We start from the raw sequence: 41,544 nt of genomic DNA, 5'->3' as shown, positions 1-41,544 counted from the left end.
GCTGGTGCGGGCGCCGCCGTAGTTCTCCGCGCGGACCGTGCCCGCGCCGACCAGCACCACGTCGGCGAGCTCGCGCAGGAGCATGAAGACCGTCTTGTCGGCCGCGGTGCCGAGGCCTGCGGTCGCGTCGTCGCTGGTCGCGGCGCCGTCGATGCTGGCGACGAAATTGGCCCTCACCCAGGGCGCGTCGAGTTCGAGGGGGTAGGCGTAGAGCTTGGCCAGGTCGTCCCGGCTCAGCTCTGTGAGCTGGATCGCATTGTGGATACGCTGCATGAAGTCAGATCACACCACGTCATTAGGCTTCGTCCATGCAAGAACGCCTTGTCGATCGCCATCCGGAGGTTCCGGCGGACCAGCTCGTCGCCCAAATGGTGCCTCCGCCCATGTTCGACGAGGTCAGTTTCGCCTCCTACATTCCCGACCCCCAAGAGCCCAGCCAGGCCGCGGCCGTGCGCAAGGCGGAGGAGTTCTCGGGGCAGGTGGCCAAGATCCACAAGGCCGCGAGCAAGAAGGGCCTGTTCGGCAAGAAGAAGCCGGTCAGCGGCGCGGGCCTGTACCTCGACGGCGGTTTCGGCGTCGGCAAGACGCACCTGCTCGCCTCGATCTTCCACAGCGCGCCCGCGCCGAAATCCTTCGGCACGTTCGGCGAGCTGACCAACCTGGTCGGTGCGCTCGGCTTCAACAACGCCGTGGAGCGGCTCGCGGGCAACAGCGTGCTCTGCATCGACGAATTCGAGCTCGACGATCCGGGCGACACCATGCTGGTCTCGCGCCTGCTGACCGAGCTGTCCGCCCGCGGTGTGTCGATCGCCGCCACCTCCAATACGCTGCCCGGTCAGCTGGGGGAGGGGCGTTTCGCCGCGCAGGACTTCATGCGCGAGATCAAGAAGCTCGGTGCGATCTTCGAGGCCGTGCGCGTCGACGGCCCGGACTACCGGCACCGCGACCTGCCGCCCGCGCCGGAGCCGACCTCGGCGGAGGAGCTCGCCGAACGGGCCACTGCCACACCGGGTTCCACGCTCGACGACTTCGACGCGCTGCTGAAGCACCTCAGCACGCTGCACCCCTCCAAGTACGGCGCGCTGATCTCCGGGCTCTCGGCGGTGTTCATCTCCGGCGTGCACCCCGTCACCGACCAGGCCGTCGCGCTGCGCATCGTGGTGCTGGCCGACCGTCTCTACGACGCCAGCATCCCGGTCACCGTCTCGGGCGCCAAACTGGACGAGATCTTCTCCCAGGAGATGCTCGACGGCGGCTACCGGAAGAAGTACCTGCGCGCCATCTCGCGTCTGCTGGCGCTGTCCCGCTTCGAGGCCGCCGCGGCCTGAGGCCGCCCGCACGACTGCCCGCCGATCCCCGGCGGGCGCGAGGAATGGAGCCCGTCGACGTGACCTCCGATCGCGCCCTGCGCGCTTCGATCGCCGCCGCGACCGGCCTGGCCATCGCGTTCGGCCCGGTGACCGGTGTCGCCGTGGCCGACCCGGTGGTGGCCGCGGACACCGCGTTCGACCGCTCGGTCGGCTTGCAGGGTGTCCAGAATGCCCGGGACGTGGGCGGTTACCGGACGGCCGACGGTCGCCTGGTGCGCACCGGACTGGTGTATCGCACCGGGCAGCTCAACAACGCGACGCCCGCCGACCTGGTCGTGCTCGGCGAGCGCGGCATCCGGGTCGTCGACGATCTGCGCACCGGCTACGAGCGGGCGATCGCCAAGGACCGCGTTCCCGCTGGCGCCGTCGAGAACTGGAACGACGTCATCGGCCAGGCGCCGCCGCAGGTGCTGGCCACCGCGTTGACGGGCGGCGCCGATCTCTACCGCGCCTTCGTCACCGCGCCGGGCGCCAACGCGGCCTTCGCCTCGGTGCTACGCGACATCATCGAGACCGGCGGCGGCGTGCTCTACCACTGCACCGCGGGCAAGGACCGCACCGGCTGGGCCACGGCGGTGTTGCTGACCCTGCTCGGCGTCGATCGCGCCACCGTAACCGAGGATTACCTGCTGTCCAACCAGTACCGCAACGCGGCGCCGGACGATCCGCTCAACGGCGTGCAATCCGGTTGGCTGGATGCCGCTTTCGATCAGGTGAACCAGACCTACGGCGGTTTCGACGCGTATGCGCGCGATGGTCTCGGCCTGACCGGCGCCGACCTCGCGGCGCTGCGGGCCAAGATGCTGGCCTGAGCGTTCCCGGCCGGTTCAGGACCGGTGCTCGGCGTACCACCGGTCGACCAGGGCGGGCATCTCCTTGCTCAGCCAGACGAAGAACTCGTGAATGTCGAGGACCCGCGCGGCCTGTTCGCTCTGCGGGTCCTCGAACAGCGCGAGCCCGCGCGCGGTCATCGCGGTCAGGTCGGTGTACTGGCTGGCCTGGGCGCGGATCAGCTCCGGCATGATGCCGGGCCGGATCGAGTAGTAGTCCTTGCGGTCACCGGGTTTGGAGGTCTTATCGACCCAGCGCATGGTGGTCAACTGCTTGAGCGAGTTGGAGATCGAGCCTTTGGACGCCTGTAGCGCGTCGGCGATCTGGGCGAAGGTCTGCTCAGGCGGATCGCACACCAGCAGCCAGCCCGCCGCGCGACCGGTCATCCGGACCAGACCCATGCGTTCGAGCACGAGCGCGAAATCCTCGACGAAGGCCAACTGTTCGGGAGTGGGCGCCGCCTGGTCGTGTTCCGTGCTGGTCATCGGTCGAGTATCCCTTTCGTGCGGGGAAAACGGGAAAACGGGGCGGACCGTGTCGGCCCGCCCCGTGCTGAGTGGTTACACCGCGAGGTCGCGGCGTTCGAAGACGGCCAGCGCGGCGGCGACGACCACGGCCGCCAGCACCGCGAGCACCGCGAGGTGGGTGAGGTTGGCCCCGTTCACCAGCGGCGAGTCACCGTTGGCGTAGTAGAACGGCGAAAGCCTGCGCAGCCACTCGCCCCCGTCGAACATCCCGCCGAGGTTGTTGGCCAGGTAGCCGGCGACCGTGACGAGCGCCGCGAAACCCAGTGTCAGCGCCCGCTTTCCGGTCGCGGCGCCGAGCAGCAGGGTGATCGCCCCGGTCAGCAGGCTGAGCAGACCCAGGCCCGCGCTCGCGGCCAGGATGTGCCCGGCGGCGATATCAAGGCCACCGCTGTTCGCGCCCGCCAGGACGCTCAGCGTCAGCACCGAGAGGACCACCGCGGTCTGCACCGCCAGCGCCGCGAACCGTTGCGCCAGCAGGCTTTTCCGGTCGATCGGCTGGGCGAGCAGCAGATCGAGCATGCCGTTCTCCTCCTGCGTCACCGATCGGGTGGCGAAGGTGACCGCGAAGATCATCATGAGCAGCAGGCCCATCAGCGAGAACACCGTGGCATTGAGATAGCCGGTGGCGCTGGCGAAATCGCTGAGTCCCATGGCGTCGTACATCGTGTTCTGCGTGATATCGAGCGAGCCCTGGTCCCGGAGCGACTGGTAGGACGGCAGATACATCATCGGGACGATGGCGAGGCCGATCGACCAGCCGATCAGGCCGCGCCGCTGTTCCTTCAGCGTCTGGGTGAAGACCGAGCGTGACATGTTCGAGTTCTCCTGTGCATGTAGTGGTTTCGTCGCGGTGCGGGTCAGCGGCCGTAGAGGCTGAAGAAGATCTGCTCCAGGTCCGGTTCGGTGGACAGCACGCTCACCAGCCGGTACTTGGCCGCCGTCTTGAACAGCTCGTCGACCTCGCCCTCGGTGGTGCAGCGCACCGTCCGGTCGGCTACCGACAGGTCGCGCACACCGGTCAGGTTCGCGAAGTCGTCGGCGAACACGTCCTCGTCGAAGACCAGTTCCACCGCGCGCGGGGAGCGGCGGCGCAGATCCTCGACGTTCTCGGTGCCGAGCAGCTTGCCCGCCCGCATGATCACGGCGCGGTCGGCGGTCTGCTGCACCTCGCTCAGGATGTGCGAGGACATGAACACCGTCTGACCGTTCGCCTTCGCCTCGCTCACCAAGGTCAGAAAGCGTTGCTGCAGCAGCGGATCCAGGCCGGAGGTGGGTTCGTCCAGGATCAGCAGCTGCGGGCGGTGCATGAACGCGGCGACGATGCCGACCTTCTGCTTGTTGCCCTTGGACATCGCCCCGACCTTCTTGGACAGGTCGAGGTCGAGCAGGTCGGCCAGCTCGGTGATCCGGCTCGCGGCCACCGTGCCGCGTTGGTCCGCGAGGAACCTCAGCAGCTCACCGGCGGTGTTGCGGCCCTCGATCTCCAGTTCGCCGGGCAGGTAGCCGATGTGCGAGCGCAGTTCGGCGCCGCCGGCGCGGGGGTCCATGCCGAGCACCTCGACGCGGCCCGCGGTCGGGCGGATCAGGTCGAGCAGGATCCGGATGGTGGTGGACTTGCCCGCGCCGTTGGGTCCAAGGAAACCGAACACCTCGCCCTGGGCGACCTCCAGGTCGAGGTCGGTGAGTGCGACGTGCTTGCCATAGCGCTTGGTCAGGCCTTCGGCCAGGATCGCGGCGGACATGTTGCTCCTTCGTGGGGTTTCCAGAGTCCCGATGAGTTCGATAAGAACTGCTATGTTCAGTAAAGACTGAACATGCAGAACTTGTCAACCTCCCGCTGGGCGCTGGCTACGATCCGGGCCATGGCGAAGTTCGAGACATGGGACGGGCTGGAGCTCGAGTACCGCGTGTGGGAGGGCGACGGCCGCACGGTGGTGCTGCAGCACGGTGTCGTCGCCGACACCAATGCCAATTGGATGAGCATGGGCGTGGTGGCCGCGCTACAGGCCGCCGGATACAGGGTCGTCTCGCTCGACGCGCGCGGCCACGGGCGCTCGGAGAAGCCGCACGACGCGGCGCGGTACTCGTGGGCCGCGATGGCCGCCGACGTGCGCGCGCTCTACGACGAACTCGGCCTCGAGGAGGTCGCGCAGGTCGGCTATTCGATGGGCGGGGTGATCTCGCTGTTGGTCGCCGCGGCCGACGAGCGGGTCGCGAAACTCGTTGTGGGCGGCATTGGTTCGGGCGTGATCGACTGCGGCGGCGTCGACCGGCGGGTGGTGGACCCCGAGGCGATTCTGCTGGCGATGAACGGCGACGGTGCGGGCGCGCCCCCGGTCGCCCGGATGTTCCGCATTCTCGCCGACGCCGTCCGTGCCGACCTGGCCGCCATCCGGGCCGTGGTCACCGGTCTCGACGACCGCCCGATCACCAGCTTGGACGGCATCACCGTTCCCGCGCTCGTTCTCGCGGGTGCCGAAGATCCGTTCGCCGCCGAACCCGAGCGCCTGGCCGCCGCCCTGCCGGACGGCCGCTTCGTCGTCGTCCCCGGCGACCACATGCTGGCCGTGCTGAATCCCGGTTTCAAGACGGCCCTGGTCGATTTCGTGCGGTGACCGGCCGTCCGCGCGGTCAGAAGACCAGCCGCATGACGTAGTCGTGATGGAGTTGATTGCCGACGGGGAAGGTCTTGGTGCCGACGATCTCGAAGCCGTGTTTGGCGTAGAAGCGCTGGGCGCGGGCGTTCTCCTGGTTGACGCCGAGCCAGACACCCGCGTAGCCCTCCTCGCGGGCGCGCTCGAGTGCGGCGTGCATGAGCGCCGTCGATACCCCGGTGCCGTGATGACCGGGGAGCACGTACATCTTGCTGACCTCGACCACGGGGCGCACGCCGACGGCGTCGGCCACTTCCGGGTCCGCGGGGTCGCCCGCGTGCAGCATCGCGTAGCCGACGATGTCGCCGCCCGCGACGGCCTTGAGCACCGTCCGCGCGGGATCGGTCAGGTATTCGCCGAATCGTTCGCCGGACAGCGCCTCGGTCAGATAGATCTCGATGTCGTCCGCGGTGGCGTCGGGCGGGCAGGCCAGCGGAAAGGTCGCGGCCGCAACGTCACTGAGGGCTTCGGCGTCCCACAAACCGGCCCGGTCCACGATGACTGGGATATTGCTCATACGTCCATGAGAGCACAGAATCCGTAACGAATTCCGAACCGGATGCACTTCGGCCCCCTCACCACCTTCGGAGACCAAGGGTGGGGGCTTCTTCCCCCTCGGGTGCCTATTTTCTGCCTGCCCAAATTCACACCATGGATCGCGAGCCAGCTATTGGCGTCCGAAATTCATGACGCGAATCGGGCTCATTCCTATTTCAACTACCGGAATCCATGGAGAGCAAATGGCAGCAGAATACACCTATGGCACGGCGACGGAGGTTTCGGCCGAGTCGCCGGTCGATACGGGAATGGCTTCCGGTGGATCCGAATACACCGCCGCGGCGTCCACGGCAGAAAGCGCTTACTCCACGGCGGAAAGCGCCTATGCCGCAGAGGAAAGCGCCTATGCGGCAGAGGAAGTGCCGGTCGAGACGCCCGGCGCGAGCGTGCTCGCCGAGGAACCAGATGTCGACGATTCAGTGTTCGCGACGCAGACGGAGCCGGTCATCGAGAACACCACGTTCGAGCCCGATGTCGCGCAATGGCCCGAGGAAGCGCCTGTCACCGAGCAGCCGGAAATGATCGAGAACTCCGGTCTAGTGGCGAATCCGGACATCGAGCGCCACGAGTCCCCGAAGCTATATCCCGACGAACACGAAGGGGAGCCATACGTCGAGGACTACGAGCACCTCGAGTACGGCACCGATTCCGATTCGGAAGGCATGCAGAACTCGGAGATGAGTGAACAGGCTCCCGGCGCCGAAGAGATCCCCGGCTCCGAGCCGGTCGATGTCGGTGATCTTCCCAACGGCCCGTTCTACGTGGACATCAGTGACGTCGAGGACAGCGGAAGCGTCGCGGATCCCCTCGGCGAGGCTTCCCCGGTCGACCCGAGTGAGGTCCCCGGTATCGGCGACGTCATGACGAGCATTCAGGATGTCGTGACGCAGCTGGGTTCGGTCCCCGGCTTCGAGAACGCCCATACCAGCCTCCAGGACGTCTTCACACAGCTGAACGACATCCCCGGTCTCGGCGGACTGTTCGGTCCTGCGTCGGAAGACGGTGGCGACTCCGGGACCGGCATCGTCGATTTCCCCGGCTTCGAGCAGGCGGAGGTTCCGGAGGGCGTGGACCTTCCCGACCTCGGGCCTTTCTCTGGTTCGGAGGATGCCGTCGACGCCCTGAGCTCGGTGCTTCCCGGCGAGCACGACATCGGGGACCCCGGTATCGACCCGACCCAGATCCCCGGCCTCGGTGACGTGATAACGAATCTGCAGGACGTGATGACTCAGCTGGGCGAGGTGCCCGGCCTCGAGGACACGATGTCGAATCTGCAGGACGTGATGACTCAGCTGGGCCAGATTCCCGGCCTCGAGGACATCGCGACCGAGCTGGGCGGTATCCCAGGCCTCGAGGACGTGCCAGGGCTCGATGACCTTCCGGGCGCCGACCAGCTGCCGTTGGACGAGTTGCCGTTGGACCAGCTGCCGCTGGATGAGCTGCCCTTGGACCAGCTGCCGTTGGACCAGATCCCGGTGGACCAGATCCCGGGCGGCGAGTACCTGGATTACGCCCAGAACGCCGAGCAGTACGGCACCGAGATCATCGAGAACCTGGAGGAGACTTTCGGACCGGAGGATCTCCTCGACCCGAACGGCGGGGTCATCGAGGCCGCGCAGGAGTCCTCGCTCGGCTACGACATGCTCAACGACAACATCGGCGGCGCGTTGGACACCGCTGACGAAGTCCTCGGTGACGGGGCCGGTCAGACGATCTACGACGTAGTCGAGACCATGGGTGACCTCAATGGAATTACCAGTGCCGTGGCAAGCGCGTCTCCGATCGGTTGGGGCCTGTCCGCCTACAACTTCATCGACGACGGCGGGATCGAGGACGTCTACAATGCGGGTTCCGACGCCGTCGACTGGGTCGATGGTGCGGCCACCGATGCGGCCGACTGGGTCGATGGTGCGGCCACCGACGCGGCCGACTGGGCCGAAGAGGCGGTCGACGACGTCGGTGATGCGGTCAGCGATGCCGGCGAGGCCATCGGATCCGTCGTCAGTGACATCGGCGATTTCTTCGACCCGTTCTGATGAGGACACAGCAACCACCGGCGGGTGTCTCTGCCCGGCACACCGATCGGGAGGACGCCGGTAAGCCGTCACCTGAGAAGCGGGACGGCCGCGATGTCGCGGCCGTCCCGGCCCTGATCGAGCAGCTGGCTCGGCTCGCACGGTCGGCCGATCGGGCCGACCTGCTCGGCACCCTCGACGCCGTGCGGCGCCGGTCCGCCGATGCTTCCGTGCGGGTCGCCTTCGTCGGGTTGCGCCAGCAGGGCAAGAGTCAACTGATCAATGCCCTGCTCGGCAAGCAGGTGTGCGTCGCCGGTGACCGTCGCGCCACCTCCGTGGTCACGGTCGTCCGGCACGCGGACAAACCAGCCGCGCGCTTGGTCGTAGAGAAGCCCGGCGGCGCAACCTCCGCCGCGGTTCCCTTGCCACCCAGTGAACTACAGACCGATCTGGCGACGTCTCCGCGAGCACGAGGGTGGCGGGTGATGCACACGGAGGTCGGCGTCGATTCCGCGATGCTGGCAGGCGGTCTGGCCATCGTCGACACCCCCGGCGTCGCCGGCGCCGGCCAGCGGCATGTCGCACGAGTGCTGAACGAGGTGGCGCTGGCCGACGCGGTCGTCATCGTCAGCGACGCCAGCCAGGAGTTCACCGCACCCGAATTCCGGTTCGTGCAACAGGTGATCGGACTGTGCCCCACGGCGGTCATCGCGGCGACCAAGGTCGACCTCTACCCCGAGTGGCGCCGGATCGCGGACGCCAACCGGCGTCACCTCGCCGACGGCGGGGTGAGCTGCCGGATCATTCCGGTGTCGTCGACACTGCGCGGCCACGCGATACGTCTCGGTGACAAGGAACTCAACGCCGAATCCGGCTGTCCCGAGCTGCTTCGGTTTCTCCACACCGAGGTCCTCGCCGACGTAGGAACCAAGCGGCGCGTCCGCATGGCGCGGGATCTCGAGTCCGTCGCGCACCACCTGACCGTTCCGTTCGAGGCGGAAATCAAGTCACTGCGCGACCCGGAGTTCCACCAGCGCGTGACCGGCGAGCTGAAGGCTCGGAAGGTGATGTCGGATGAGCAGGTCAAGTCCGCGAAGTCGTGGCAGCAAGTACTGAACGACGGTGTCGCGGACCTCAATTCCGAGATCGACCACGATCTCCGGGAACGGCTGCGGAGCATCAACAAGCACATCGAGTCCGAGCTAGCGGACGGCGATCCTGACAAGAAGTGGCCGCTGCTGACCGGTTGGGTGCAGGAGCAGGTGAGCGTCGCGGTCAGCGACAATTTCGTCTGGGCGTTCCAGTCCGCACAGGTACTGGCCGAGCGGGTGGCGGCATCGTTCGCCGTGGACGGCACCTGCGCCGAACTCCCCGCGCTCGATGCCGTCTGCGCGGGCGACCTCATCGACTCCGGTCTGCGAATCGGCGAGCTGAGCGACACCAAGGTTTCGCTGGCGGACAAGGGCTTGACCGCGGTGCGCGGTGGCTACAGCGGCGCGATGATGATCGGCATGGGCGCCACGATGATCGGTGCCGCGATGATGAATCCGCTCACGATCGGGGCAGGCGTCGTGCTCGGTGTGAAGGCATACCAGCAGGACCGCGCGGGCCGGATTGCCCGTCGGCGCAGCGAAGCGCAGGCCACGCTGCGAAAGTACATCGACGACGTGTCCTTCCAGGTGCACAAGCTCTCCCGGGATCGCCTCCGGAATGTGCAGCGAGAGCTGCGCGATCACTTCAAGGAATCTGCCGATCAGGCGTTGGCGTCGCTGCAGAGTTCGATGAAGGCGGCGCAAGAGGCGGTCGGCATGGAGGTCGCCGAGCGGGAAAAACGTGCGGCCGAAGTCGAGAAGAAGCTGGCCGTGCTGACCACGGTCCGCGAAGGGATCACCCGGTTGTCTGCCGTGCGGTCGCGAGATCGCCTCGGCCAAGTCCCGGCCCACCTTGGGGGAACCAACACAACACCCCGTGGGGTCTGATTCAGCACGTTGTGGATCTAGTTGTCGATCCGTGCTCGAGCGACAGTGATATGCGCAGGTGAGCGCGACTATCTACCGAGAGGATTTCATGTCGGGCAGTCTTGGCATCAAGATCGGCACGGTCTGTTTCGCTACCGCCGCCGAGGCGGAATCGCCGCGGGCGGCGGCTGCTGCGCGAGGCGCGTCGAGTCCCGCAACGTCCCGGCACGCAGCGACGTTGATCATGTCGCACGACATGGCGCCGACACTCGCTCCGCTCGCTGACGACGCAAGCTCGATGGCCCCCGGGCTTGCCGTCAACGGGTTCGTCGACCGGGTCGGTGACCCGATCGATCTCATCGCCGCCGACGGGTCCGCCCATCGGCCGGAAGCTCTCGTCGCCGGCGCGGTGCGGTATCTGACGCGGTATTCGGCCGGTGCGTTCACCGGGCCTCCCGCCATCGCGGCGACCTATCCCAGCCACTGGAAGCCGCACGGAGTGCAGGCGCTTCGCGAGGCGCTCGACCGGATGGACATGACCGGCGTGGCACTCGTGACCGAAGTCGACTCGGTCCTCGCCCGGGTCGAGTCGCTCCGCGGGCTTCCCGACGACGGCGCCGTGGTGGTGTACGACCTCGGAGGCAACGGCCTTAGCGTCTCTGTGGCCCGCGGTACCCAGCAGATCGGCAGCACCATCCGGAGTGCGGAATTCGGTGGTTCGCACATCGATGACGCCATCGTGCAGCAGGTTCTCCGGGCGCTGGACGGGGAACTCGCCGACGTGGACCTCGCGGACCCCGCTTTGCTGGCGCCGCTGCGCGCAGTGCGTTCGCGCTGCAGGCAGGCCAAGGAAACGCTTTCCGCCGAAACGGCGGCGGTGGTCGAGGTGGAACTGGGGCGCGTGCGCCACGATGTCCGGCTCGTCCGCTCCGAACTGGAGGAGTTGATCAGAGAGCCGGTCGCCGGATCCGTCGGACTTGTCGGAGAGGCCTTGCGCGCCAATGACATCGACGCTCGTGAGGTACGAGCGGTCGTGCTGGCCGGTGGTGCCGCGGCGACCCCGCTCGTCGCCGAGTTGCTGTCTTCGGAGTTCCACGTGCCGGTGACGGGGGAACCAGAACCTCTTCTCACCTCGGCGAAGGGCGCTGCTCTCCTGGCACGTTCCTCGGTGAGTGCCGCCGCATCGGTGCCGGTGTCGTCCATTCCGGAAGCGAAACCCCCTACTCCGAAGCGAGAATCCGAGCCGGATCCGTCCGCAGGCGCGGTCGCGAGCAAGCCGCCGATGGCCATCGCGCCCCCTGCCTCGGTGGCGGCGGAGCGCACCGGGGGTGGCGAAGTGACCGGCGGGCGTCGTCAGCGGACCTATCTCGCCGCGGCAGCGATTGCTGCTCTCGCTGCGGGAGTTGTCGGAGTCTTCGCGATCGCAGGGCCGGGAACCGGGCCGAAGCCCGCGGTGAACGAGCAGGTGTTGATTCCGCCCGCCGGGCCGAACGCAGAACGCCCAGATGGCACCGGCACGGGAACCGGTCGGACCGGCACCGGTGGGGCGAGCGACACCGGCTCGACTGGGAGCGGTGCTGGTCAGGCTCCGTCCGGTGGTGGTTCGGGTGCCGGTGGGGCGAACGGGACCGGTTCGACCGGTTCGGGTTCGGGTGGGGCGAATGGTGGGGGCGCGGGTCAAGCCCCGGCGGGTGGCGGTGCCGGTGCCGGTGGGTCGAATGGCACTGGTCCGACCGGTTCGGGTTCGGATGGGGCGAATGGTGGAGGCGCGGGTCAGGCTCCGTCCGGTGGTGGTTCGGGTACCGGTGGGGCGAACGGCACCGGTTCGACCGGTGCGGGTTCGGGTGGAACGAACGGCACGGGCACCGGTACCGGCGGGTCGGACGGCACGGGTTCGACCGGTGCGGGTTCGGGTGGGGCGAATGGTGGGGGCGCGGGTCAGGCTCCGGCTGGCGGTGGTTCGGGTTCGGGTGGGACGAATGGTGCGGACACGGGTGGTGCGGGTCAGGCTCCGGCCGGTGGCGGTTCGGGTACCGGTGGGGCGAATGACACTGGTTCGACCGGTTCGGGTTCAGGTGGGGCGAATGGTGCGGGCGCGGGTGGTACGGGCCCGGCGCCGACTGGCACCGCTACGGGCGGCACGGGTGCGGGTACCGGTGGGACCGGGACGAGCACACCTTGATCGTCCAGTCCCTACCGGCGATACGCCCCGGCCGCACTGGTTCTCAACGCCGGCGCAGCTCGCTGAGGACACCTTCGGCGCTGCGTGCCGCCACCATGCAAGCGTTGGCCGTGAACTGATCCGCGAGCGGATGTTCGCCACGGGCTCGCCATCGTCTGATTTCGGCCAATGCGACGTCCTGGCCCACGCCCGCGACCGCGAACGGTTCGATTCCCAAGCGTTCGGCAGGTCCGGTTCCCTGCCCGCCGATCATGCGCTGCAGGTCGGTGAGTTCGTCGTCGGACAGCACCGTCTTGGTCGAACGGAGACGACTGAGCAGACGGAGTTCGTGAAAGCCGTGCACATTGGCGAGCAGTTGTGCGACTTCGCCGCCGAGCGGCGTTGCCTGCGCGGCCGGGTTCGCGTCGAATATCTGCTTCAGCATCAGCAGAGCGGTGTGCGCCTTCAATTCGTCGGCACGCTGGCCGAATTGAATGTCGATCACGCGCTCGAGTTCGCCGATGCCGCTGCGCGCGATCAGTTCGTCGGCCAGAGTCGGTGCATCGCTGGTACCGGCCCGTAATCGAGTCAGCGTCATACGAATTCCGAACAGACCGAGACGCCGGACGAGGTGCTGTCGAGTCGCGGCGTCGACCGGCAGATCTTCGGCCCGCTGGAATCGATCGGTCGAGAGCATGGCCGATTCCAGGTCGGCCGGAGCGACCTCGGCGAGCCGGCGCAGTGCTGCGAACTCGGCCTGCCGAAGGGTCTTCGCGGTGAACGCGAGCAAACCCGCAACCGGTACGGCCGCCTGGCACAGGCCCGTCCTCTCCAACTCGCGAGTGAAGTCTTTGGCCGCCGCGCGGGCGGAGTGCATCGCCTCCGGGCGGCCCGCACCGAGTTCGTCCGCCCGCGAGACGACGCCGACGATGCCGAGCGGCCCGCCGCTGCCGCCGACGTACTCGCCGATTCGATGGATCAGTGCGAGGTCGGCATCGTCGAGGGAGCGAAACAGATAGACCACCGCGTCAGCTCCGGCAGAGCCGTCGTCGGGAGTCAGCAATCGCAGCGTGCGCACGGACACGTCCTTCGACAGCGATCCGGTCCCGGGTGTGTCGATGATCGTGGTGCGCTCTAGGCGGCGCAGCGGCCAGTCGACGTCGATTCGATCGACCTGCGCCGCCGTGAGCCTGCCGAGGTCGAATGTCAGACCACCTGCTGCCCGCTGTATCGGCACGTTCTCCGACCGGCCGCTGGTGAGCCGGGCAGTGACCGCCGGCGTGGGGCCGTGCCGGTACCAGGTCACGACGCGCGTGCATTCGGTGGCGTCGGTCGGGGCGATGTCTTGGCCGACGAGTGCGTTGAGCAGCGTCGACTTGCCTGCTTTCAGCGCACCGGCCAGGGCGATTCGCAGCGGTTCGCGGAGTCGTCGCGCACCCGCCTCGAGGCGATCGGTGACGGCACGGTTACCGAAGTAGACGCGGTGGGCCCCCTCGATGATTCTGTCCACCCTCGCGATCGGCGCCCCGCCGTTCATCTCGGCGCCTGGGTCGCCCGCTCCGTCTGCGCGGCAGCGCCACCCTGCAGCTGTGTGCCCATAGTGGACATCATGGCGTCACCGAATCGGCAGCGCAGGTCTATCGGCTCTTTCGCTTCCGTACCAGGGGGACTATGCGGCACCGCCATCTCGGCGTGCGGCCGGGTCGCCGCATGGTGCATCGAACCGAACAGGCCGTCCCGAGATCTCCGCTGCTCCGCGCCGTCGCGACGATTCGGGTGGCGCCGACGACACTGGCCGACACTCGTGACCCGTGACACTATCGAAGGGGCGCAACACAACTCGCGACTGGGGAAGGCCATTCGATCATGAGACAGCTGCCACCGGAATTCTTTCGTACGCCGTATGCCTTCTACGAGCGGCTCCGGGCCGAGGGGCCGGTGCACCAGATCGAACTGCGCACGGGGGTGCGCGCCTGGTTGATCGTCGACTACGACGCGGCGCGCGAGGCGCTGCGCAATCCGACGATCCGCAAGGACCCGCACACCGATGCCGGCGCCGGAGCTCGCCGTGAGAGCGCGGGCAACAGCGGCGTCGGGGCCGTGAACGCGCGCCTCAGCCATCATGTGCTCAACATGGACCCGCCGCAGCACGCCCGCCTGCGCAAGCTGGTCACGCCCGCGTTCGCCCCCGCTCGCATCGAGGCGCTCACCCCGCGCATCACCGCCATCACCGACGAGCTGCTGGACGGTCTCGCGAAGGCGGACGGGCCGGTGGATCTGATGGCGGAGTTCGCGTTTCCGCTGCCCATCACCGTGATCTGCGAAATGCTCGGCGTGCCGATCGCCGACCGCGCCCAGTTCAAGGAATGGTCGGCGGTGGTCTCCGACATCACGCTGGCCGACCCGGTGCAGATGCGCTCGGCCACCGACGCCATCGTGGCGTATTTCGAGGACCTGCTCGCCCGCCGCCGCGCCGAGGGGCCTGGCGCGGATCTGTTGTACGACCTCCTCACCGCGGGCGACGCGGACGACCGGCTCACCGACGACGAGATCATCTCCATGGCCTTCCTCATACTCATCGCAGGCCACGAGACCACGGTCAACCTGATCGGCAACACGATGCTCACCCTGCTCGCCGATCCGTCGAAATACGCGGAGCTGCGACAGGATCTGGATGGTGTGCCCGCGCTGGTCGAGGAGATGCTGCGCTTCGAGGGCCCGGTGAACATGGCGACGCTGCGCTACACGACGGTGCCCACCGTCATCGGCGAGACCGAGGTCCCAGCCGGGGAACTCGTCCTGGTGGCGCTGGGCTCGGCCAACCACGACGAGAAGCACTTCGCCGCGCCGGAGATCTTCGACACCGAACGAAACCCCAACGGCCACATCGCCTTCGGGCACGGCATCCACTTCTGCCTCGGTGCGGGCCTGGCCAGGCTGGAGGCGCGCATCGCGATCTCGCGGCTGCTGGATCGCTATCCGGACCTGCGGCTCGCGGTGGGCGCGGACGACATCTCGTGGCGGGAGAGCGTCCTGTTCCGTGGTGTTCAGGATCTGCCGGTCGAGGTGACCAAAGCGCCCGCCTTGCGCTGATCCTCCACAGCCCGGCGTCTTTCCACAGCGACGCAAACGAGGGTTCCGAGGATCGTGCGGGTGTGCCAGGCTGAGCTCGGCGCACCCGCACGGAAGCCCCGGGAGGAGGACCGATGAGCCGAGGACACGCACCGACGGTCGCGGAGTACCCGCCGGGCCCGGCGCTGCCGGTGTTCGCGCAGAGCTATCTCTACCTCCAGTACCGCGCCGCGCTGCTGCCGGTGCTGCGACGCCGCTACGGCGACGTCTTCTCGCTGCGAATTCCGCCGTTCGCCGACCGGCTGGTGGTGTTCTCCCGTCCCGAGCATCTGAGGAAGATCTTCGCCGGAGACCCGCACGATATGCACGCGGGCGAGGCGAACAACATCCTCCGTCCGGTGATGGGGCCGCATTCGGTGCTGCTGACCGACGAGGCCGAGCACGCCAGGGCGCGCAAACTGCTTATGCCCGCGTTCAACGGCGCTGCTCTGCGCGGCTATCGGGCAGTGGTGTCCGAGATCGCCGCGGCGGAGACCGGACGCTGGCGGCCGGGGTCGACCGTCGTCACGCTGGACCGGATGAACGCGCTGACCCTCGAGGTCATCATGCGGGTGGTCTTCGGCGTCACCGACGAGCGCACCCGCGCGGAGCTCGCGCCGCGGCTGCACCGCATCGTGAACGTCGGCCCGCTGCAATACGCGGGACTGCGCATGCCGCAACTGCAGCGGTATCGGCCGTGGCGGAGCTTCCACGACACTCTCGGAGCCATCGACGACCTGCTCTCACGCGAGATCGCCGAGCGCAGGGCGGCGCCCGATCTGGCCGACCGCACCGACGTGCTCTCGCGCCTGCTCCAGGTCGGCGGCGACGAAGCGCCGTTGACGGACGCGGAACTGCGCGATCAGCTGGTCACCCTGTTGCTGGCCGGACACGAGACCACCGCGGCCGCGCTCTCCTGGGCGCTCTACGAACTCGCCGCCGACCCCGAGCTTCAGCACGCGACGTACGAAGCCGCGCGCGCCGACGACGACAAGGCCGTGGAGGCCGTGCTGAAGGAGGCCATGCGCCTGCACACGGTGATCCCCGGTGCGGTACGCAAACTCACCGAGGAGATCACCATCGGCGAATGGCGGCTGCCCGCGGGCACCACGGTCAGCTGCTCGATCTTCCTGGCGCACCGCCGCGCCGAGAACTTCCCCGACGTCGCGACCTTCCGCCCGGCGCGGTTCCTGGACGGCGAGGTCGAGCCGAACACGTGGCTGCCGTTCGGCGGCGGCGTGCGCCGCTGCCTCGGCGCCGGGTTCGCGCTCATGGAGGGGACGGCGGTCTTACGCGAGGTTCTCACCCGGCACACGCTGGCGCCTGCCGACCCGCGACCCGAGCGCGGACGGGTGCGAAACATCACCACCGTGCCGCGTCGGAAAGCCAGAATCATAGTCACCCCACGCTAGGCCCTGTCTCGAAGTCCCATCCGGCGCCTCCGCGGCTCAGATCGCCGCCTGGCCGCGTTGTCGTCGTCACCGATACAACCCCGGTATCGGCTCCTCCTCCGCCTTGCCAGGCGACGATCTGAGCCACGGATGCATCCGGCCGGACTTCGAGACAGGGCCTGGATCCGACGAATCTGCGCCCGCGAGCTTTACGGTCCGCCGCGGGCGGGTAACCTCGGTGGCCATGACGAGCGGTAATCGCATCGCGATCGTAGGCGCGGGCATAGCAGGCCTGGCCGCCGCGAAGGTGTTGCGCCGAGAGGGCTTTCCGGTCGAGGTGTTCGAACGGGCGCCCGATGTCGGCGGTGTGTGGAGCGCGACCCGGCGTTATCCCGGGCTGCGCACGCTGAACAGCAAGCACACCTACCGCTTCTCGGACTATGCCATGCCCGAGGACTACCCGCACGTGCCCGACGGCGCCCAGATGCAGGCCTACCTGGAGGGATACGCACAGCACTTCGGGCTGCGCGAGAGCCTGCGGCTGGGCACCGAAGTGGTGGCCGCCGATCCGGTGGACAGCGGCTGGCTGCTGGAGATCCGTGACGAGACGGGCGTACATCGCACCTCTTGCGATCACCTGATCGTTGCCAACGGAGTGTTCAGCGACCCCGCCATGCCCGACTACCGCGGCGAAGAGGCGTATCTCACGCGCGGCGGACAGCTCTATCACTCCTCGGAGTTCCTCGACGTCGAGCGGGCGCGCGGGAAGTCGGTGGTGGTGGTCGGGTACGGCCAGTCCGCCTGCGACATCGCCGAGGCGGTCAGCCACGTCGCCGCCGAGACCACAGTGGTGGCTCGTCGTTTGCTGTGGAAGATGCCGCGCACACTCAGCACCGGCTTGGACTTCGAGCGGCTGTTCCTCACCCGGCTCGGCGAAGCGCACTTCCGCTACCACAGCCCGCGCGGCTTCGAACGCTTCCTGCACGGTGCCGGACACAGCTTCCGTGACACCGATTTCGACGTGATCCAGGAACTCGCCACCAAGAAGCTAGGCCTGCGCGACCTCGACCTGGTCCCGGAGGGCCGCTTCGAGGAGATCGCGCAGAGCACCGCGAGCATCGCCACCGAGGGATTCTTCGAGCAGGTCCGCGAGGGCCGGATCACCGTGCTGCGCGATACCACCGTCACCGAGTTGTCCGGCACGCCCGCCGGTTGCGCCGTGTGGCTGTCCGACGGCCAGGTCGTCCCCGCCGACATCGTGGTGTGCGCCACCGGCTTCCAGCAGCGGGTGCCGTTCCTGACGCCCTACATCCAGCGCAGGCTCACCGACGACGACGGCAATTTCCGCCTCTACCGGCACATTCTGCCGACCGAGGTGCCGAACCTGACCTTCGCGGGCTACAACTCCTCGCTGCTCGGCACGCTCAGCGCCGAGGTCGGCGCGCACTGGACCGCCGCCTTGCTGCGCGGCCGTGTCGCGCTGCCGTCGCAGGAGGAGATGGGCGAGCAGATCGACGCGCGCCTGCGGTGGATGGAGGCGGGCACCGGCGGCCAACACGCGCACGGCACGACCATCACGCCGTTCGCCCTGCACAACATCGACGAGATGCTGACCGACCTGAAGTTCCGGCTGCCGTTGGGCGCCCGGCTCGCCCAGTGGTTCCGGCCGGTGAAACCCGCCGCGTACCGCGGACTCTCGGAGCGCGCGCAGCGTCCGGCGGAGCCGTCCCCGCCCGGGTCGGCGCCCGCCGAGACGGCCCCGGCTCCGGAGGAGGCACACCCGGCCACCGCCGAGATGTATCCGCCGACGGCCGAAATGCACCCGGCGACAGCCGAAGTTCACCCGGGGTCGGCCGAGGTTCACCCGGGGTCGGCTGAAACGCGCCAAGCATCAGCTGAGAAAAACCCGGCACCGGCTGAAACGCACCCGGCACCAGCTGGAAGGTACCCGGCGGGGTGGCGCGACCGGTACCCGTCGCAGGCCTGACGCCGAGGGCTCGCGGATTGTCACCGGCGCAACGCAACAGCGTCCATCTTGCTTCTGTGATAATCCGCGAGTGGATGCCCTCGACCTGAATCTGCTGGTTGCTCTGGATGCGCTGCTCGACACGAACAGCGTCACCAAGGCCGCCGAACGCCTGGGCACCTCGACCCCCGCCATGAGCCGGACGCTGGCGCGGTTGCGCCGGGCGCTGGACGACCCGCTGCTCGTCCGGTCCGGGCGAAACCTGGTACCGACACCGCGCGCCCTCGAATTGCGCTTCGAAGTCGCCGCGTTGGTCGAACGCGGGCGCGCGCTGCTCGACCCCCGCGCGGAGGCCGACCCCGCCGGTCTGCGACGTGGCTTCACCGTCCAGGCAGACGACCCGGTCCGCGCCCACCTCGCCGCGCCGCTGCTTGCCGCCATCCGACGCCGGGCCCCCGGCGTCACCGTGCAGTTCCTGCCCGACGGTTCGGAGGGGACCGCGGTGTTGCGCGACGGGCGCGCCGACATCGCGGTCGGCGTCCTGGAGCGCAGCGACCCCGAGATCGTCGTGCAGCGCGTGCTCGGAGATCGTCTCGTCGGCGTCGCCGCGCCGCACCATCCGCTGATCACCGAGCGGGTCACCGTGGCCGCCTACGCCGCCGCGGCACACCTCGCGATCTCGCGGCAAGGTCGCGCCCGCGGTCCGATCGATGACCGGCTGGCCCTGCACGGCCGCACCCGCCGGGTGGTGGCGATCGTCCCCGATCTCAGCACCGCGCTGTTGGCGGTGCGCTCCGGTGAACTCGTCTGCCCCGCGCCTGCTCGATTGGCCGAGGACGCGTTGGGCGCCATGGGATTGCGCGCCTTCGACATTCCGCTGCCGCTGCCGGAGGTGACGGTCGGCATGGCATGGCACCCGCGCAACACCGCCGACAGCGGGCATCGGTGGTTGCGCGAGACGATCCGCGCGCTGCTCGCGCCGTCGGATCGGAGCGCGAGCGCGTGACTACGATTGTTCGCCCGGTGGTGCGCTGAGCGGCCTGCCGAACGGGCCCGCCGGGTTGCGCTTGAGTTCGTCGAGCATGGCCTGCAGCTTGTCGACGTGCGAGTTGTCCTCGATGGTCGCGCGGTGCTGGGTCGGCGCCGCGGATTCTTCGCGCGGTGCGGTGAGGTTGGTGTCGGAGTGGCTGGTGAGCGTGGGCGCTTCCAGGCGACCGTTCAGCCGGGGCGCGGTGTCGACGAGGGGCGTGCCGACGCTGCCGTAGTCCAGTCTCTCCGGCGGGGTCTCCGTCCGCGGCGTGATCTCCGCGGGCTCGGCGTGCGCGTTCGAGACCGGTTCGGGCGCGGCGTCGTACGGCGCGCCGCGCGAGACGTTGGGCTCGACCCAGTCGTGCAGGGTGGGCGAGGCGGTGGCGGGCTCCCGGCGCGGCAGCCCGTTCGGCGCCGCGGACTGCTGCTCGACGCGGGCCGCGACGGCGGCGACCTCGAGGCTGTCGGTGCGCGGTGATTCGGACGCGGGCTCCTGGCGGGTCGGCGCGGGTGGTCGTCGGCGCTCGGCGCGCGGCGTCTCGATGCGCGCGGTCTCGGTGCGTACGGTCTCGGACCGTAAGGGTTCGGAGCGTAAGGGTTCGGAGCGTAAGGGTTCGGGGCGTGCGGGTTCGGGACGTACGGGTTCGGCGCGCTCGGGTTGCGCCGCAGGCGTGGCGGCTGCGCGGCGCTCGGCGCGAGAGGGTAGCGACTTGCCCTCGGTGCGTTCGGCGGGCGCGACGGACGTGACGTCGTCGAGCCGCGTCTCCAGCGCCGAGACATTCTGCTCGGTGCGGAAGGCCCAGGCCTCCAGCTTCTTCAGGCGCGCCTCGGCGCCGTTGTCCTCGCCCACCCGGGCGGCGACGCTGTCGAGTCTGTCGCTCACGTCGCGCAGGAGCTCCGCGATGCCCGACAAGATCGCGCCGACCGACTCGGCGCCCTGCTGGCCGTGCTCCATGCGTTGCGTACCTTCTTCCCCGTCGATGCCCGAACTGTGCGCGTGGCCCGGCGATTCTATCCGCAGCCTTTCGGCGGTGCGGGGCGAGCACCACCCAGCGCGGTCGCGGCGGCCGGCGGGCACTCCGGCGCGCCCGGCCGCGTCGCCGAATTGGCGGCAAGAATCAATCGATCGAAATTTCTGTGGTGTTTCTCGCGCATGTCGCTGCGAAATCCCTTGTGACGCTGCGCACATCGCCTGATCGGAGGTGTCGCGCCGAAGGCGGCGCACCCGAGCGCGGGGTAAAGGGGGCTGGCGAGCGGACAAAGATAGGCGCACTCTTGATCTATGGAGTAGGTCGAAAGACCGTGCGGTGTTGGGCAGGGGAGTGATCGGCGTGAGAACGACGCAGCGCGTGGGACAGGTATGCGGGCGTCGGGCGATGCTCGCCGAATTGGGCATCGCCGATGTCCCGGACGGGGTCAGCGCCGCGGTGGGCGGTCGATCCCGGTACAGCTGCCGTTGCCCGGGATGCGCCCACGCCCAATGGGATATCCAGCGACTCAAGTACTGGTTGTGCGGCAGGCTGGTCGCCTTCGGCGCCGAGGAGGCCGACGTGGACCGGCGCGTCGGCGGTATCCGCGTCGACATTCTGTGGCGGATCGGCGAGCGGACCTACGCCATCGAGGTGCGCAGCGGCCCGCTGGACCGAAGCCTCGCCCACGAGCACATGGCCCGGCTGCGCGAGGCGGGATGCGACGGCGTGCTGTGGCTGTGCCAGCCCGGCTACTGGGTGGCCCACCTGCCCGCGCTCGGTATCGCCGACTTCGCCCCGCCCGCCTGCGATTACCTGGCAGAGATGGGCATGCTCGACGCCGAGCACAGCGCGGTCGCGGTGCCGCGGCGTGAGCCGTTCGAGTTACGCGAGTTTCTGCGCGGCTGGGTGTCCGGTGAGATCGCCTGGGGCTATCGCGACGAGATGACGGGAGGATGGGCCACCGTGACCGACTGGGAGCACCACACGAGAACGCAGGCCGCGGTGATCGCCCGGCAACGCCAGGAACTGGTCAACCAGCGCACCGCCCTCGCACTGTCTCGGAAGTCGGTCAGGGACAAGCAGAAACAGGTGATGAAGCTGACCGCCCGGCTGGAACGCTCCGAACACGACGCGCAAGCGCAGGCGGACGCGCTGGCCGAGGTGAACCGCAAGCTGGCCGATCACCACCGGGTGGACAACAGCCTGCGCACCACCATCGCCGGGCTGCAGCAGACCGTGAGCCACTGGCAGTTGATCACCTACTGCGCGATGTTGCTGATCGTGACATTCCTCGCGGCGGCCATGGTGGTGCGCTGAGCTTTTCAGCCGCGCCGGGGACCGCGGTCCCAGCGCCATGCGGTGCGCGAAATGAGCCTGGTTGCGCGCGAGTCAACCGCGTGTCAGGCGGAAGGGTCCGCGGTCCCAGCGCCATTCGTTGCGCAGTACCAGCGCGGTGAAATCGAGCAGTTCGAGGCCGGATTCCTCGCGTAGTCTCCGCACCTCGTGCCACGGCACCGGCCCGCGCTCGACCAGTTCGCCGAGGCTCTTCTCGTGGCGGGCATCCACCTCGCGTCGGGCGAGTTCCGGCAGGCCGAGGCTGCTGCCCGTCCAGATCAGCCATCCCCAGCCTGTGGCGTGCGCACGGCCGCGCGCCGCCGCGGACTTGACGCGGTTGACGTGGAAGGCGACGTGGCCGAGCGGTTGCACGTCGATCAGCACGACCCGGCCGTCGGTGAGACGCGCGGCGACACTCGGATAGTGGACGCGCTCCGCACCGTCGATGTCGTAGCGCACCGCGAGGGGATGCTCCTGGAACGTCTCTACCATGTCCGCCGCGTTGAGCGTGCGCAGCAGCCGTGCCTGCAATGCGGAGTCGAAGCCGACATCGCGGCCCACCTTGTCCAGGTAGAACCGGCCGCGGCCGTCATCGTCGTCGTCGACCGTGCGGGCGGAGGTCGTCGGCAGCGTGGCGGGCCCGCCTCCGGGCCACTCGACCCGCGCCGCCCATTCGCCGATCTCGGTCGAGGCCGCGGGCTCGGCGTCGCGCAGCTTCGCCAGCTGCCGGTTCGTCTTCTTCTGCCACGCCATGATCCGTTGCATGACGTAGCCCGCGATCCGTTTCGCGTCCTCCTGGGCGTGCCCGGCGAGCCGCAGCTTCAGATACGACAACTCGTTGGCCGCCAAATCCGCGTCGGTCGCGTACGTCTCCACCAGCAGCGCCCGCACCAGCGCCGAATCCCGACCGTCCACCGGATAGCGCCCAGCGAACACCTCCGCCTGCCCCCGGCTCAGCGCTGCCTCCCGCAACATCTGCCCCACCGCCCGAGTGTGCAACTGCCGCACCCGATCCCGCGCCAGATCGAATCGCGCCCCGATCCGAGCCAACGTCTCCGGTCCCTCCCCGCCGATCCCCAGCCGGTACCCCACGATCTCCGCGTCCCGCTTCCGCCGCTCCGCGTGCGCCCCCACCAGCCCCGCCACCACCTCGTTGACCTCTTCGAGCCCGAACGACACCTCCCCCCGAATGTCGTCCGGAAACGCCTCGTCGACGCCCCCTGCCGCAACCCCCGATTCACCAGCCACGAACGGCAGCCTAATGAGGGCCTCCGACAATCCATGGCACTCCGACGCCATCGAGCCACAGCCGATCCTCGAAGCCGCCGCGCTCCGCGAACTTCGCTTTCGCGGTGGAAACGATGTCCTCGAGCGTGAACCCGCTCAATGTCGCGAGGGCGAGCAGGACCTCGAGCACGTCCGCGGCTTCCTCGAGTCGATCATCGGCATCGGCGGCGCGCAGTTCGGCGGCTTCCTCGAACAGCTTGTCGTGAAGCGCGGTTTCGTAGTCGCCTGCGTCGAGGACGCGCACGTCCGGCGTGCCGCCGTCGGCGCGGATGATCTCCGGGATCCTGTCTCGGACGAGCTTGCCCATCGGTGTCGTTCCTCCCCGTAGTGCTCCGGTCCGTGGAGTTCGAACTGCGCAGTCGCGCATACCTTTTGCGAACTCGACGGCCGCGGCACGAATCGAATCGTCCGATTGTCGCGTGATCCCGCGGCCGGCGCCACCGACGGGAACGTTCGTCATGGACGGCGAGGTGGGGACCGGCCGCCATCGCTCGGTACTGGGACCTGGTTGGTGGGGGAGCGGGGCCGACCGATGGTGTCGGAGAAACAAGTGAGGCCCCCTCGTAAGGGGGCCTCACTTGGTGAGATGGTGCGCGATACTGGGATTGAACCAGTGACCTCTTCCGTGTCAGGGAAGCGCTCTCCCGCTGAGCTAATCGCGCGAGGTGGAGACGGGAATCGAACCCGTGTGCACGGCTTTGCAGGCCGTTGCCTCACCACTCGGCCACTCCACCGCGCAAAGGGGGAAGGCTGTTTTCACTGCCTGGCCCTACCTCTCGAGCGGATGACGGGATTCGAACCCGCGACCCTCACCTTGGCAAGGTGATGCGCTACCAGCTGCGCTACATCCGCATTTGCATCTCGGGGGCTTTCGTTCCGGCCTCCTCGGTGCGAGACAGAACATTAGCCGACGCCCGGTGAAAGGTACAAATCCGCTGGTAGAACGGCTGAAAACGGCGAAGTTGCGAGTGTGGCGGGTGCGGCCGGTGGGGTGCGGGGGACTAGGGAGGTCTGTGCGTCGTGCTCAGGACCCTCCCGCGACGATCGTCGACGTGGTCATCGCGAGTGTCATCCGGGGGCTCGAGCTCTCCGAGTACGCGCCGACTCGCGGCTGTCAGGTCCGAAGGGCGGCGGGCCCTGGGTCTACCGGGCGGCGAGAATTCCCGTCGGTCAGGCATTCGGCCCGTCGCCTCGAAGTAGGGCCGCGAGGGCGGTGCGGGCCCCGCGCCAAGACTCACGAGTCTCATCCGCAACACGACGAATCGGTGCTGTCCAAGTGGCGATTTGGTGGCTGACCGGTAGAGCGTGCTAATGTTCCATCTCGTTCGGAGGGCAACGAGTCGCCACCCGAACAGAGAGTTCGGTCTCATAGCTCAGCGGGAGAGCGTCCGCCTCACACGCGGAAGGTCGCTGGTTCGATCCCAGCTGGGACCACTCGATCCCCTCGACGTATTGCCTGGTCGGGGGGATTTTTTCTACCGCAATTCCTGGAAGCCCAGACAGCATCTTCAGCCATTGTCGGCCGCCGGTTCCCGGGCGTTGAAGTACGAGACCAGTCGGTGGATGGCCTCGGGGACCGCATTGGCGACCCGGCGGCGGTGAATGCGGCGAGGTTCTGAGGCGCCTTGGCATGTTCCGATCGCGCCCGAGCCTTGCGCCGGCATGCGCCGGGAGATCATGATTCATCGATAGGAACACACCGCGCACGTCGAGGACGATCCTGCGGTCCGGATCATCTCGGGCAAACGGTGCTATGGGCCTGTTCGAGCGCACTCCACAGCCTGCCCGAACACTTCGAAAGCACCTCGCTCAGATCATCCTCCCCTCCTGGCTTCGAACCAGTGCCGTCGACGCCGACGGGAGCAACAAGGCCTGTCACCCGCCCCGGGTCCCAACTGCTGCGGATTCGACGCTCGAACCCCACCCCCGGAACCCGCCGACCCTGAAGCGGTCATCTCTCGAGCGAAAGAGCAAACAATGTCCACCATCCACTTCAAAGAGACGACGAGTTCGACACCGGAGCAGTTCGTGGCGGCGCTCACCGATTTCGGGCCTGGTCGCTCGCAGCTGTTCGGCAACAGCACCGACAAATACCTCGAGGTACACGACCGGGGCCGAGGTGAGGCCGACGTCACGGAGGGCTCGCGCGGAATCTGGGAACGCCTGCACTACGACTGGTCGGACCCCGACCGTGTGGTCATGACAACCACCGACTCGAACGTGTGGGGTGGTCACTCCGGTCACACATATACCTTCACGCGCCGGCCCGATGGGACGACCGATGTGGATGTCGTCGTGGTGCGCGAAGGCAAGAACCTCAAGGGACGGATCCTCGGAGTCGTGGTCGGGACCGTCGGCGGACCCGTGTTGAAGCAGGCCTTCGGAAAGACCGTCAAGGCTATCGAAGCCCGCGACGGTGGGGGAACGGCCGAACGCACGTAACGGGACCGCTCCACCGGGGCACCGCTCTGCCGTGCGGATGTTCGCCGCCCGTTCTCGGGTCCGGCAGATACGCATGAGTCTGCCTGCCCCAGGGCGATTCCCGAGCGGCCCACCTCGTACCCCGCCGTCACCACACCCGCGCGTGCCCGCGGGGGTCCCACTGTTGCGCATGGCCGGCGCGTGGTGACTCGACACGTCGCTGCCGCAGCGGCAACGCATCGACCTCCCCGGCCGAAAACGATCTGTCACTACTCGGGACGGGATCGAGGTGTCCCTCGGGCCCGTCCCCTGTTCATCAACCGCGACAGCGTTTGCTCACGAATCTTGACGGGGGCGTTGCCGAGTCACGGATTTGCGGCAGAACCTGCGGTTATAGTGGAATTACGGGTCGCGGGGTGAGGGGAGCCTGCCGGTGTCTGACATGTCGAAAGTTGAGCTGTACGCGGCGATCCGCCAGGATCTTCGCGCCGGCTTGTCCATGCGTGCCATCGAGCGCAAGCACAAGGTCGGGTGGCGTACGGTGGCCAACGCGACGGAGTCGGTGTGGCCCGAGCCGCGTAAGGAGTATCCGCCGCGACCGCAGAAGCTGGACCCCTACAAGCCGTTCATCGACGACGTTCTGCGCGCCGATCTGGATGTGCCTCGGAGACAACGACACACGGCGACCCGGATCTATCACCGTTTGCTCGAGGAGCACGGCATGAGCGACGTGTCGTATCAGCGAGTCAGTGCCTATGTCCGCGAACGCAGACCACAGCTACAGGCGGAACAGATGACAGCCCGTCGCCGCTCCGAACGGCTCGTCAAGGCCGCCGGGTTCCCCCGCTCGAAAACGTTGCGTGACTTCGATTTCGGTGCCAACCCAAGTGTCGACCCCGCCATGATCCGTATTCTCGCTACCTGCGAGTGGGTCAAGGAAGGGCAGCCGTTGTGCTTGATCGGTGACTCCGGCACCGGGAAATCCCATCTGCTCATCGCCTTGGGCACCGAGGCGGCGAAGGCCGGATACCGCGTCAGGTACACGCTGGCTGCCAGGCTGGTCAACAAACTGATCGAAGCCGTCGACAACAAACGGCTCACCAACACCATCGCCCGCTACAGCGGCGTCGACCTCCTCTGCATCGATGAACTCGGCTACACGGAATTGGACAGGCGCGGCGCCGAATTGCTGTTTCAGGTACTGACCGAACGCGAGGAGAGGAAGTCGGTCGCGATCGTCTCCAACCGCAGCTTCGCCGACTGGTCGACAATATTCACCGACGCTGGGCTCTGCGCCGCCATCATCGACCGACTCACCTTCGGCGGCAACATCATCGAGACCGGCACCCACAGCTATCGCGGTGCCCATGCCAAGGCAACCGAACCCACCGACCAACCCGGCTGACCCGCCCGACCCCCGACTCGCACCGCCGATGCCGTCGCGTCTGCCGCTGTGTCTGCTCGACCAATGGCTCCTCGGCGCCCGCTTCGGATCCATCGGAGGGCCCGGACCGGATGTGAGAAACAAACGTTCCGAGTTCAGAGATGGTGCACATGGCCGATGCCGTCGGAGGTGGTCGAAAACTCGACCTGAAGCGCTGTCGAAATTGGTGATAAAACGCCGCTGAAATTCGCGATAAAACGACTTCGGAAATAGTGAAAATCACCCTCGAACTGCCTCTCACCTGGTCCGACTAGTGTCTCGAATTCGGCACGGATTCTTGCTTTCCGATTTCCCCAGGCGTATGTTTGGGATGGTTTTATTCCAAGTCGAATTTCTGCGAGGGGAAATGTAGCCAATTCAAAATAATGGAGGAAGTGGCGGCGCGAACCTGGCGACGCCTCCTGCTCGAAATGCGCCTGCGTCACCGACATCGGTGCGCATCGTTACCGACCGCTGGCAACGTCATCGGCAATACAGCTATGGCTGCGGTCGGGCTCTCGTGCCACTGCCCGGGGCCGGCTCCCGGCAGTGCCGCACTCTGCCCCGGCACACTTCTCCAAGGTCGGACCGGGGCTCTGATCGACTCTCGAAGGAAAGATACTCATGCCGACCATCACTTCCCTCGCTCCGGCTTCCGGGCCCGCATCGGGGAATACCAGTGTCACGATTACCGGCACCGGATTCGTCCCTATCGTCACCACGGTGAAATTCGGTACGGTGGCGACCAGTTTCACGGTGGACTCCACCACGCAGATCACGGCCATCGCCCCTCCCGGGTCGGGTACGGTGCAGGTCACCGTCACCACATCCTCGGGGGGAACCAGTAACGGTGTGTCCTACACCTATCTCCCGGTTCCTTCCCTGACCAGCGTGAGCCCCACTCAGGGGCCGACCACCGGCGGGAACACGGTCACCCTCACCGGCACCAATCTGACAGGTGTCACCGCAGTCAGTTTCGGTGGCCCGGCGGCAACCTCCTTCACGGTCGACTCGGACACGCAGATCACCGCCGTTGCTCCTGCCGGAACCGGCATTGTGCAGATCACGGTCACCGGCCCGGGCGGAACCAGCAACGGGGTGACCTACACCTACGTCGTCGTGCCCACTATCACGTCCGTCTCCCCGGCCACGGGGCCCGCTTCGGGCGGTAACAGTGTCACGATCACCGGCACCGGGTTCACCGGCCCCCTGACGGTGCGGTTCGGCACCACCGCCACTACCTTCACCGTGGATTCCAGCACGCAGCTCACCGCGATCGCGCCCCCGGGGACGGGCACGGTGCAGGTCACCGTCACCGGCTCGGGTGGAACCAGCAATGGGGTGTCCTACACCTACGTCTGACCGGGCGTCCGGGTGGCTGACACCCGCGCACCGGCTGACGCCGTGCACCCGCTGACGCCCGCGCGCGGGTGACGCCCGCGCACCGGCTTACGCCGAACCTCGCCCTGGGCGGGCACGTGTTCCCTGCCCGGGGCGATGGTTCGGCAGCGTTCGGCACAACCGGATCCGGCCGGTGGTCGCCGGTCTCGCCCTGAAACTGCAGGGGCCTGTGAGGCCCGTGAGACACCCGCTGACCGGGCCATCCTGTGCTGTCTGCCGGTTGCTGGTCAGTCGCCGGAAACCGATCCGAACCCGACCACACCTTGCCGAACGCCCGGCAAAGATCGAAAGAAGGGGCTCTTAATTCGCTAGACTGCGCGAGATTGCTGTTCGCATGTGAGCCCGCGTTGCTTCGCCAGATGTTCGAAACGTCCGATTTCAGATTTCGAGATGCTGGGAGACGTCAATGAGTGGGAGCTTGGGGATTCGTTGCACTAGAACGTCGGCGTCCGAGTGATTCCGGGCGCGGACGAGGTGAGCCGCACGCTGTGCTGATCGGCGCGTTCCGGATCAGAGATATGGGCGCTGCTTCGACGTAGACGAAGTGCATAGACAGGCAATTTCGAGCACGGGCAGGGGCGGGGTCCGCCGTGTTCCGGTGCCTCCGAGTCTGAGCGAGAGGTTTAGATGAACCGAAAGTCAGCCGAAACTGCCGACAGTCAGCTTGATCTGATTCCGCTCTCGAGGGCGCAGTACGGCATGTGGCTCGCGGACAACCTGTCGGGGGGGCCGACGGTGAACATCGCACACTACATCGAAATCGAGGGGCCGATCGACCACGATGTATTCACCAAGGCGGTGAACGACGCCAGTCGCGAAACCGAATCTCTCGTCGTCCGGGTGGTCGAGTCGAACGGCGTCCCCTATCAATTCGTCGATCGCAGCATCACCTACAACGAGTCCATTCTGGACGTCAGCGGCGAGGACGATCCGTTCGCAGCGGCAATGGAATGGATGCGGCGCGATTACAACACCAAGGCTGTCGATTTGAGCCGTGACCGGCTCACCGCGACGCGGCTGATCCGGCTCGCTGACGATCACTACCTGTGGTACGCGCGTGCCCATCACCTCATCGTCGATGGCTACGCCGCGTTCAATGTCGTGACCCGAATGGCCGAGCACTACAACGCCTTGCTCGAGGGCAGGCCGCCCGTGCCGTGGGAGGCGGCCGGGTTGCGCGACATCGTCGAGACGGAGCGCGCCTACCGCGTCAGCTCGCGGTTCGAGACCGACAAGGCATACTGGCTCGGCAAGGTCGCCGATCTTCCGACGCCGGCAAGTCTGTCCGGTCGCACAGCCCGGTGGAGCAAGGTCGATCATGTCGCGGGCCTTCAGCTTCCGTCGGAATTGACCGACAAGCTCGACCGTTTCTCCGACGACCTGCACGCATCGCCCGCGCAAGTGGTCATCGCAGCCTTCGCTGCGTTCCTCGCCCGGATGACCGGTACCGACGATGTGGTGTTGTCGATGCCGGTCAGCGCTCGTGTGACGAAGGCCCTGCGCAATGCTGCCGCGATGTTGGCGAACATGGTGCCGATTCGGTTCACCGTGGACACGACGACCACGGTGGAGCAGGTGATCCGCGCGTCGGTGTCCGAACTCGTCTCCGTGATGCGGCATCAGCTCTACAGGTTCGAGGATCTGCGTCGCGATTCGAACTCGCTGGACGCGTCCGCGACCTCGTTCGGCCCGATTGTCAATATCCTCTTCTTCGACTCGGAGATTCGCCTCGGGTCGGCCGTAGGCCGCTACCGCGCACTGACTTCGGGCGCATTGGACGATCTGCAGCTGAATTTGTACCGTCCCGGGGCCGACGCGCCGCTGCTGATCGAACTGCACGGAAATGCGAATTTGTACAGCCAGGATGAACTCGATGCGCACGCAGGCCGGTTCATCGCCTTCCTGCGTCGTTTCTTGGATTCGCCCATCGCCACCCCTCTGGTCGAGATCCCGCTCGTGGACCCGGTCGAAGAGGCGCACATCGTTGGGCAGCTCGCCGGCCGCGACGGCGCAACGAGCGCAGCGACGCTCGTAGATTTGCTGACGCGGCAGGCCGTCGCCACACCCTCCGCGGTGGCCGTCGGATCGGGTGCGACCGCCCTGACCTATCGCGAGCTGGACGAGCGATCCAACCGGTTCGCCCGCACGCTCATCGCCCTCGGCGCAGGGCCGGAATCACTGGTAGCCATCGCGATGCCGCGGGACGCCGATCTCATCGTCGTTGCGCTGGCCGTCCTGAAGTCGGGTGCGGGGTACTTGCCATTGGACGTCGCGCATCCGGCCGACCGGCTGGAATATGTGCTGAACGACGCCGATCCGATCGCCGTCGTGACGACCAGCAGTATGCGCGAGCACGTGCCAGGCGATCCCGGCCGTGTGGTGCTGTTCGACAGCGCTGCCTGCGACGAGTCGGCGGCGCCGATCACGGACGCCGATCGGCCGAGCCCACTGTCCCCCGGCAACGTCGCCTACGTTATCTACACCTCCGGATCGACGGGCCGGCCGAAAGGCGTGGCGATCGCCCATCGCGCCGTCGCGACGTACCTGGTGAACGCGTGCGCCGAGATCGGCGTCCGGACCGGGGACGTGTGGACGTTGTTCCATTCGTTCGCGTTCGACTACTCGGTGTGGGAGATCTTCGGCGCCTTGGTCAGCGGCGGCCGGGTGGTCGTCGTGGACAGCCTCACCACACGCTCGCCGGACGAGGTCGTGCGCTTGGTGGCACTGGAGAAGGTGACCGTCTTCAACCAGACGCCCTCCGCGTTCCACCAATTCGCCGTGGCACGACAGCGTTACGCGGACGCCGGCGAGCCCGACGGTGAGCTGTCGATGCGACTGGTCATTCTCTCGGGTGAACGTCTCGATCCGGCGGGGCTCGCGGACTGGTACGAACACAACCCGAAGCTGCCTGTGCTGGCCAACAGCTACGGCATCACCGAAACCACTGTCTTCGTCACCTATCTCGGCCTGACACCACAGATCGCGATGCCGGGCGCGCCGAGCGCGATCGGCCCAGCGCTGCCGGGACTGCGCACGTATGTCCTGGACGAACGGCTACGCCCGGCGCCGCTGGGCGCCTGGGGTGAGATCTACGTCGCCGGAACGCAACTCGCCCGCGGCTATCTCAACCGGCCTGCACTGACCGCCGGACGGTTCGTGGCCAACCCCTTCGGCAAGCCGGGCGAGCGACTCTATCGCAGCGGCGATATCGCACGATGGAATCACACGGGGGAGCTGGAATACCGTGGCCGTGGCGATCAGCAAGTGCAGCTGCGCGGGTTCCGCATCGAGCTGGACGAGATACGCAACGCGCTGCTGACCCACAGCGCAGTCTCGGCGGCGGTCGTCGTCGTGCATCTGCCCGGCACCGAGGCGGCCCGGCTCGTCGCCTATGTCGTGCCCGTCGGCGAGATTGCCGGTGGGGCCGACACCCTGCGCACGCATGTCGCGACGATGCTGCCGGAATACATGGTCCCAGCCGTCGTCGTGGTGTTGTCCGAGTTGCCGCTGACCGTCAACGGCAAGGTCGACCATCGGGCGCTGCCCGAGCCTGTCTTCGATTCGGCCGCGGCGTACGTTGCGCCGAGCACCGTGATGGAGGAGACGATCGCGGACGTCTTCGCCGAGGTGCTGGGCTTGGAGCGAGTCGGCGTGCTGGACAACTTCTTCGAGTTGGGTGGCAATTCGCTCACCGCGACCAGCGCCGCCGTCCGGATCGCCGAGCTGACCCGATCCGAGCTGTCGGTCCGGGATCTGTTCGGCAAGCCGACCGTCGTCGAACTCGCCGCGCACATCGACGCCGAGCACCGCCCCGGCCGCCTCGCGTTGCGCGCGCAGCCACGCGTCGGGCCGGTTCCGTTGTCGCCTGCGCAGAACCGAATGTGGTTGATCAATCAGGTCGATCCGGCCTCGGCGGCGTATAACATTCCGCTGGTGGTGCAGCTGACCGGCCGTCTCGACGTCGCTGCGCTGCGCACGGCCCTGACGGATGTGATCGATCGGCACGAGTCGCTGCGCACCGTCTACCCCCTCGTGAACGGAGAAGGGACACAGGTCGTTCTGCCTGCCGAGCAGGTTGTCGCCGGTCTCGATCTGTCACCGGATCCGATCGACCCCGCCGACATCGAGCATCGGCTCCGCGACCTGGCGTCGATCGGATCCGATGTGCGGACGAGTCCGCCGATCCGGGTCACTCTGCTCGCGTCCGCGGACCGGCGCCGGCATGTGCTCGTCATCGTCTTGCACCACATCTGCTGCGACGGATCGTCCCTTGGACCGCTCGCGGCCGATGTCGTGACGGCCTACGAAGCGAGGTCGGAAGGAAAGAAGCCGGCCTGGCAGCCCTTGACGGTGCAATGTGCCGACTACAGCATCTGGCACCGCACCTTGCTCGGTGACGAGAACGATCCGGAGTCCTTGGCGGCACGCCAGTTGCGTTTCTGGGCAGCGCAGTTGGCGGGGATGCCGCCGTTGCTGGAGCTGCCCGCCGACCATGCGCGCCCTGCGCACCAGTCCATGCGCGGCGACGTCGCCGACGCCGTGATTCCGGCCGAGACCTTTGCCGGGATCGAGCGGTTGGCTCGCACAGCCAACGCCACTACTTTCATGGTCGTCCATGCCGCCCTGGCGGTGCTGCTGGCCCGGCTGTCGGGCTCGGAGGACATCACCATCGGGACGCCGGTCGCGGGCCGCGGCGAGCGTGCGCTGGAACCGCTCATCGGCATGTTCGTGAACACGGTGCCGCTGCGCACCGAGGTGCGTTCCGGCGAATCGTTCACCGCGTTTCTGGCGCGGGTGAAAGATGTCGATCTCGATGCCTTTGCCAACAGCGACCTGCCCTACGAACGCGTGGTGGACGAAATCGATCCCAAGCGGTCGACCGCGTACGAACCGCTGTGCCAGGTGTACCTCGCCTTCGAGAACATGGACCGCCCGAGCCTGGAGCTCCCCGACCTCACCGTCGAGATCCTGGATCCCGGGCCCCGACCGGCGAAGGTGGACATCATCGTCACCGTCGCCGAAAACACCGCAGCGGGAGGCGATGTCGCGCTGCGGATCGACTACGCCACGGATCTGTTCGATCGGGCGACGGTCGACGAGCTGGCCGCGCGGCTGAATCTGATCCTCGCGGCGATCGTGGCCGACCCGCAGGTCAGCGTGGGTGGTGTGAATGTCCTGTCGGGGGTCGAGCGGGCAGGGTTGCTGCCCGCGTCGGGTGGCCGTGCCGAGGCGCCGCGGGTGTTGGCGGAGTTGTTGTCGGTGCGGGACCCGGGCGCGGTGGCGGTGGTCTCGGGCGAGCGCACGGTGTCGTACGCGGAGTTGGATGCTTGGTCGAATCGTCTTGCCCGGCAATTGATCGGGTGGGGTGTAGGCCCGGGTGATCAGGTCGCGTTGGCGATGGCGCGGTCGGTGGAGTTCGTGGTGGGGATATGGGCGGTGACCAAGGCGGGCGCGGCGTTCGTGCCGGTGGATCCGCGAAATCCGGCCGATCGGGTCGCGCTCATGGTGGCCGATGCCGATGTGCGGGTGGGGATCACCGTCGAGGCTTCGCAGGACCTGCTTCCGGACTCCGTCCAGCGGTTGGTGCTCGACGAGCCGGACACCACGGTCTGCCTCGCGTCGCGGTCCGCGGCGGCGGTGACGGATGCGGACCGGGTGCGGCCCTGCCGTATCTCGGACACGGCGTACGTGCTGTACACCTCGGGGTCGACGGGGACGCCGAAGGGTGTCGCAGTCACCCACCGGGGATTGGCGAATTTCGCAGCCGAGCAGCGGGAGCGCTACCGGGTCGACGGTTCGTCGCGGGTGTTGCAGTTGGCGGCGCCGGGTTTCGACGCGGTGGTGCTGGAGTTGCTGATGGCTCATGCGAACGGCGCGGCGTTGGTGGTGTCGCCGCCAGAAGTCTTCGCGGGGCCCGGCTTGGCGGAATTGGTTCGGGCGCAGCGGGTGTCCCACGCATTCGTGACGCCGAGCGTGCTGGCGACGATGTCGCCGGACGGATTGGATTCACTGCGGGTGCTGGTGGCCGGTGGGGAGGCGGTGCCGGCGGAGACGGTCGCGGTATGGGGACCCGGCCGTCAGCTGTTCAATGGGTACGGGCCGACCGAGACCACGATCATGGTCGCGATCAGCGACCCGTTGTGTGTCGGGGACCGAGTCACCATCGGTGGCCCGATTCGTGGTGTCGAGGCCGTGGTACTGGATACCGGCCTGCAGCCAGTGCCGGTCGGAGTGACGGGACAGCTGTACGTGTCCGGAGTGCAGCTGGCTCGCGGATACCTCGACCGGCCGGTCGCTACGGCCACCGCGTTCGTGGCCAATCCATATGGTCCCCCCGGTACCCGTATGTACCGGACCGGCGACTTGGCCCGCTGGACACCGGAGGAAACTCTCGAATATCTCGGTCGCACCGACCTCCAGGTCAAGATCCGGGGTCAGCGCATCGAACTCGGCGAAATCGAGGCCGTCCTCGCCGCGCACCCCGCCGTGTCGGTGGCGGTGACGGTGGGCGTCGCGACCGACGGTGGATCGAGACTGGCCGCCTACGTCGTGCCTGCGATCGACACCGTCGATACCGCGGAGTTGCTGAGATACGCTGCGCAACGCCTGCCCTCGCACATGGTCCCGGACACGGTGATGGTGCTCGACACGCTGCCGCTGTCGTCGGTGGGGAAGATCGACCGTGCGGCGTTGCCCGAACCGGTATTCGCCGCAGGCACTGTCGAATTCGTCGCACCGCGTGACGCTACCGAGCAGCTAGTCGCCGATGTGTGTGCCTCGGTGCTGGGGATCGAGCACGTCGGTGTCTTCGACAGCTTCTTCGATCTGGGCGGCAACTCGTTGTCGGCCACTCGGGTAGCGGCGCAGCTGAGCGTGGCGTTCGGTGTCGATGTTTCGTTGCGCACGGTCTTCGATGCGCCGACCCTCGCCGCCTTGGCGGAGCATCTCCGGACCAGCGACGCGGCGGGACGGGAACCTCTTGCGCCGCAAGAGCGCCCGGTCCGAATCCCGCTGTCGCCCGCGCAGGCGCGCATGTGGTTCCTCAATCGGTTCGACACGAACTCGCCGCTGTACAACATTCCGATGGTCGTCCACATGTCGGGAGAACTCGACGTGACCGCCATGCACGCGACGATCGCGGATGTGCTCGACCGGCACGAATCCCTGCGAACCGTCTACCCGGACAGCGACAGCGGACCGCACCAGGTGGTCGTGTCGGTGGAGACGGCACTGCCCCGGTGGGAGCCGGTGCCGGTCGCGGCGAGCGAGGTCGAGGCGCACATCGCCGCGGAGGTGGCCGCGGGGTTCGATGTCACGGCCGAGGTTCCGTTCCGGATCACCTTGCTGCGCAGCGCACCTGACGACCACACCCTTGTCCTTGTCGTCCATCACATCAGCTTCGACGGGTCGTCGCTCGCGCCGCTCGCCGCGGACCTGATGACCGCGTACAAAGCCCGCGTCCGGCAACAAGTGCCGCCGTGGGCGCCGTTACCCGTGCAATACGCGGATTACGCTCTGTGGCAACGCACAATGCTCGGCACCGAGAGCGACCCCTCCCGCCAGGCCGTCGCCCAAATCGACTACTGGCGCGCGGCTCTCGTCGATGTGCCCGAGGTGCTCGACCTGCCTGCCGATCGCCCGCGGCCTGCGAAACAGTCGTTCCGTGGTGCGACCGTGTCGACGACGGTGCCCGCGGATCTCCATCGTGAGGTGATCGCGTTGGCCCGCCGCCACGATGCGACGGTCTTCATGGTGATGCACGCGGCGTACGCTGCGCTGCTGGCGCGGCTTTCGGGAACCGGTGATATCGCGGTCGGCACACCGATCGCCGGCCGCGGCGAGCCCGGACTCGATGCTCTGGTCGGAATGTTCGTCAATACGCTGGTATTGCGGACACGCATCGAGCCCGCCACGTCCTTCCTGCGGATACTCGATCAGGTCCGGGCCACCGATCTGGCCGCCTTCGAGAACGCCGACATCCCGTTCGAGCGGCTCGTCGAGGTGCTGAATCCGCCGCGCACGACAGCGCACGCGCCGTTGACCCAAGTCGGATTCTCGTTCCAGAACATCGAGATCCCGACCGTGGGGTTCGAGGGCCTGACGGTGTCGGCCCGGATGGCCGATTCGAGCGTGGCCAAGTACGACCTGCATCTGAATCTCGTCGACGCGCTGGCGCCGGACGGTGAACCGGGCGACATGGCAGTCGAATTCACTTATGCGACAGATCTGTTCGACGAGGCGACGATCACCTCGATCTTCGACCGTTACTTGCAGCTGTTGCGCGCGATCATCGCCGATCCCGCCCGCGCTGTCGGTGATATCGACCTACTGACCGCGAAGGAGGCGCGCGAGCTGATCGCGCGGTCGACCGGGGAGACGACGCGTCCTTCGTCCGCGACGATCGCCCACCTGTTCACCGCGCAGGTAGCGGCGACCCCGGGGAACACCGCGGTGATCGACGCCGAGGGCGGCGGCCGGATCGGCTACCGAGAATTCGCGGCGAGGGTGAATTCGCTGGCGCGCGTGCTGATCGGACGGGGAGTCGGTCCGGGAACCGTTGTTGCCGTGGCGATGCGTCGCTCCGTCGATCTGCTGACCACGCTGTATGCAATCCATGCCGCGGGCGCGGCCTATCTGCCGCTGGATCCTGATCACCCGGTCGACCGGGTGCGCGCGGTCCTCACCGACGCGATGCCGAGTGCCGTCCTCACCCGAGCGGTCGACAAGGCGAATCTGCCCGATGACGTGCCGGTGTGGACGTTCGAGCAGTTCGATACCGAGAGCGCGGAGACGTCGACGGTGACAGACGCCGACCGGACGCGGGCTTCGCGCCCGGACGATCTGGCGTATGTCATCTACACCTCCGGCTCGACGGGCGTGCCGAAGGGTGTGGCGGTAACGCATGCCGCGGTGGTGAATCAACTGCTGTGGCTGCGGGATCACTACGGGCTCGGCGGCGACGATGTCATGCTGTGGCGCACGCCGTTCACCTTCGACCTGTCCGTCTGGGAGCTGTTTTCCGCATCGACCTGCGGTGCGGCAGTGGTTGTCGCGGGTCCCGCCGCGCACGGCGACCCCGGCGCCGTGGCCCGGCTGATGGCCGAATATCGCGTCACGACCGTGGATTTCGTGCCGTCCTTGCTCTCCGCCTTCCTCGAGGAGGCTGCCGCACACGAGTTCCCGGATCTGCGGCGGGTGCTGTGCATCGGCGAGGCGCTGCCTGCCGACACCGTCCGTCGCTTCCGGGATCTCAGCGCGGCGCGCATCGACAATCTGTACGGGCCGACGGAGGCCGCGGTCAGCGTCACTTCCCACCGCATCGACGCGCTCGACGGCGGCGCCGTGCCGATTGGCGTCCCCGAGGCGAATGTGGTTGTGCGCGTTTTGGATTCGCGGCTGCGTCCGGTTCCCGTCGGGGTGACCGGTGAGCTGTACCTCGGCGGAGTCCAGCTGGCTCGCGGTTATCACGAACGTCCCGGTCTCACGGCGGCCACGTTCGTCGCCGACCCCTGCTCCGGTACGAGCGGTGCTCGGCTGTACCGCACCGGCGACCTGGTCCGCTGGGACGCGGGCGGCGGCCTGCGCTATGTCGGTCGCGCCGACACCCAGGTGAAGATTCGCGGTCTGCGGATCGAACTCGGTGACATCGAAGCCGCGTTGGTCGCCCACGAGCAGGTGAACGCGACCGTCGTGCAGGTGCGCACCGATCGCGGCGAGCAGCGCTTGGTGGCCTATGTGGTGGCCACGGAGGCGTTGGATGTCAAGCGGGTCAGGGGCTTTCTGCTCGAGCGGCTGCCTGCGTATATGGTGCCGTCCTCGCTGATCCGGATCGACGCGATCCCGGTCACGGCCAACGGCAAGGTCGACTACCGGGCGTTGCCGGTGCCGGATCCGGGAAATCAGGAATCCGGGTACCGCGCGCCGCAGGGACTCGTCGAGCAGACAGTCGCGGGGATCTTCGCCGACCTGCTCGATCGACCGGAGATCGGCGCGGACGACAACTTCTTCGACCTGGGCGGAAATTCGCTCGTCGCGACGCGCGCGCTGAGCCGGATAGGCGAGGTCGTCGGCGTGGCCGTACCGGTGCAGGTGATCTTCGAGGCGCCCACCGTTGCCGACCTCGCCGAACGAATCTCGCAGCTGCGTGCGGTACCGAACCTGCCCGAGCCTGCTCCGAAGCCGCGCCCGGACCGCGTCCCGCTCTCGCAGGCACAGGCGCGGATGTGGTTCCTCAACCAGTTCGATCCGGATGCACCCGGATACGTTGTGCCACTGGCGATCCGGCTCGACGGTGTCCTCGACATCGATGCGCTCGCGGCGGCCGTCGGTGATGTCGTCGAGCGGCACGAGAGCCTGCGCACCATGTATCCGGCTGTCGACGGCACGCCCACACAGGTTGTGCTCGACGCGGCCGATGTCGTCGCGACCTGGGACCCCACGCCGCAGCCGGTCGGCGAGCGTGAGCTGCCGGACCGGTTGGCCGAGTTCTCGGGCACCGGATTCGACGTGTCGAAGGGCGTGCCACTGCGCATTGCGCTGTATCAGCTGTCCGACCAGGCATGGGTGGTCGCGCTGGCCGTCCACCACATCAGTTGCGACGGCTTTTCGGTAGCGCCGCTGGCCGCCGATATCGTGACGGCCTATCGCGCGCGGTCCAGTGGCAACCCGCCGGACTGGGCTCCGCTGGCCGTACAGTTCGCCGACTACACACTCTGGCAGCGCGAGGTGCTCGGCTCGGCGGACGACCCGGACTCGTACGTGGCCCGCGACATCGACTATTGGCGAACCCAGCTGGCGGGCATCCCCGAGGTGATCGAATTGCCGGCCGATCGGCCGCGGCCGATCGTGCAGACGCAACGTGGCGCGGTCGATCTCGTCACGATACCGAGCGAGCTGCAGGGCAGATTGGAGGCGCTGGCGCGGCGATCCGGGGCGACGACGTTCATGGTCGTGCACACGGCGCTGGCGGTGTTGCTGTCGAAGCTGTCGGGCAGCGACGACATCACCATCGGTGTGCCCTCTGCGGGCCGCGGTCACCGATCGCTCGACAACCTTGTCGGGATGTTCGTCAATACCTTGGTGATGCGTACCCGGGTCACGGCGGATCAATCGTTCTCCAGCCTGCTGAACCAGGTGCGGCGCACCGACATCGAGGCCTTCGACCATGCCACCGTCCCCTTCGAGCAGGTGGTGGAGGCGGTGAATCCCGCGCGGTCGACGGCCCATACGCCGTTGTTCCAGGTCATGCTCGCCTACCAGAACATGGGGCAGGCGCGTGTCGAACTTCCGGGTCTCACCGTCGAGAACGTGGATCCGGGCGACAGTGCCGCGATCTACGACCTGCTGCTGATGATGACGGAGGGGCACGGGACCCACAACGAGCCGACCGGCATGACGCTGCGCCTGACGTATGCCACGGACCTTTTCGATCAGGACTCCGTACGGCGTTTCGCCGAACAATTCGTGCGCGTACTCGACGCTGCCGCGACCGATGCCGATGCGGCGGTCGGCGGGATGGAATTGCTCGATGCCGCGGAGCGGCACCTGGTGCTGGAGCAATGGAACGACACCGCCGCTCCCGCCGCGGCAGGCCGGACACTGGCCGACGCCTTCGACCAACAGGTCACCCGCACCCCGGATGCTCCGGCGATCCGCGTCCCCGACGGCACCGTGTTGACCTATCGGGATTTCGACACCCGCGTCAACCGTCTCGCCCGGTGGCTCATCGCACGCGGTGCGGGCCCGGAAACTCTTGTGGCGGTGGGCATCCGGCGATCGGTCGAGCAAATCACGGCACTGTATGCGGTGGTGAAGGCGGGGGCCGCGTTCCTTCCGATAGATCCGGACAATCCCAGCGCGCGCATTGCCGGTGTACTGAACGCGGCCCGGCCGCTGATGGTGCTCACCACCTCCGCGGACGGCGACGAACTTCCGGAAGGGTTCGAGACCGCGCGGATCGATCGAGTGGACGTGGCCGGTCTTCCCGATGGCCCGATCACCGATGCGGAGCGCCGCGCGCCGCTTCGGCCTGCCACTGTGGCCTACGTCCTGTTCACCTCCGGCTCCACCGGCGTTCCCAAGGGCGTCGCGCTGACCCATGCCGCGACCGTGAGCCAGTTGGCGTGGGCACAGCAGCAGTGGCCACACGACACGTCCGACACGGTCCTGTACAAGACTCCGATCACGTTCGACATCGCGGTGTGGGAGTTGTTCTGGCCGTTGCAGACCGGTGCGCAGATCCTGGTCGCCGAACACGACGGGCACCGCGACCCGGCGTACCTCGCAGGCGTCATCGCGCGACACCGGATCAGTACCGTGCACTTCGTCCCCTCGATGCTCGACGTTCTCCTCGAAACCGCCGCAGGCACGGAGCTGCCGTCGATCCGGCGAGTACTCGTTGCCGGTGAGGCGCTGGCGCAGCGCACCGTCGACGCCGCGGCGCGCGTGTTCGCGAAGGCCGAGGTGGTGAACTGGTACGGCCCGGCCGAGGCGGAAGTCGTCACGGCCGCACGCTGCTCGGCGGGTGTGACGACCCGTGCGATGGTCCCGATCGGCACGCCGGTGTCCGGCATGCGGGTCTACGTTCTGGACTCGCGGCTGCGGCCGGTGCCGGTGGGTGTGGTCGGCGACCTGTACGTCTCGGGTGTCCAGCTGGCGCGCGGCTATCACGCTCGTGCCGATCTCACCTGCGGTGTCTTCGTGGCGAACCCGTTCGGTGCGGCGGGCGCGCGGCTCTATCGCACCGGTGACCTCGTCCGGTGGACGAAAGCCGGCGAGCTGGAGTACCTGGGCCGCAGTGATTTCCAGGTCAAGGTCCGCGGTCAGCGGGTCGAACCGGGTGATGTCGAAGCGGCGCTGTCCGCGCTCCCGGATGTCGCACGCGCCGTCGCTGTCGCCACGGCCGAACACATCGTCGGATACGTGACACTCGTCGCCGGTGCGGTGACCGATGGGCGCGCGATTCGCGACCAGCTCACCCGCGCACTGCCGTCGTACCTGGTTCCAGCCGCTGTGCAGGTGCTCGATGCGATGCCGCTGACACCGAACGGCAAGCTCGATCGACCTGCCTTGCCGCAGCCGGTATTCGACGACGGCGAGGAATTCGTGCCGCCTCGCACCGAATACGAAGCGGCCC

At 67.6% G+C, this 41,544-nt stretch carries 25 protein-coding genes and 4 tRNA genes; 16 read left to right on the top strand and 13 right to left on the bottom strand.

The window, feature by feature from the left end; translation table 11 throughout:
* Positions 1–273 (bottom strand): dihydrofolate reductase family protein (locus tag NL1_RS22795; RefSeq protein WP_174553455.1); only part of this gene is annotated, 273 nt, incomplete at its 3' end.
* A gap of 35 nt (positions 274–308) precedes the next feature.
* Between NL1_RS22795 and zapE the strand changes: the two genes are divergently transcribed.
* Complete coding sequence (zapE, locus tag NL1_RS22790) at positions 309–1,328, top strand: cell division protein ZapE (protein ID WP_067842820.1); 1,020 nt, start codon at positions 309–311, stop codon at positions 1,326–1,328.
* A gap of 59 nt (positions 1,329–1,387) precedes the next feature.
* Complete coding sequence (locus tag NL1_RS22785; protein WP_245673474.1) at positions 1,388–2,182, top strand: tyrosine-protein phosphatase; 795 nt, start codon at positions 1,388–1,390, stop codon at positions 2,180–2,182.
* 15 nt (positions 2,183–2,197) lie between these two features.
* On the opposite strand, the gene NL1_RS22780 is transcribed toward NL1_RS22785, so the two are convergent.
* From NL1_RS22780 to NL1_RS22770, 3 genes are all read right to left on the bottom strand, one after another.
* Complete coding sequence (locus NL1_RS22780) at positions 2,198–2,686, bottom strand: GbsR/MarR family transcriptional regulator (protein WP_067842813.1); 489 nt, start codon at positions 2,684–2,686, stop codon at positions 2,198–2,200.
* Between the two features lie 75 nt (positions 2,687–2,761).
* Complete coding sequence (locus tag NL1_RS22775) at positions 2,762–3,541, bottom strand: DUF2705 family protein (protein ID WP_067842810.1); 780 nt, start codon at positions 3,539–3,541, stop codon at positions 2,762–2,764.
* Between the two features lie 44 nt (positions 3,542–3,585).
* Positions 3,586–4,470 carry an ABC transporter ATP-binding protein gene (locus NL1_RS22770; protein WP_067842807.1) on the bottom strand — a complete coding sequence of 295 codons (885 nt, stop codon included), beginning with the start codon at positions 4,468–4,470 and terminating at the stop codon, positions 3,586–3,588.
* A gap of 120 nt (positions 4,471–4,590) precedes the next feature.
* Here NL1_RS22770 and NL1_RS22765 point away from each other — a divergent pair, with 120 nt between their 5' ends.
* The gene (locus tag NL1_RS22765; RefSeq protein WP_067842828.1) at positions 4,591–5,343 is read left to right on the top strand and encodes an alpha/beta fold hydrolase; all 753 of its coding nucleotides are present in this window, start codon (positions 4,591–4,593) and stop codon (positions 5,341–5,343) included.
* A 16-nt stretch (positions 5,344–5,359) separates the two neighbouring features.
* Here NL1_RS22765 and NL1_RS22760 read toward each other — a convergent pair whose 3' ends face one another.
* Positions 5,360–5,899, bottom strand: a complete 540-nt coding sequence (locus NL1_RS22760) for a GNAT family N-acetyltransferase (protein WP_174553454.1) — start codon at positions 5,897–5,899, stop codon at positions 5,360–5,362.
* A gap of 223 nt (positions 5,900–6,122) precedes the next feature.
* On the opposite strand from NL1_RS22760, the gene NL1_RS22755 reads away from it, so the two are divergent.
* From NL1_RS22755 to NL1_RS39940, 3 genes are all read left to right on the top strand, one after another.
* Entirely contained in the window at positions 6,123–7,976 is a 1,854-nt protein-coding gene (locus NL1_RS22755; protein ID WP_067842805.1) for a hypothetical protein, read from the top strand.
* Positions 7,976–9,934 carry a dynamin family protein gene (locus NL1_RS22750; protein WP_067842802.1) on the top strand — a complete coding sequence of 653 codons (1,959 nt, stop codon included), beginning with the start codon at positions 7,976–7,978 and terminating at the stop codon, positions 9,932–9,934. Before NL1_RS22755 ends, NL1_RS22750 begins: the two co-directional genes overlap by 1 nt.
* A gap of 88 nt (positions 9,935–10,022) precedes the next feature.
* A complete protein-coding gene (locus tag NL1_RS39940) occupies positions 10,023–12,095 on the top strand; it encodes an Hsp70 family protein (RefSeq protein WP_156094995.1) in 2,073 nt (690 codons plus the stop codon).
* Between the two features lie 43 nt (positions 12,096–12,138).
* Here the strand turns inward: NL1_RS39940 and NL1_RS22740 are convergent, their stop codons facing one another.
* Complete coding sequence (locus NL1_RS22740) at positions 12,139–13,611, bottom strand: dynamin family protein (protein ID WP_067842794.1); 1,473 nt, start codon at positions 13,609–13,611, stop codon at positions 12,139–12,141.
* Between the two features lie 329 nt (positions 13,612–13,940).
* Between NL1_RS22740 and NL1_RS22735 the strand changes: the two genes are divergently transcribed.
* The 4 genes from NL1_RS22735 (at position 13,941) to NL1_RS22720 (ending at position 19,548) form a co-directional block, all read left to right on the top strand.
* On the top strand, positions 13,941–15,167 hold the full coding sequence (locus NL1_RS22735; RefSeq protein WP_067842791.1) for a cytochrome P450 family protein: 1,227 nt from the start codon (positions 13,941–13,943) through the stop codon (positions 15,165–15,167).
* 113 nt (positions 15,168–15,280) lie between these two features.
* Positions 15,281–16,597: a cytochrome P450 gene (locus tag NL1_RS22730; RefSeq protein ID WP_067842788.1), complete on the top strand. Its 1,317-nt coding sequence runs from the start codon at positions 15,281–15,283 to the stop codon at positions 16,595–16,597.
* Between the two features lie 223 nt (positions 16,598–16,820).
* Positions 16,821–18,563, top strand: a complete 1,743-nt coding sequence (locus NL1_RS22725) for an NAD(P)-binding domain-containing protein (RefSeq protein ID WP_156094994.1) — start codon at positions 16,821–16,823, stop codon at positions 18,561–18,563.
* A 70-nt stretch (positions 18,564–18,633) separates the two neighbouring features.
* Complete coding sequence (locus NL1_RS22720; RefSeq protein ID WP_067842785.1) at positions 18,634–19,548, top strand: LysR family transcriptional regulator; 915 nt, start codon at positions 18,634–18,636, stop codon at positions 19,546–19,548.
* Here NL1_RS22720 and NL1_RS22715 read toward each other — a convergent pair whose 3' ends face one another.
* A complete protein-coding gene (locus NL1_RS22715) occupies positions 19,549–20,526 on the bottom strand; it encodes a hypothetical protein (protein WP_067842783.1) in 978 nt (325 codons plus the stop codon). It abuts the gene before it with no gap.
* Between the two features lie 376 nt (positions 20,527–20,902).
* On the opposite strand from NL1_RS22715, the gene NL1_RS22710 reads away from it, so the two are divergent.
* Complete coding sequence (locus NL1_RS22710) at positions 20,903–21,859, top strand: hypothetical protein (protein WP_245673472.1); 957 nt, start codon at positions 20,903–20,905, stop codon at positions 21,857–21,859.
* 72 nt (positions 21,860–21,931) lie between these two features.
* Here the strand turns inward: NL1_RS22710 and NL1_RS22705 are convergent, their stop codons facing one another.
* The 5 genes from NL1_RS22705 to NL1_RS22685 all read right to left on the bottom strand — a co-directional run bounded on the left by NL1_RS22705 (position 21,932) and on the right by NL1_RS22685 (position 24,016).
* Entirely contained in the window at positions 21,932–23,125 is a 1,194-nt protein-coding gene (locus tag NL1_RS22705; RefSeq protein ID WP_067842780.1) for a sigma-70 family RNA polymerase sigma factor, read from the bottom strand.
* Positions 23,126–23,135: 10 nt separating this feature from the next.
* On the bottom strand, positions 23,136–23,471 hold the full coding sequence (locus NL1_RS22700; RefSeq protein WP_067842777.1) for a nucleoside triphosphate pyrophosphohydrolase: 336 nt from the start codon (positions 23,469–23,471) through the stop codon (positions 23,136–23,138).
* 280 nt (positions 23,472–23,751) lie between these two features.
* Positions 23,752–23,826: transfer RNA gene (locus tag NL1_RS22695), tRNA-Val, on the bottom strand.
* 1 nt (position 23,827) lies between these two features.
* Positions 23,828–23,898 (bottom strand) — tRNA-Cys (locus tag NL1_RS22690).
* A 45-nt stretch (positions 23,899–23,943) separates the two neighbouring features.
* Positions 23,944–24,016, bottom strand: a tRNA-Gly gene (locus tag NL1_RS22685).
* A 510-nt stretch (positions 24,017–24,526) separates the two neighbouring features.
* Here NL1_RS22685 and NL1_RS22680 point away from each other — a divergent pair.
* The 3 genes from NL1_RS22680 to istB all read left to right on the top strand — a co-directional run bounded on the left by NL1_RS22680 (position 24,527) and on the right by istB (position 26,990).
* Positions 24,527–24,598: transfer RNA gene (locus NL1_RS22680), tRNA-Val, on the top strand.
* Between the two features lie 543 nt (positions 24,599–25,141).
* Positions 25,142–25,606, top strand: coding sequence for a hypothetical protein (locus NL1_RS22675; RefSeq protein WP_067842773.1), 465 nt, complete (start codon positions 25,142–25,144; stop codon positions 25,604–25,606).
* A 421-nt stretch (positions 25,607–26,027) separates the two neighbouring features.
* A complete protein-coding gene (gene istB / locus NL1_RS39935; RefSeq protein ID WP_281180849.1) occupies positions 26,028–26,990 on the top strand; it encodes an IS21-like element helper ATPase IstB in 963 nt (320 codons plus the stop codon).
* Positions 26,991–27,124: 134 nt separating this feature from the next.
* Here the strand turns inward: istB and NL1_RS37800 are convergent, their stop codons facing one another.
* Positions 27,125–27,460: a hypothetical protein gene (locus tag NL1_RS37800; RefSeq protein ID WP_156094993.1), complete on the bottom strand. Its 336-nt coding sequence runs from the start codon at positions 27,458–27,460 to the stop codon at positions 27,125–27,127.
* Positions 27,461–27,632: 172 nt separating this feature from the next.
* Between NL1_RS37800 and NL1_RS22665 the strand changes: the two genes are divergently transcribed.
* Together NL1_RS22665 and NL1_RS22660 are read left to right on the top strand one after the other, a co-directional pair.
* Positions 27,633–28,370 carry an IPT/TIG domain-containing protein gene (locus NL1_RS22665; RefSeq protein WP_067842770.1) on the top strand — a complete coding sequence of 246 codons (738 nt, stop codon included), beginning with the start codon at positions 27,633–27,635 and terminating at the stop codon, positions 28,368–28,370.
* Positions 28,371–29,036: 666 nt separating this feature from the next.
* Positions 29,037–41,544 (top strand): non-ribosomal peptide synthetase (locus tag NL1_RS22660; RefSeq protein ID WP_156094992.1); only part of this gene is annotated, 12,508 nt, incomplete at its 3' end.

It is taken from the genome of Nocardia lijiangensis NBRC 108240 (assembly GCF_001613045.1).
Classification (GTDB): domain Bacteria; phylum Actinomycetota; class Actinomycetes; order Mycobacteriales; family Mycobacteriaceae; genus Nocardia; species Nocardia lijiangensis.
Note: the sequence above shows the minus strand (reverse complement) of the source record. Positions and strands in the feature narration are given on the sequence as shown.

Bases quoted from the DNA above. Each gene is read 5' to 3' on its own strand.
- NL1_RS22700 (WP_067842777.1), bottom strand. From the start codon at position 23,471: ATGGGCAAGCTCGTCCGAGACAGGATCCCGGAGATCATCCGCGCCGAC.
- NL1_RS22715 (WP_067842783.1), bottom strand. From the start codon at position 20,526: ATGGAGCACGGCCAGCAGGGCGCCGAGTCGGTCGGCGCGATCTTGTCG.
- NL1_RS22750 (WP_067842802.1), top strand. From the start codon at position 7,976: ATGAGGACACAGCAACCACCGGCGGGTGTCTCTGCCCGGCACACCGAT.
- NL1_RS39940 (WP_156094995.1), top strand. From the start codon at position 10,023: ATGTCGGGCAGTCTTGGCATCAAGATCGGCACGGTCTGTTTCGCTACC.
- NL1_RS22760 (WP_174553454.1), bottom strand. From the start codon at position 5,899: ATGAGCAATATCCCAGTCATCGTGGACCGGGCCGGTTTGTGGGACGCC.
- NL1_RS22735 (WP_067842791.1), top strand. From the start codon at position 13,941: ATGAGACAGCTGCCACCGGAATTCTTTCGTACGCCGTATGCCTTCTAC.
- NL1_RS22780 (WP_067842813.1), bottom strand. From the start codon at position 2,686: ATGACCAGCACGGAACACGACCAGGCGGCGCCCACTCCCGAACAGTTG.
- zapE (WP_067842820.1), top strand. From the start codon at position 309: ATGCAAGAACGCCTTGTCGATCGCCATCCGGAGGTTCCGGCGGACCAG.
- istB (WP_281180849.1), top strand. From the start codon at position 26,028: ATGTCGAAAGTTGAGCTGTACGCGGCGATCCGCCAGGATCTTCGCGCC.
- NL1_RS22665 (WP_067842770.1), top strand. From the start codon at position 27,633: ATGCCGACCATCACTTCCCTCGCTCCGGCTTCCGGGCCCGCATCGGGG.
- NL1_RS22775 (WP_067842810.1), bottom strand. From the start codon at position 3,541: ATGTCACGCTCGGTCTTCACCCAGACGCTGAAGGAACAGCGGCGCGGC.
- NL1_RS22730 (WP_067842788.1), top strand. From the start codon at position 15,281: ATGAGCCGAGGACACGCACCGACGGTCGCGGAGTACCCGCCGGGCCCG.
- NL1_RS22725 (WP_156094994.1), top strand. From the start codon at position 16,821: ATGACGAGCGGTAATCGCATCGCGATCGTAGGCGCGGGCATAGCAGGC.
- NL1_RS22675 (WP_067842773.1), top strand. From the start codon at position 25,142: ATGTCCACCATCCACTTCAAAGAGACGACGAGTTCGACACCGGAGCAG.
- NL1_RS37800 (WP_156094993.1), bottom strand. From the start codon at position 27,460: ATGTCGGTGACGCAGGCGCATTTCGAGCAGGAGGCGTCGCCAGGTTCG.
- NL1_RS22740 (WP_067842794.1), bottom strand. From the start codon at position 13,611: ATGAACGGCGGGGCGCCGATCGCGAGGGTGGACAGAATCATCGAGGGG.
- NL1_RS22755 (WP_067842805.1), top strand. From the start codon at position 6,123: ATGGCAGCAGAATACACCTATGGCACGGCGACGGAGGTTTCGGCCGAG.
- NL1_RS22770 (WP_067842807.1), bottom strand. From the start codon at position 4,470: ATGTCCGCCGCGATCCTGGCCGAAGGCCTGACCAAGCGCTATGGCAAG.
- NL1_RS22765 (WP_067842828.1), top strand. From the start codon at position 4,591: ATGGCGAAGTTCGAGACATGGGACGGGCTGGAGCTCGAGTACCGCGTG.